Source organism: Sphingorhabdus sp., from assembly GCF_035329025.1.
Lineage (GTDB): Bacteria > Pseudomonadota > Alphaproteobacteria > Sphingomonadales > Sphingomonadaceae > Sphingorhabdus_B.
Genome location: NZ_DAOLHN010000004.1, coordinates 1 through 56,449, shown reverse-complemented (window position 1 = coordinate 56,449; position 56,449 = coordinate 1). Strand labels below are relative to the sequence as shown.

Here is a 56,449-nt window from a genome sequence, read left to right as displayed (position 1 = left end):
GCGTGGCGCTTTTTCATACCAATCAAGGTGGTGCACACCGACCTTGGTTACAAGGCGGGTGAAATCCCCATATGCCTGTTTAGTGTGCAGCGCCCCAGCTTGGCCCTATACCGATTTCGACTCCCAGCGGCACCGAGAGTTTGACCAGCGGCTCTGCCGCGCCTGCCATCACGGCTTCGATCACCTTGCTTGCCGCTTCAACATCGCCCTCTGGCAGTTCGAACACCAATTCGTCATGCACCTGCAGAAGCATCTGCACATTGGTCAGCCCAGCTTCAAGCAGCGCGGGCCCCATGCGCACCATCGCGCGCTTGATAATGTCGGCGCTGGTGCCCTGGATCGGCGCATTGATTGCGGCGCGCTCGCTGCCCTGCCGCTCGGCCTGGCTTTGCGAGGTGATGCGCGGGAACCAGCATTTGCGACCGAACAGGGTCGTGGTGAAGCCAGTTTCTTTCACGCTCGCCAGCGTTTCCTGGATATAGGCGCTGATGCCGGGGAAGCGCTTGAAATAAGCGTCGATCAGCTGCTGTGCTTCTTCCGAGGTCGACTCGAGCCGCTTCGCCAGCCCCCAGCGCGATATGCCATAGAGGATCGAGAAGTTGATCGTCTTGGCGCGCCCGCGCGTGTCGCGGTTCACTTCTCCGAACAGTTCCTGCGCAGTGCGGGCATGGATGTCTTCGCCTTGTTCGAATGCTTCGCGCAAAGGCCCCACATCGGCCATATGCGCAGCGAGGCGCAGTTCGATCTGGCTATAGTCGGCGGACAATATGACATTGCCGGGCTCGGCAACGAAAGCATCGCGGATCTGCCGCCCGATTTCGGTGCGGATCGGGATGTTCTGCAGGTTCGGGTCGGTCGAGGCCAGTCGCCCGGTCTGCGCGCCGACCAGACTATAGCTGGTGTGGACGCGACCTGTTTTTGCGTTGATCTGTTCCTGCAAACTGTCGGTATAGGTCGATTTCAGTTTCGCCAATTGCCGCCAGTCGAGCACCTTGCGGGCGATTTCGACGCCCTGCCCTGCCAGATCCTCGAGCACGGTCACGTCGGTCGAATATTGCCCCGACTTGCCTTTCTTGCCACCCTTGTGACCCAGCTTGTCAAACAGGATCGCGCCCAATTGCTGGGGACTGCCAATGGTGAACGGCCGGCCTGCAAGGCCATGGATTTCCTTTTCGAGTATCTCCATCTGCGCGGCAAATTCGGTCGACAGACGGGCCAGCACAGTGCGATCTACCTTTATCCCGGCGCATTCCATCTGGCTCAGCACCGGCACCAATGGCCGGTCGACGAGTTCGTAGACCCGCGTCACCTTTTCTGGGCTCAATCGCAGCTTAAGATGATGCCACAGCCGCAGCGTAACATCGGCGTCTTCGGCGGCATATTTGGTCGCCTCGGCGAGTGGCACTTCGGCAAAGCTAATCTGGCTCTTTCCGGTGCCGGTCAGCGATTTATAGCTGATCGGTTTGTGTCCCAGATACAACTCGGACAATTCGTCCATGCCATGCCCCTGACGACCCGCGTCGAGCGCAAAGCTCATCACCATCGTGTCGTCGAACGGCGTTATTCGGAGGCCATGCTGGCGCAAAACCGACATGTCATATTTGAGGTTCTGCCCGATCTTGAGGACGCTTTCATCCTCCAGCAATGGCTTCAGTCGAGCGATTGCGGCATCCAGCGGTATTTGGTCGGGCTTCTCTGCGAACATATCGGTTCCGCCATGGCCGAGCGGGACATAGCAGGCCTTACCCGGTGCTGTTGCGAGACTGAAGCCCACCAACCGCGCGGTCACCGCTTCCAAACTGTCGGTCTCGGTATCGAAGCCGACGACACCAGCCTTGGTCGCCTCCGCTATCCAATGATCGAGCCGCTCTACCGTAGTCACGCATTCATAGGTCGAAGCATCAATCGGTGGCATGGGCGCAGGCGCTGCCGACTTGCCTGCTTCAACGACTGCAACTGCTCCGTCGCCCTTGCGTTCGGCTTTGGGCTGACCCGCAATCGCCTTGTTGGCTGAGGCCGTATCGCTGGTCTTGCCAATGCGATTCAGCAATGAACGAAAACCATGCTCCTCAAGGAACGGCCGAAGTGGCTCCTCCGGAATTGGCCCAAGCACCATTTCCTCCAACGGGATCGGCAGCGGACAATCTTCTTTCAAGGTGACGAGCACCTTAGACAACCGTGCCAGCTCTGCATTCTCGATCAAATTATCGCGCATCTTCGACGGCTTCATATCGGGTGCGGCGGCAAGAACCGCTTCCAGATTGCCATATTCGGTAATCAGCTTGGTGGCGGTCTTGGGGCCAATGCCGGGCACGCCGGGGACATTGTCCGAACTGTCACCCATCAGCGCGAGGACATCGCCGACCAGCTCTGGCCCAACACCGAACTTCTCAATCACCTCGTCACGTCCGATGCGCTTGTCCTTCATCGTGTCGAACATATCGACACCGTCACCGACGAGCTGCATCAGATCCTTGTCGGACGAGATAATCGACACATTCCAACCCTGCGCGCGGGCCGCCTTGGTGTAGCACGCAATCATGTCGTCCGCCTCGACATTCTCTTCCTCGATCATCGGCAGCGAGAAAGCGAGCGTGGCATCGCGGATCAGCGGGAATTGCGGGCGCAGATCTTCCGGAGCGGGCGGGCGGTTGGCTTTATACTGGTCGTAAATCTCGTTGCGAAAGCTGGTTCCCGCCTTGTCGAGAACCACCGCCATATGGGTTGGTCCGTCGGCGGCGTGCAGATCGCTCGCCAGCTTCCACAGCATGTTCGAATAGCCCGCAACCGCGCCCACCGGCACGCCCGCCGGATTGGTCAGCGGCGGCAGGCTGTAATAAGCGCGAAAAATATAGGCGGAACCGTCAACGAGGTAGAGATGCTTATGGTCTGACATGCCGGACGGATAGCAGCGCCGACCAGCAGAGTCTTGCCCAAATCAGGCCAGCGCCAATGAAGATTCCGGCAAGGGCATGTGCATTTCGGCAGGCGCTCCGCGGTCAATCCGCACAAATTTCGGCACGCCTTCCGCCATATATTGCCAATGGAAGAATCGAACGGTGGTGATATGGCCGACTGTGGCCGATCGCATCCGCCGGTGCGACAACAGTGAAGGCAAATTATAGTCGGCGATCCAGCTCATCGACCAGATCCGTCCCCTGGCCTGCATCCATTCCGCAGTTCCGGCCCATAGGGCGGCAAAAGCGCGTCCGAGGCGGTGATCGGGGTGAATCCACAGGCCGGTATCCCAGATCGCTGTATCGGGAACGACAAAGCGCAAATGCACCATGCTTTCGTCGAACGGGCCGGTTCCCACCCAGGTGACGCCGACAAATTCATCACGGGCATTATAGGCGGCCAGACAGGTCAGGCCTTGCGCAAAGCGGCGGGTTTGCTCTTCGACAGTGGCGTCGATGGTGAACTTGGCGAGCGCGTCGGGCGATATCGGTTCAACACGATATCCTCGCGGCATTTTGGGCATCCCACTCACGGGCACGGCGACCAGTGTATATCGGCTATAGCCAACTACGCCCGCCTTCGTCGCCAGCCGCGCCGTCGCATAAGACAGCACACCGGCAATGCCGAGCAGCTTTATGGCGGTGTAATCGGGCACGCGATGGATGTCCTTTCAGGGCCCGTTGTAACACCGCTTTTCAAATTTTGTCTAAACGCAAAATGCGTCAGGGGATTTCTTCGCCCCAGATGCGGCCTGTCTCGATATAGCCAACCCTTCCAGCAATATCGAGGCGGCACCAGCCCTTTTGGCAATCGTCGATCCGACCCACGACGCCTTTTTCAACGCGCCACGAAATGCGCGCCGTCGCCGCCGGTTGTTCACGCAGCACGGATATGCCCGGAGCGGTGACGATCGCGGAGCGTTCGGGGCTCAACAATCGGACATGCATCCAGCCCTGATCGCCGTCAGGGTCTTCAACCTTGCGCCAGACTTCATGTACTGAAACGACCTTCACAGGCAGATATTGCCGCTTATACACCCACTTCACGGGAAACTCGGTGCTCGGGCCGGTACGCGTCCGCGCCTCCGGTTCGTCAATCGATGCCCAATAAGGTGTCTTTTTGGTCGACTGCGCAATGGCCCCGCCCCCTGCGGCAACCAATGCGACGGCAATCATGAATTTTACGATATTTTGCATATATTCCAGCAACCTGCTGCCCCAGTCCCTTCCCTATAGTGTAAGCAATACCGACAGTTCAAGGGTGATAGCTTGACGTCGCCTTTCTTCGCGCCATAGGGTTGCCGACATGACCCAGTTTCAACGCATCGAACGCCCGCGCGTCGCCGTAACCCGCAAGCTTTTGCCTCAGATCGAGGCGCGTATGGCGGAACTGTTCGATTGCCGCTTCAATCCTGACGATCATGAAATGTCGGCAGATGAAATTGCGGAACTCATGCGGGATGCGGATATATTGGTTCCGACGGTAACCGACCGCATTGACGCAGACCTGATAGCCCGCGCGCCGACTTCACTCAAAATGTTCGCCAATTTTGGCGCAGGCGTGAACCATATCGATTTGGCGGCAGCCAAAGCCAAAGGCATCCTCATCACCAACACCCCCGGCGTGTTCACCGAAGACACTGCTGATCTGACCATGGCACTGATCCTCAACGTCCCGCGACGGTTGGGCGAAGGTCACCGGATGATGCGCTCAGGCGATTGGAAAGGCTGGACGCCGACCGGCATGCTCGGCCACCGCATTGGCGGCAAGACGCTCGGCATTATCGGCTTTGGTCGGATCGGTGAAGCGGTGGCGCTGCGCGCGCGCGCTTTTGGGTTGAACATTCTTTACAACAAGCGCCACCGCCTACCTGCCAGTATCGAGGACGAGTTGGGCGTAACCTTCGAGCCTGACCTCGACCGGTTGGTGGCGAAGAGCGACATCATCACCCTGCACTGCCCGCTGACCACCGAAACCGACAAGCTGATGAGCCGCGAACGCATCGGGCTGATGAAACGCGATGGCTATCTGATCAACAGCTCACGCGGCGAACTTGTGGATGAAGATGCCCTGATCGAGGCGCTGACACGCGGACGGATCGCTGGCGCTGGTCTTGACGTCTATAATCACGAACCAGCCATCGACCCGCGCTTTCTGGCAATACCGAATGTCGTTCTGCTACCGCACCTCGGCAGCGCAACCTTTGAAGGCCGCGAGGCATCGGGCGAAAAGGTTATCGCCAATATCCGGATATTCTCGGACGGCCATCGCCCACCCGATCAGGTCCTCGAAGGTTGGGCGTAATTTCCTGTCGACAAATGGCGCACTTGCGCAATTGGCAATTGCGAGCACCCACCTGCTGGCTTAGAGACCTGCCCAAAATAACGACATATCGGAGAGGTTTGCCGTGCGCGGTTCGTTCAAGATTGCTGCATTTTTCAGCACATTTTTGTTTGCATCCGCCGGGTTCGCCCAGGATGTCGTGGCAGAAGCCGTCCCCGACAGCGGCGATACCGCCTGGATACTGACAGCCTCGGCACTGGTTCTGATGATGACGTTGCCCGGTCTGGCGTTGTTCTACGGTGGCCTGGTGCGGACAAAGAACTTTCTCTCTGTCCTCATTCAGTGCGGTGCTATTGCGGCAATCACATCTCTGCTCTGGATCGTCGTAGGATACAGCCTGGCATTTTCCGCCTCCGACGGCACGGTGATCGGCAATCTGCAAAATGTGATGTTCAGCAACATGTTTGCGATGCGCGACGGCCAGACCATTGGCGAGCTCGTCTTCGGCCTCTTCCAGATGACCTTTGCGATAATCACGCCAGCATTAATTGTCGGAGCATGGGTCGAGCGCGCGCGTTTTGGCTGGGTCGTTGCTTTCAGCGCCTTGTGGAGCCTGCTGGTATATGTTCCGGTCGCGCGCTGGGTCTGGGGCAACGGCTTCCTTGCCAATCAGGGCGTGATCGATTTTGCCGGCGGCATAGTGGTGCATACAACGGCAGGCGTTTCAGCTTTGGTCGTTGCGTTGATGCTTGGCAAACGTATCGGCTTTCCGCGCACCCTGATGCTGCCGCATAGCCCGGCACTGACAGTCGCAGGGGCAGGATTGCTGTGGGTGGGCTGGTTTGGCTTCAATGGCGGCTCAGCGCTGGCAGCTAACGATGATGGCGCAGCCACCGCGATCATTGTTACCCATTTGGCGGCTTCGGTCGCGGCTCTGGTCTGGATGCTGCTGGAGAAGATCAAGGTCGGCAAGGCGACAGCCGTCGGCTTCGCGACTGGCGCGGTCGCGGGCCTTGCAACGATTACCCCCGCCTCGGGTTCGGTCGGACCGCTTGGCGCCATCATCCTGGGCGTGCTCGCGGGCGTGGTCTGCTTTTACGCGGTGCATCTGGTCAAAGGCAAATTGCAGATCGACGACTCGCTTGATGTTTTCGCCGTGCATGGCGTTGGCGGCATCATGGGCTCGATCCTGCTAGCTGTCCTCGTCTCGCCTACATTTGGCGGCAATGGCTATGCCGAAGGAATGGCGATGGGCAGCCAGCTTTGGGCGCAAGTGAAGGGCGTTGGCATAGTCGCGGTTTATTCGGCAGTGGTGACGGTGATCGTCGGCTATATGGTGTCGATGGTGATCCCGATGCGCGTCAGCGAAGAGCAGGAGCGCGACGGGCTCGACATTTCGAGCCATGGCGAGCGGGCTTGGGATCTGGATTGAGCGCCTCTGCGCTCAGTCAAATACCAGTGTCAACGAACGGAAGAGGTCGCGGTCGAGCGGTTCGTCAAACCGGCAACCGAGCTTGCCGTCTTCGCACCACACCGCATTAGCAGCGATCGCCTTGCCACCCGCAAAGCGCAGCCACAGCCTTTCCCCCGACTTGAACAGGCTGTCAACGGCGATGCGGCAACCATAGGTCGACAGATCGTCCAACACGGCTTCCAATGGCTGACGGCCATGGCCGCGAATGCTGGCCCGTTTGATGACGACTGGATGACGCACGGCACCGCGCTGCTCAAGCTTTGCCGGAGCGACTTTTCGATAAGCGGACGTTGCTAAACCCATACCCTGTTCCCCACAGAGTGAAATCTAAGGGAACTAGGTCAACGATTGGTAAATGTAAAACGCCGATCAATCCCCTGTCAGGATGCGATCAATCAATTGTTTGACCGTCGGGACGAAGCCATTGGAATAAAAGGGATCACGACCGAATTCATAGGCCGAATGGCCTGCAAACATCAGGTTTTCATCGATCGGTTCGCCATGCGCGATATTCTGCAGCGCCTTTTGGATGCAGAAACTGCGCGGGTCGGCGAGGCGACCGGTCGAATTATTGTCATGGTCTTTCCACGACGAAAAACCGCAATGCGAAAGGCAGCCCATGCAGTCGGTCTGATCCTTGCGGATGACAGCGCCTTCTTCGGGTTTGACGAAGATCACGGTATTGTCCGGCGTCTTCAGCGCCATCGTAAACCCGCGAGCATCCCATTCGCGCGCACGCTGCAAATCGTGCGGCGTCACCCAGAAATTCTTGCCACGGACCCCGACGTCAAGCGTTGCAGTATGATCGCCCGCCTGCTCGGTCGAATAGGGTATCTGCCGTTCGGAACGGGCCTGCAATTCACGCAGGAACGGATTGATCACCGCGCTCGAATAGAAACCTGTGGGCGAAAATTTGTGCAACAACACACCGCCCTCGGGGATCTTGGTCAGATGGTCTTTCCAACCCTGCGGGATCGGGCTTTCCTGCGTCAGCAAGGGCCGCGTGCCATATTGAAAAGCGATCTGGCCGAGTTCGGGATTGTCTATCCAATTTTCCCAATCGCGCAGATACCAGACGCCGCCTGCCATCACGATCGGCAGCTCGTCGGGAATGCCTTCTTGCCGCATCGTATCGCGCAGCGCCTTCACGCGCGGATAGGGATCTTCGGGCTTGGTCGGATCTTCGGCATTGGAAAGGCCATTATGGCCACCGGCGAGCCAGGGATCTTCATAAACCACCGCACCCAGCCATTCGGGCACCTTGTGATAAGCACGCTTCCAGAGCGCACGGAAGGCACGGGCAGAGCTGATAATCGGCAGATAATAGACGCCATATTGCGCAGCAATTTCCGACAGCTTGTAAGGCATGCCTGCCCCGCAGGTGACGCCGGTGACAAGGCCCTTGGTCTGTTCGAGAATGCCGTGGAGGATGCGCTGTGCGCCGCCCATTTCCCACAGCACATTGATGTTTATGGCACCGGTACTGCCCGCAATATCATAAGCGCGCTTCACCTGCGCGATGCCACCTCTTATGCCATATTCAACCAGCTCTTCATGGCGTTCGGCGCGGGTTTTGCCAAAGAAAACCTGCGGGATCATGTCGCCATTGTCGTCATAGCTGTCGGCGTTGACGGCAGATACCGTTCCGATGCCGCCAGCGGCGGCCCAGGCGCCAGAGCTTGCATGATTGGTTGCGGCTACACCCTTGCCGCCTTCGATAAGCGGCCAGACTTCGCGGCCACCGTAAACAATGGGTTTCAGACCCTTGAACACTCAAACTACCCCTATCATTTTGCGCCAAGCAGCGCGTCTTCCCCGATGCCAGATTCGCTAAACGAATGCCTCAATCTTGTCGCGCAAAATCTGCGCGCCGCATGGTTGCCCCGTAAAGCTGTTGATAGCGCGCCAACATTTCTGCCTCGCCATATTCAGCCAGCGCGCGGGCATAATTGGCATGGGCGAGTTCGGTGCGCAGCTCCACGCTGCCGCCAATCTCACGCAAAGCTGCGGCAAAACCCGCCTCATCCTCACGCGCAACAATGAACCGCCGGTTTTCACGCGAAACCATCGCCGCCACGTCACCGACTTTGGTCGCCACGACCGGACGTGCGGCCGCCATCGCTTCGACCAGCGAGATCGGATATTGTTCGCTATCCGAAGACAGTGCAAAAATATCGAACAGGCCGACAAAGCGTGCCGGGTCTTTAAGGAAACCCGGCATCATCAGCCGGTCGGCGATCCCAACCCGCTGCGCCTCTGCCAATATTACCTCGCGCTCCGGCCCCTCCCCCGCAATCGCCAGCCGGTAATTCGGGCCAGCGGCGGCAACCGCGCGCACCAGCCGTGGCAGGTTCTTAACCGCACGCAGACCGGCAATCGTGCCGACGACAATCTCGCCATCGCGTTTGACATAGCCGGGGAATGCACCCCGCTGTGGTTTCTTTTCATAGCGATGGACATCAACCCCATTGGGGAAACGGTAGATTTTCTCTGCCGGTTGGTGCCAAACCTGTTTGGCAATTTTCTCCAGCGTCAGCGACGGTACGACCAACGCCGCCGAACGCTGCAAGGCAATGGTGCGGAACCAGTTGCGTTTCCAGTTCAGCTTTTCCCATTCATCCTCGTTGAAGCCATCCTCATGATGGATCAGCGGCGGCAGCCCCATGCTCGAACCGAGCAATGTGCGCGCCATCACCCCGTCCATCGCGCCCCAATTATAGCTGAGCACGAGATGGAATTTCTTCATATATTGCGCCAGCTTGCGATAGCGCCCCATGCCCGGTCGCCCGTGCAGCGCCGGTGCAGCATCGCCGGGAAATTCAATCTCGATGTTGCGATCAATCGCCTCACGCGCGCCCAGCGCATCGGGCACGGCAGACAGCACCGTATGCTTCGCCTTACCCCCGAAATGGTTCATCAGGCGCACCGCACGCGCCTCTTTCCCGCCAAGGTCGAAGCTGCTGAAAAGATGGAGAATGCGAACAGGTTTCATAACGCGAGGGTCCATAAATCAGCCATCAGCAAAAGTCGCCATTTTCGTGAAACGGGTCGGTAAGTTGACACAATTTACCGGGAAGTGGGGGGAGATTTGTCACTTATGTCACTTTAGCGTCCCCATCCGCCCAGCTTATCCTCGCTGCGTAGCGCAGCGTGCACCAGCCGCATATCGGCACCACCCTTGATGCTCACTGATCCGCCACGCCGGACATGGATGGTGGTAACGCCGTTGATTGCGCGTTCCATCGCGACATCGAACATGCGCTGTCGCCCAGATTCCAGTGCGCGATCCCAACTGCGCGCAAAGCCCTCTGCCCCCGGCCGGTCGAGCAGGTCATAAGCCGACTTACGACTCATCCCCACTGCCTTCGCCGCAGCGCTGACCGACCCCATCGCCTCCAGCGCCAGTATGAACCGCGCCTGCTGCGGCGGTGTCCAGCCATTGCGGCGTTTGCGCTCTTGCGGAACGGCGGGAAAGGCTAGGCTTTCATCGTCGGCGAGGAGGATGGGGGGAGTTGATTCGGTCATGCGCCGATTGGAGCATAGGCGCCAGGATGTAGGACAGCGGTTTTCGCAAATCTCTACCCCGTCGCCCCGCACTTGATGCGGGGTTAGGAGACAGGAGGCAACGGCGAAAAAGCCAAGCACCGCATCAAGTGCGGGGCGACGGTATGTTCATTGATCGAATCAAAGGCTCACTTCACGCCAGCCAGAAATTCTGCAATCGCCTTTTGCGCCTCAGGCTCGTCCAGCGACGGCGCGTGGCCAATTCCCTTCACCGTGACCAGCGTTGCCTGCTTCGCTTTCTTTACCATCTTGGATGCAGTAGCCTTTTCGAGGATATCTGATTTCTCACCCCGCAACACCAGCATCGGCACATCTTCAAGCAGGTTGAACAACGGCCACAGATCGACCCCTGCTTCGCCACCCGGCAGCTTGAACGGCTCTGATATCTTCATGTCATAATCGAACACAATCCGCCCGTTGGATGACAATTTGCAGGTGCGCTTGGCAAAGCGCAGCCATTCTTCGAGCCGGTAGCCGGGATAGACATCGCCCTGCGCCTCGGCCATCGCGCGGGCGGCGTGCATCCAGGTTTCGAAACTGCGACCCTGCCCGACATAGCCGCGAATACGCTCCGCCCCGGCCTTGCCGATTTCGGGACCGACATCGTTGAGGATCACTCCCGCCAGCCTGTCTTTCCACTGCGCAGCGAGCAGCATGGAAACAAGCCCGCCAAGCGAAGTGCCGCACAACACAAATTTCTTGAGGTCCAGTTCGCGCAGCAGGATGTCCATATCCTGCGCATAGGTCAGCGGGACATAGGTCATCGGGTCCTTGGCAAAGGCACTTTCGCCGCGGCCGCGAAAATCGATGGCGAGCATGCGTCGCTTGCCGCCCAGCAATTGGGTAACCGGCTCAAAATCGCGGGCGTTGCGGGTGAGGCCCGGCATGCAGATGATCGGCGAACGCGATGCGGGGCCGGGATAATCCCGGTAATGCAGCCGCAGTTCGTCGTTCGACCACCAATAGGCGTCTTCGAAATCCGCCATGCTTGCCTTTCTGTTCCGCTGCCCCCAGACATTGCGGACGATGAATGTGAATCCCTCCCCCGCCCCCTACCGCGCTGATCCGAAAATCACCAGCCTTGGCGACAAAATTGGTGACCCTGTACGGCCCGCCGACTTTCCCGATGCCATATTGCGCTATCGCAATGATCGCTGGGCCGCGACAGTCGGGCTCGACGGGCTGAGCGACGCCGAATGGATTGAACATTTCGCCCGTTTCAAGCCGCTGCCCGACAATTTGCCGCAGCCGCTGGCGCTCCGCTATCACGGGCACCAGTTCCGTGTGTACAACCCCGATATTGGCGACGGGCGCGGCTTCTTGTTTGCCCAGCTGCGCGACCATTTTGGGCGTTTGCTAGACCTTGGCACCAAGGGATCGGGTACCACGCCCTACAGCCGCGATGGCGATGGACGGCTGACGCTGAAAGGTGCGGTGCGCGAAATATTGGCGACAGAGATGCTCGAGGCACTGGGCGTTGAAACCTCGAAGACCTTTTCGGTGATCGAAACCGGTGAGGCGCTGATGCGCAATGACGAGCCTTCGCCCACCCGTTCGGCGGTGTTGGTACGGCTAAACCACAGCCATATCCGCATCGGTGCGTTTCAGCGGCTGGCCTATGAAGATGATGCGGTAATGATTGACCGGCTGACGCGCTATGTCCTCATCCACCTGTATGGCCAGGAACCCGGAGAGAACCCGGCGGCCCAATTGCTCAACGGTGCCGTCGAACGGATTGCACAGCAAGCTGCCAGCTTCATGGTGGCCGGTTTCGTGCATGGCGTGCTCAACAGCGATAATATCAACGTCACAGGCGAAAGCTTCGATTATGGCCCGTGGCGGTTCAACCCCAATTGGGATCCGCGTTTCACCGCCGCCTATTTCGACCATCAAGGTCTTTACGCTTTTGGCCGCCAGGCAGAGGCGATGCACTGGAATCTCGCGCAACTGGCCATTTCGCTGCGCCTGATAAGCGAAGCACCGCCTTTGGTCGAGGCGCTCGAAGGCTTCCCAGCTCTGTTTCAGGCGGCGATCGTTGAACGTTTCCTGTGGCGATTGGGAGTAGCATCCAAAGGTATTGAGACGGATCGCGCCCTCGTTGAGGCGGGTGAGCGGGCGATGATTGATGCAGCAATACCGATTGCCGATTTCTTCCACTACCATCGTGGTGGCGTATCATCCGAGCGGGGCTATGGCGGCGAACGCTACGCCGCTTTCACCGAAATTCTGGGCCAGTTTGAACCCGTGGCTTCCCCGCCAACGCCTTATTGGGCGGAGAATGAACCCTGTTCGATGTTGATCGATGAGGTGGAGGCAATCTGGCAAGCGATCGCAACCGACGACGACTGGACGCCGCTATCGCGCAAAATCGACGCGGTGCGCCGCTTTGGCGCTGCGCTGCGAAACAGGTGATTTTACATGCCGGAAGATGGAGTATTTACTTGATGTAAAGCCGGATGCGGCAAACTATGGTAAATGGCCATGAAATGATTGCGCTAGGGCAATATAAGATTTGACTGAACTGGTATCCTACGAACCTGCGACGGGAGCCGTGCTGTGGCGCGGTGCGACCAGCGATGTCGATGCAGCGGTTAGTGCTGCACGCGCAGCCTGGCCCAATTGGGCTGCTGCTCCGCTGAGCGACAGGATTGCGATAGTCCGCTCGTTCGGAAGCCGGGTGAAGGCAGATCTGGAAAATTTTGCCGACTGCATCGCCCGCGAAACCGGCAAGCCGCTATGGGAAGCGCGCAACGAAGTCGAATCCGTCGTCAACAAGGTTGATATCTCGGTCAAGGCTTATGCCGACCGCACATCGCAACGCAGGTTCGACGGCAAGCCGGGGACGCGCAATGCAGTCCGGCACAAACCGCATGGCGTGCTCGCGGTACTTGGGCCCTATAATTTCCCCGCGCATTTACCCAACGGGCATATCGTACCCGCGCTGATTGCCGGCAACGCTGTCGTCTTCAAACCGAGCGAGAAAACACCAGCCGTTGGGGCGATGCTGGTCGAATATTTCCGCAAGGCCGGGATCCCCGACGGCGTGGTCAACATCGTGCAGGGTGGGCCAGACACCGGAAAGGCCCTTTCCGGCCATCCCGGATTGGACGGCCTGCTGTTTACCGGATCCGCGCAGACGGGGATTGCGCTTAACCGGCAATTTGCTTCACGCCCGGACAAGATATTGGCGCTTGAAATGGGCGGGAATAATCCGGTCATTGTCTGGGATACGCACGACATGCACAGCGCCGCAGTGCTGGTTGTGCAATCGGCCTTTCTGTCAGCAGGGCAACGCTGCACCGCCGCCCGGCGGTTGATCATCAAACAGAGCCTGTACGACCAGTTCATTCCCGAGCTGAAACGGCTGGTGGACCGGCTAGTCATTGATGAACCGCATGCAGAGGTGCCACCGTTCATGGGCCCCGTCATCGACAATGAGGCCGCCGATGGCCTGACCGAAAGCTTCCTGGCGCTGATGAGCCATGGCGGTCGTCCGATCCGGCACATGACGAGGCCGCGGCCCGGAAGGCCCTTCCTGTCCCCCGGCATCATCGATGTCACCGATATGCGCGAACGACCGGATATCGAACTCTTCGGTCCCTTGCTTCAGGTCATTCGTGTGGAGACATTTGGCGAGGCCATCGATGAAGCCAACAACACACGCTTTGGCCTATCTGCCTCGCTGATCGGCGGAACGCCGGAGCAATATAACGAGTTTTGGGCGAACAGCCGTGCCGGTGTTGTCAACTGGAACCAGCCCACCAATGGTGCATCCTCCGCTGCGCCTTTCGGTGGCGTCGGGCTTTCGGGCAATCATCGCCCGAGTGCCTATTATGCCGCAGATTATTGCGCTTTTCCCGTCGTTTCATCCGAAGCCGATGTGCCAAGGGCGATGATCGGTATCGGCCTGCGTGATGATATGGTCGCTTTTTCCGATGACAGCGGAGCAGAATCCGCCAAATAAGGGCGGCATGAACAAAGCGGACATTTTCGAATTCTACCGTCGGTTGGCGGAGGATAACCCCTCGCCCGAAACCGAACTGGAATATGGCAATGACTATCAGTTGCTGGTTGCGGTGGTCCTGTCAGCGCAGGCGACCGATGTCGGCGTGAACAAGGCGACCCGCAAATTGTTCGAAAGCGTAAAGACGCCGCAGCGGATGGTCGAACTGGGAGAGAAAGGCCTGAAGCAGCACATCAAGACCATCGGCCTGTTTAACGCCAAGGCAAAGAATGTAATCGCGCTATCCGAAATTTTGGTGCGCGACCATGGCGGAGAGGTCCCCGCCGATCGCGATCTGCTCGAAGCTTTACCCGGGGTAGGACGCAAAACCGCCAATGTCGTGATGAACACGGCATTCGGTGCCGAAACCTTCGCGGTCGACACACACATCTTCCGCGTTGGAAATCGCACCGGCCTCGCCAAAGGCAAAACGCCACTGGCGGTTGAAAAGCAGCTCGACAAAAAGACGCCTGCACCCTTTCGCCTCGGCGCACATCATTGGCTGATCCTGCACGGACGTTATGTCTGCAAGGCAAGAACGCCCGAATGCTGGCGCTGCGCAGTTGCAGACTTGTGCAAGTTCAAACCAAAGACCCCGGCACCAAAAACAAGGTTGGTCAGCAAGGTTTAAGCTGAAACAGGCGATTGTCAGGTAACGACTAAAGAAAGAGAGGCGACATGAAAAAGCGACTTCTATTGGCCCTTGCTACAACCATCGCCGTCGGAGGCGTCGCCACCTCTGCGGTTTCCGGAGGCGGCGCGAGCGAACGACAGGCAAAAGCGCTGGCGGCCTATGAGCCCAGCGGCGAACCGGTAAGTTGCATTACCCTGTCGCAAGTCCGGTCTTCCAATGTCATCGACGATCGCACGATTGATTTCAAAATGGCGGGCGGAAAGCTGTATCGCAACACCCTTCCGCATAGCTGCCCCAGCCTTGGCTTTGAGCAGCGTTTCTCATACCGCACCAGCCTGAACCAGCTCTGCAGTGTTGATGCCATTCGTGTACTGCAGTCTTATGGCGGCGGGCTGCACGAAGGCGCGGGATGCGGGCTGGGCAAGTTCCAGCCGATGGAGAAAGTGCAATCAAAATAGAGCTGTCTGTCGCAAAGCTTTGATCTTGCGCAAAGCGAACCTTGGGAAAGTGGGCCAGACTACTTTTATCAGACCAACGATAAGGACAGAATATGACCCACGTAGCCCATGAATTGCACGCCGAATTTCCCAACGACGCGGACACGCTGCACAAGTTAAAGGTGAACGATCCGCATTTTGCCAAGCTGGCTGACCATTATCACGATCTGAATCGTGAAATTCATCGCATCGAAGCCGGCATCGAAGCCGCATCGGACGAACGAACCGAAGACCTGAAAAAGGAACGCCTGTCGATTCTCGATCAGGTTTCGGCTATGCTTTCGGCTGCAAAGGCAGGAGCATAAGCATGACCGATCTGAAAAGCGTCAAATCCGGGCTCGAGGCAAGGCTGGCCGAACTGGAAGCAAGGGCCGGGCGAATCGAGGCCGACTTGGCCGAACCGTTGAGTGCCGACTTTGAAGAACAGGCGACCGAGCGTGAAGACGACGATGCACTGGAGGGGCAGGAAGCCCTGCTGGGACGGGAAATCGTCTCAGTCAAGGCAGCTTTGGCTCGGGTGGAGGATGGCAGCTATGGCGAATGCACCCGCTGTGGCGAAGCTGTAGGCGAAAAAAGGCTCGAGGCCCAACCCGAAGCCGCTTTATGCATCGCCTGCGCGCGCGAACTTGAAAAACACTGAGCGCTAGCTTGTGCTCGCAACGGCCCTGTTTTCGGTGAAGATTTCCCATGCGGAAATAAACATCGCCGCAATGACAGGGCCGACAATCAGGCCGTTTATACCGAGTACGCTCAAACCGCCCAGCGTCGAAATAAGCACGACATAATCCGGCATCTGTGTATCCTGACCTACCAGGATCGGGCGCAGGACATTGTCGACCATACTGATCACGAAAATGCCCAGCATCAACAAGGTAACTCCTTCCCACATGCTGCCCGTCGCCAGCAGGTAAATCGACACTGGAACCCAGATGATCCCCGTGCCGACAGCGGGGATTAGCGAGAACAATCCCATCACCACACCCCATAATACGGCGGCTCGAATATCGAGAAACGCGAATATCAGCCCGCCCAAAATGCCCTGAACGATCGCAACAACGATGCTGCCCTTCACCGTTGCGCGTATCACCGTGGTGAACTTGTCGAAAAAGGCTTTGCGTTGCTCGGCGCGCATCGGAATGGCTTCGCCGATCCGTCGGGTAATCTGGCGACCGTCGCGTAGCAGGAAATAGGTGAGATAGAGCATCACACCCAGCGCCATTGCAAAGTTGAACGCGCGCTGCCCAACCGAGACAGCCTGCCCCGCAATGATCTGCACCCCACTTGTCACCAGCGCGCTCGCCTTTGACTGGAGTTCCTCAAAATCAGGGGTGAAGTACCGCCCCGCCATTTCCTGCCAGCGTTGCGGAATGACAGCCTGTAGATCCTGCCCCAGCTTGGCGAAATCGATCTCCTTGGTTTGCACTGAATCATAGGTGCGCAAGGCTTCATCGACCATCAGCGAGCCGACGATGAAAGCCGGAATGATGACCAGCGCAATCACCAGCAACAGGGTGAGCGTTGCAACGGTATTCTTGCGCGACGGCATCTTCATCAGCAGTCGATCGTGTACCGGCGCAAAGGCAATCGTCACCACCAACGCCCACAGGATCGCCCCGAAAAACGGCCAGACTATCCACGCCATCGCCAGCGATACCGCGAGCAGAAAGCCGACAAGCACGCGATCTTCGAACTTTGTGTCGTGCTGCAGTTTCTCGGCGCTTGACTGGGGTTTCTCGCTCATGGGCCGAGGGATAACGGCAATTCAGGCAGATGTCATGCCTAGAGTTAGGCGCCTAATACAGCGCCGCATCTTGCTTTGCGCAGCGGCCATGCTAGTTTTTCGCCTTCTATTGGGGAAAATATGCAAGAGATTGCCATCCGTTGAACCGGCGCGCGTGACCTGCTCACGCTGACTGCCGACCGTGAAAGCCGAAGCGCGCATAGCGTTCCGGCTCCTTTTCCGCGTTCAACGGACAGGTTTTCCATGAATGTTTCAAAATATGAACAGCGCGTGCTGCACGCGCTGGCGCAAGGCGGTTCGATCATCCACCGCTTTGACGACAAGGGCCGTATTATCGAGGTCGATTGCATGAACCGCGATGGCTGGCGGCTCGACGACTGCACCCTATCGGTGTTCCAGAAACTGCGGCGCAAACGACTGATCGCCAGCGCCGGCGGCGCGCCTTATCGCATCACGCGAGAGGGTTTGCGGGCGGTGCGGGGACAGTTGGATAATCGCTGAATTACTTCTTACCGTAGCCTTGAGCCTGTCGAAGGGCGGTTCTCAGCCTCAGCGCAAACCTTGAGGCGCCCTTCGACAGGCTCAGGGCTACGGTATTGTTACGTTGCGGCCCCTGCATGCCCCGCAATCAGCCCAATCATGCGATCCACCTGCGACGGCGGCAGGTCGTGCGCCATTTCGTCAATAATCTCCAGCCGCGCACCCGGCACATGGCGGGCGATGTCGATGCTGCCCTCTTTCGGTACTAGCGGGTCGGCACCGCCGTGAACGACGAGCGTCGGCGTGGTGATCGTCTTCAGGCGCGCGACACGACTGCCATCGGCGATAATCGCCAGCAACTGGCGCCGCGTGCCGATCGGATAATAGCCGCGATCAAAGGCGCGTCCGGTCATTTCCACATGGGCATCTTCCGGGCGGGCGGGATCGGGATAGGAAAAGGACTTCACCAACGCGGCCCCAAACGCGACCGCTTCGTCGCGATTGGCACCCGATGGCCGTGCAGCCATCATCTGGCGGCGAATATCCGCACGCGGGCCGGGCAATCCGGGCGCGCCGCTGGAGGACATGATCGACGTCATGCTCAACAGGCGCTCGCGATGGTTCACCGCCATCAGCTGCACAATCATCCCGCCCATCGACGCGCCGACCACATGCGCCTGCTGGATACCCAGCGCATCGAGCAGCCCGATTCCGTCCTTCGCCATATCGGAAAGCGTATAGCCAACGCCCAGCGGCAGGCCGAAACGTGCCTTGAACATCGTCCACAGTAGATTGGGGGTCGCCGCCTGTTCCATACGCTGCGATAGGCCGACATCGCGATTGTCATAGCGGATAACGCGGAAGCCCTTGCCGACAAGGCCATGCACAAACTCGTCCGGCCAGGCAATCATCTGCGCACCCAACCCCATGACCAGCAGAATAACGGGTGCGCCGGTTGGGCCGTGGTCTTCGTAAAAAAGTTCGATATCGTTGGCAGCTATGTGCGGCATGGCCTCCCCTTTCTTGCTTATGCTTATTCAGTGGCATTTATTGCACACTCTTCTTGACGCAACTGTTCGGGACATAAATTGCCCTGCTTCCTTCGAACACGAATTGAATTTTGTCACCTCTTGTACAACCGTCCATTCGACCGCGCGGATGGATCACAAAGGTTGTTTGATCATCTGCATCGTCTTTGACGAGCACGGAAGAGGTAACCTTCGATATTCTAAATCGAGGCGGGTCAATCTCGGTGATAACCCCAGTTCTAGGCGTATCGGTCGGTATCTTCACCCCCATTTGCAATACAAAATGGATGAACACACCCGCAGCTAATAAAATCACAGCAAAAATGAATGGACCTCGTATCCTTTTGGTAACGGGATGAGCTACCATCAACTTTCCCCATGATAAAAATCATACACCGTCTGCGCCACCGCGGCTGATACGCCGGGCGCCTTCTGCAAATCCTCAAGGCTCGCGCTGCGTACTGCGCGGGCGGTGCCGAAGTGGAGAAGCAGCGCCTTTTTGCGCGAAGGGCCGATGCCGGGCACTTCGTCCAACGGGCTGGCGGTGATCGCCTTGGCGCGCTTGGTGCGGTGCGCGCCGATGGCATAGCGGTGCACCTCGTCACGCAAGCGTTGCAGGTAGAACAGCACCGGCGCGTTCACCGGCAGGGTCAGTTCGCGGCCGTCGGGGAAGTGGAAAACCTCGCGCCCCTCACGCCCATGGTGCGGGCCCTTGGCGATGCCAATGAAGGGCACATCTTCGATCCCCAGCCGTTCAAACACTTCGCGCACCGCGCTCACCTGCCCCTTGCCGCCGTCGATCAGGACGAGGTCGGGCCATTCGCCCTTATCCCTATCCGGGTCCTCTTCCTGCGCGCGAGCAAAGCGTCGCTCCATCACTTCGCGCATCATCGCGAAGTCATCATTGGTGGCGGCCTGCTTGATGTTGAATTTGCGATACTGGCCCTTGATGAAACCCTCTGGTCCCGCGACCACCATTGCGCCGAGCGCGTTGCTGCCCTGGATATGGCTGTTGTCGTAAATCTCGATCCGCTGCGGCGGTTCGGACAGGTCGAACAGTTCGGCAACCTCGCGCAGCAATTTGCCCTGCGTTGTCGTTTCTGCCAGCCTTCGGTCGAGCGCCTCCTCGGCATTGCGCTTCGCCTGCGCGACCAGCCTTGTACGGTCGCCACGCTGGGGAACCGCGATTTCGACCTTGCGCCCTGCCCTTTCGCTGAGCGCCTCGGCCAGCAAATCGGCTTCAGGCAATTCGCGGTCGAGCAGCAGCAGACGCGCGGGCGGCACTTCTTCATAGAATTGCGCGAGCACCAGTGTCAGCACTTCTTCGTCGCTGCTGTCCTGTATGTGAGCGGGAAAGAAGGCGCGGTGGCCCCAATTCTGCCCGCCGCGGATGAAGAAGGCCTGGATGCCAATCACGCCCTGCTTGTGCGCCAGCGCGAAGATATCGGCATCACCAATCCCCGCCGCATTGATTGCCTGGCTCCCTTGGATGAAGGTCAGCGCCTTCAGCCGGTCACGCAACAGCGCCGCGCGCTCGAAATCGAGCGCTTCGGCGGCCCCCTCCATCTCTTTCGCCAGCTTCGCCTGCACCGCAGTCGATTTGCCGCCAAGGAAGGCTTTGGCGTCACCCACCAGCTCGGCATAGCCCGCCTTGTCGATCCGCCCCACACAGGGCGCCGAGCAGCGCTTGATCTGGTAGAGCAGACAAGGCCGGTCGCGGTTGTTGAAGAAACTGTCGGTGCAGCTGCGCAGCAGGAACAGCTTTTCGAGCGCGTTCAGCGTGACATTGACCGAACCGGCGCTGGCAAACGGCCCGTAATATTCGCCCTTATGCCGCCGTGCCCCGCGATGCTTCTGGATACGCGGGAAATCATGGTCGGCACGCAGCAGGATGAAGGGGAAGCTTTTGTCGTCACGCAGCAGGACATTGTAGGCGGGGCGGTAACGCTTGATTAGTTGCGCCTCGAGCAACAGCGCCTCTGCCTCGCTGTTGGTGGTGACAATCGTCATGCTGCGCGTCAGCGAGACCATGCGCCGCAGCCGGTTGGGCAGCCGATCAACCTGCGTGTAATTGGTGACGCGGTTCCGGAGCGCCCGCGCCTTCCCCACATAGAGCACATCGCCGCGCGCATCGTGCATGCGATAGACGCCGGGTTTGGCCGGCAGTGTCTTCAGCACATTGCGGATGGCCGCCACCCCGCCCTCCAGATCGGGCTGGTCAGCACCGCGCACGGCATAAGTTGCAGCCTCTTCATTGAAGCGCGATGCGGCGTTGGGCTGATCGGGGCGTTCTGCTTTGGACATTATATTCTGTTGCGCTACTTAAGTCGGCGGAAGAGGAACAGCCTAAATGCAACTGAACGGCAAGACCATATTGTTGACCGGTGGTACCGACGGCATTGGTCGCGAATTGGCCGGGCAACTTAAGGCCAAGGGCGCGACGGTGATTGTCACCGGTCGCACACCCGAACGGATCGAGGCAGCCAAGGCGGCGGGCTATGAAGTCATCGCCGCCGATCTGTCGACGCAGGCAGGCGTCGATGCGGTGTTGGCGGCGGTCAAGGACCTCGATGTTGACATATTGATCAACAATGCCGGTGTCGGCAGCGACCATGATTTTCGTGAAGCGGCACCCGACCTGGCGGATAATGACCGTTGCATCTGGCTGAACCTGAACGCGCCTGTGCATCTGATCACGCATTTGATGGACGGCCTGAAGGCTCGTCCCGAGGCGATGATTGTGAACACCACATCAGGTCTGGCGGTCGCCCCACGCGCGGGTGGACCGATCTATTGTGCCACCAAGGCGGGTTTGCGCAGTTACACCTTGGCGTTGCGCGAACAGCTGAAAGGCACAAACATCCATGTGCTGGAAGTGTTGCCACCGGTTGTCGAAACCAAAATGACCGCCGGACGCGGCAGCAAAAAGATGAGTCCGCAAGATTGCGCTGCGCAGATTGTCGATGCGATGGAAAGCAACGCCACGGAGGCGAATGTCGGGATGGTGAAGCTTTTGCGGTTTGTTTACAGCATCTCACCTGCGCTCGCGCGGCGGATTATGATTAGATTCTGAATTCCTCCCCGCACGGGGAGGGGGACCAGCGAAGCTGTTGGAGGGGCACCCGCTGCAAGTCCCAACAACTAAGGGCACGCGATTACTCACGTGCCCCTCCACCATCCTGCGGATGGTCCCCCTCCCCCATTGGGGGAGGAATTAATTCAGTTTTGCAATCGTCGCATCAACCAGACCGGCATCGGCCTTGGCATCATGATGCTTGGCGATCAGTGCCTCCGCAGCTGCCGCAGCCGTAGCGGCGGCCTTGGCGCGCACATCGGCGATTGCCGCACGTTCAGCGGCGGCGATCTTGTCTTCGGCCGACTTGGCCCGTCGCGCGATCAGTGCGGTTGCGTCGGTCTTGGCCTTGGCAACAATCGCCTTGGCATCTTCTTCTGCCTGCGCCTTCATCGCTTCGGCATCCTTGGCAGCTTGCTTCGCCTTGGCTTCATAGTCGGCCTTGATCGCTTCGGCTTCCTTGCGCAGATTGGTCGCCTGGTCGAGCTGGGCCTTGATGCCTTCAATCTGTTTGTCGAGCGCCGCGCCGATCATCGCGGGCACTTTCTTCCAGATGAACAAAGCGATGACGACGAGCATAGCGAGCGCGACCCACATTGTCGCATCCATACCGAGAGCGGCGGGTGCGGCATGCGCCTCTCCGCTATGCGCTTCGGTTGAAGCATGCGTGTCGGCTACCGGTGCACCGTCAACGGTGGTGTCGTCGATCACGGCCTTTTCGGTGGCCATGGCTTCAGGGGCTGCTGCCTGTGTCATCAGCTCAATACCGCCTTCACTGCAGTCGCTGCCTGGGCAGCGCTGACCTTTGCACCCGAAACCTTGGCGACGATATCCGCCGCAGCTTCGGCTGCTACGCTTTCGATTCCCGCCATTGCCTTGGCGCGCGCCTTGGCGAGGTCGGCTTCGGCTACTGCCAGCTTGGCCGCAACTTCCGCGTCCGCCTTGGCAAGACGTGCCTCGGCATCCTTGGCGCCCTTGGCCTTGGCGGCAGCCGCCTTGGCTTGCGCTTCCCCGCGAGCGGCATTCAATGCATCGCTCCCGCCCGCTACCAGTCCGTCGGCTTCGACACGTGCCTTTTCGGCAGCGGCAAGGTCATCGGCAATCTTGCGATCGCGGGCTTCGACATTGGCGTCGATTTTCGACACCATGCCGCGGCCAATCACGAAATAAAGAATGCCGAAAACCAGCAGCATCCAAAAGAACTGCGAGGCATAGGTTTCCAGTATCTGGGCGATTTGAGGCATTTGATCCGCTCGCTGGATGGAGGGTTATTCAAATTTTCGGGAAAGTGGCCCCCGGCGTCAAAGCGCCGGGGTATCCTCCCCTAAAAACTCTTAGGCAACGAAGATCAGGATCATCGCCACGACGAACGCGAGCAGACCGAGAAGTTCGGCAGCCGCGAAGCCGATGAAGAGACGGCCCTGCTGGCTGTCAGCAGCCGCGGGGTTGCGCAATGCGCCCTGAAGGAACGAACCGAAGACGTTACCCACGCCGCCAGCTGCGAGGCCGGCACCGATTGCTGCGAGACCGGCACCGATCAATTTTGCTGCTTCTGCTTCCATGTTACTAACTCCTGTTAAAACTCAAACTTGGTTGGAAAATAGTCGAAAAAACTCAGTGCAGATTGACCGCGTCATTGATGTAGAGCGAGGTCAAAAGCGCAAAGACATAGGCCTGAATGGCGCACACCAGCAGTTCAAGCAGGGTGATGCCGATCATCAGGATGAATGAGGGCAGCGCAACCAGCGGGGCAACCCACAGCGCTTCAGCATTGAGGCCGTTGATCACGAAGCCTGCAAGCACCTTCATCAGCACGTGACCCGCCGTCATCGCGACGAAGAGACGCAAAGCAAGGCTGAAGGGGCGGATGAGGAACGAGAAGAGCTCGATCAGCGGGATGAGCCAGAGCAGCCACCAGGGCGTGCCATGCGGCACGAACAGGCTGAAGAAGTGCAGGCCATGCTTCCACAGGCCAACGACCAGCACCGTACCAAAGCTGAGCACGGCGAGCACAGCAGTGACTGTCAAATGGCTGGTTACGGTGAAAGCGTGGGCGCCGGGGACGATACCGATCGGCATCATGCCCATGAAGTTGGCAAACAGGATGAACATGAAAAGCGAGAAGACCAGAGGCACATATTTCTTGCCCTCGGGTCCGATGCTCGAGCTCATCATGTTGTTGATAAAGCCGGTGACGCCTTCAACAGCCATCTGCCAGCGACCGGGAACGAGTTCGCGCTTCATGCCACCGGCCATGAAAACCCAGATGGCACCTAGAACGACGAGCATGAACAGCGACGAGTTGGTGAACGAGATGTCGTAACCAAAAAGATCCAGCTTCGCCAAAGGCTCAATCTGGAACTGGTGCATCGGATCGATTTTGCCGCTTTCGCCTGCCACTTTTTCCGTACCCTGCTTATGCCAACAGCCCCGCAAGCGGGGCCGCGTTTATACGACCGAAGCGCCCGTTGTTATTCCGGACGCTCCTGCGAAATCTTGTATATGTTCCTGAAGGCGACTGCGATGCCCAAAAACATGCAGACCAACAGAAGCGCTGGCGCGGTGTCAAACAGCTGGTCGAACAACCAGCCAACTAGAGCACCACCCGCAGGACCGGCGATCAGTTCGGTCAAGACCCGGTTCCCCTGCCGCATTCCTTTGGCCGGAGGCACGTCTTGCCCCGTACGTTCTGCCTCGGCCTTCCGGACCATTTTCAGCTGCATGTCTAACGAATCGAGCCGAGGGTCTTTAGTGCCGTTGCCATCCTGCGCGGGATCTTCTGAAGCCATGCAATTCCTCCTGTTTCGATACTCAGTATCAACTGGGGAGAACCGCCGAGACTCCGGGCAACCCCGCCAAGGCACGCGCGCTTTAGGAGAGCGCCGGAGCGAAGTCAACCGCATGCTGCAGCGCAAAAGCAAAGGCCCGGAAAATTGCTTTCCCGGGCCTTCGATATTCTCAATATCGCCAAGTTACGGGCAGCGCACATCCACAACAGGCGGGCTGGCGTCACGCGTTTTCCAGCTCTTGTCAGGAGCCTGATACATTTCGCCGGGAGCGGTGCGTTCCTTGATCAAACGGCAACCGGTCCGGAAAGCCATTTCTTCGACGGTAGCACCATTGGCGAGCGCCTCTTCGGTATATTTCGCCTTACGCTTGATGTTGAGGTCGTCGACCAGTGCCTTGACGGCAGGCGAAGGCGGCGTGACAAAGCCGAGATAGCCGTCGGTCTTTTCACCAATCAATCCGTCTGCCCGCGCCTGCTGATATGCCGGATCGCGTTGTGCCATAGCTCCGCTTCCGGCAACGGCTGCGCCGATCAGCAAAGCCGCTACGGCCATTTCGATACGGTCTTTCATCTTTTCACTCAAAGCCATCAGAATATCTCCGAATTCTCTTCAATCACCTGCTTTGAAGCCTGATCCAGCCTGTACAGCACTTCCTGCCGGATAGCGATGTTAAGGTTGATCACGATAGGCTTGTCCGGTGCCGATACCTGCACGCAACCCGGAAGGGTCGATGCGGCAATACAAACGAAGAGAAATGCCCCTTTCTTCATGTTTGGACGGATCGCACCATTGCCATCCGTCGTCAATCTATGTCGCATATATCCCTCCGTCGCTTTCGGCAGGCTGAATAGGCCGTTCATTTGGCGGTCGTTTCTGTTCATCTTTTCCCTCCCGAAGGTGGCCCTTCGCCCGGCACTGGATCCTTCTGCCCGTCGATCAAAGTCTTCCCCTGCTGCAAAGCATAGTCGGCATCATACAAGCCGCGGATTGAACCGATCAGCTGGAGGAACTCCGCCTCGATCCTGACGTTGAACTTGATTGGAACTTTCGCGAGCTGTTTCGTGAAGAAATTCTGCTTTGCGAGACTGCCCTGCTGAAGCCCCTCGAACGACACATCGGTGATGATTTCGCCGTCCAGCTTGCCTTCGACACCCAACCGCATTTCGCGGAAGCTGATCGAGCGCAGCGCCTGGAATGCAAAGTTGGCGAACACCCCCATATCCTCATAGGTAAGTTCGCCCAGATAAGAGAGCTGTCCACCGCCGGGTCGCGATACCAGATAGCCGCCGACGATGCGGCCACCTTCCTGATTGAACACCATCGGCAGCGTGCCATCAAAAATGCCCGATACCTGCAGGTTCTGAAGGTCGTAACCGGCGAGGAACTTCTCCGCATCGAGGCCGATCAGGCGGAAAGTCAGCCTGCGTTCTGCTGCGACATCAAAGTCGAGGATCGTTGGCTCCAAGACCAGTTCGCCGCCATGGAAAGGCCAGCGTCCCTCTTCTATCCTTACCCGCTGGTCGGGCAGCAACTGATAGCGGATTACCCCCTCATAAGCGGGCACCCCCGGATTGACCGAGCGGACACGCGCGATCTGCCCCGGTTCGGTGACCATGCCGAGCAGGTCGGTAAAGCGGATTTCGGTCTCCAGCCCTTCGACCGGGCCGAAGGCGGCGGCAAGATCGGTGTTCGCCACGGTGAAACGGCCACTGCTCCGGACGGTTTCGCCATCCCAATCTATACGCCCGTCACCTGACAGCAGGCCCTTCACGGCGGCAATATGCCCGAGCGTCAATGGCGTAATCTTTTCGGGTTGCAGGCGATCATTGAACCGCAAGCCATCAACAGACAGCAAGGCGTTACCTGTGGTGCTATCCAGATTATGGGTGATCTGCGCTTCGGCAACCTTGACGCCTGATTCCGGCTCAAGCAGATTGCCGATGGCGGAAATGACATTGTTCGAGAGCGTCACCTGCATGTCAGGGACGCGGAGCGGGTTGAACCGGTCAACTTGCGCCGCATCCGAAATGAACAGGCTCGAATCCAGCCCCAGCACGCCATCCTGCCAGCTCCATTTGCCGCCGGCTTCGCCGATCAACAGCGGAACCTCCCCTATCTGCCCGGCACCGCCACTGATTGTTCCATACACGCCCGGGCCTTCCAATTTGCCATCAAGCCGGGCAATCGTGAAGCGGCTCTGGGTCCGCGCCCTACCCAGATCGACCGCCACATCCTTGGCACCGAAGCCGCTATCGAGATCAAAACTGATACTGTTGCCGCTGGCCTTGAGAGCTGAGCTGCCCAGAATTCCATCGACGCTGAGCGAGGGTATCAACAGCGCGAAGCGCGTTTCGCCACCCGCAACGCTGAGTATCGAACCGCTTTGCGGACAAGCCCGCAAGCTGCCAGCTGGAAGCCGCAGCGCACCCGTCGCCAATCCGCTGTAACGGACGTTGGTGCATGCGGCATTCATGGAGAAAGCGCCTCCCGAGACGAGCCCGTCTATCGGTAGGCTCAGGCCTGTCACAACGCCGCCCAGCAAGGGGCCGGTGACGGTTGCCTGCCCGGTAAACCGCCAGGGCCTGCGCCCGCCACCTTCAAACGCGAGGGTCGGGATGCTGATAGTCCCGCCGGGGGCCGAATAGGGCTGCAGGTTCAATGTGCCTGCCCAACCGAGGCCCTGCTGACGCAACAGCAGCTTGCCGGTCGGCAGATCACCGCCTGTCATCGTCAGTGACACGGGATCGGCCAAACGGCCATCAGCCAAGGTGAAGGGCGCCTGTTGGCGGAGAATGACGCCACTATCGGAGCGGACGAAGAGGCCGTTCAGGACCAGCTTGCTTCCCGTTGGCGCAGTGGCGATATCAAATGCAGTCGTGCCGTCGAAGCTGCGGATCGCCCGGCGAAGCGCCGGATCGAGGCGGGCGACAACCGGGCCGACAGGGGTAGAGGCGGTGCCCCGCACCAACTGATCCATCGATGGCAACATCGATTGCGGCAGCGATGCACCAGACAGCTGCGCATCGCCGCGTGCTGTCACGGACAAGCCGGCATCGGAGAAACCCAGACTTCCTTCAGCCTCGCCAGCCAGATTGCGCATCGCGAATTCCGGCGCGCGCAATGCTGCTTTCGATAGCGCTAGATTATAGTCCGTCCGCTGTTGGTTGCCGTTGAGCGCGAGTTTTCCGGCAATGCCATCGGCCCGCATGTTGTCCGCTTGCGCCGATTTTGCCATGAACGCAAAGTCACCGATCCAACGGTCAAACGCTTCGGTAAACTGGATTTTGCCGTCGATTGCGGGGGCTGCTACCGCCAGCTTTTGATCGACGCATCCTATCGACGCTGCTGCCAGAGGCCCGATAAATTCGGGGCGGACATTGCGAATGCGCACCGCGCCGTCATAACGCAGCGCTTTCGCAGTGCAGCCACCATCGGCCAGCTGCGGCGAACGCCCTGTCAGCTTGCCGTCAAAGCGGTTGCGCAAATTGCCCCTGCCCTGCGCGGCGATACCGACGCCGCCCCAGGGCGTCGCCAGCGAGAGAATGGCATCTGACAATTGCAGGTTAATATCAGGGAGAGTGATCGGCTCCTTGCTCTCCATATCGCGGAGCTTGTCGAGTTCGCCCAAATAGAGCTTCCCGTCGGCAAAGCGTCCCTTCAGTCGAACACCGTTGGCACGGATCTCTCGCAGCTTGGGCGCACCAAATCCGATAGTAAGCTCAAGCTCGACTGATTTTGCGGTCAAATCCGGATTGGCCGGATCGCCGACAGCAACATTGCGAATCCGTTGGGTGCTAAATCCGAGCTCTTCGATTTCATAGGCCGCGCGAACGCCGTTTTTTTCCAGATAGTCACGCACATAGCCATCTGCGATCTCGGTGCGCTTCCACCAGGCATAAGCAACAAGGCACAGCAAGAATATCAACACCGCGCCAAACAAATGGCGCTTCGACCAACGCCGGGTCGGCTGTGCTTCGGGAAGCTCTTCTTCCATCATTGGTCAAATGCGCCAAAGCCTTGCGCCATGCAACTTGGATTTCTACCAAACGCCTTGCAGCGAAGTCAAAATTGCGGAACAAGCCCGTTCAATGGTTGCATCACGCGAAAAAGACGAAAATTATGGCGAAGGCCATCGCGAACGCCTTCGTGAGCGCCTTTTGGACAATGGCGGTGATGGTTTACTTGATCACGAGCTGCTCGAATATTTGCTGATGCTTGCTATTCCGCGAATCGATACGAAGCCGATCGCCAAGCAACTGATCGCACATTATGGCAATCTCTCTTCGGTATTTACAGCTGATGCGTATAGCCTGCAGAATCAAAAAGGTATCGGCGAAAAGGCCGCTGCGGCGATCAAACTGGTGCAGGCACTGGCCTTGCGCATGGCGTCGGAACCTGTTCGCGAACAGCCGATATTGTCGAGTTGGCAGGCGCTGCTCGACTATTTGCGGCTCGATATGGCGCATCTGACGATTGAGCGCGTGCGCGTACTCTATCTCAATTCAAAAAACATGCTGATCCGCGATGAGGTGGCCGGCGAAGGCTCAATAGACCAGGCCCCGATCTACACCCGTGAAATCATTCGTCGTTCTATCGACCTCGGCGCTGCCGCGATCATCCTGGTCCACAATCATCCGAGCGGCGACAGCGCGCCCAGCCGGCAGGACATATCGATGACGCGCGAAATCATCGAGACCGGCAAGCGCCTTGGCATCTCGGTTCACGATCATGTCATTGTTGGCAAGGACGGCTTTTCGAGCATGCGCAGCGCAGGATTGATCTAGATTGCATCGTAATTTGCTTTTTTTCAGCTCCTGATTGAACGCGATGTACTAGGGCACCATCAAGTCTATGCGTTGTTCATAGAAGATGTAAAATCGCGCCAGGTATCGTTGCAATCTCCTTACCCGGAATATGCTCCCTAGCGATCCCTACGCGCGCTTCCTCCTAGGTTTCTGGGTCGCAAGGAGGCGCGCAACCATAACAGAAGCCTGCCAAGGCTCATCGCAGTGCCTTCCTGCAAACACACCGGAGGTCTAACTTTAGATCGCCCCGCATAATCGGTTTGGCCGTCCCCAATCCGGCCAATAAATTCCCCTGCGGGGCGGTCTGTATATTCGAATAGTGGAACTATCGACGCGCTTTGCTGGCGTCTGCGATGTCATTGAGCAGCGACTTGCGAAGCGTCGACCCATCCTCAAAAGTCAGATCGTCAATTTTCCAGGCGCCACCCTCATTCCTGAATCGGAGTCGTAACGGCGCTCCCTGATCGCCCTCGGGGCCACGCCCCGGCGAAAAGACGATAGTGGCTTCAATTTGGCCTTTGGACCGCAACTTGTAACGCTGCGACAGCAATTTCGCTGTGGCGTTATCATTGTCCTGACACTGGCAATACCAGTCAAAACCATTGAGCCCGTAAAGCTCCTCGCTTTCCTGCATCAGCTTGTCCCAGCGTGCAATCAGCGCACCAAGCGATAAGGTATATGGCGGTTCATAGCCGCTCTCTGCCGATCCCGCCGCATTGTCGGGGGCGTAACTGCCATCATCAGGCGCTTCCGGAAGCGGCTGCGAATAGGGCGCGTATATTTTCGCAACAATGTCCCGAACCACAGCCTCATCTTGTTGTGCAGGCTGCTTGGCAGCGGATGCCTGAACAGGCAGCGCACAATAAAATATCAATGCTGCAAGGACACGCGCCGTATCAGCGCGCATGCTCAGTCGCCCTGACCGGGATCGGGGGAGAAGAACTTCTCGAACTTGCCTTCAACGCCCTTGAAATCATCTGCGTCGGCAGGGGTTTCATGCTTGGTCGTGATGTTCGGCCATTCGGCGCTGTACTGCGCGTTTAGCTCAAGCCACTGCTCAAGACCATTTTCGGTGTCAGGCAGGATCGCTTCGGCGGGGCATTCCGGCTCGCAAACACCGCAATCGATACATTCATTGGGGTTGATGACGAGCATGTTCTCACCTTCGTAGAAGCAGTCCACGGGGCAAACCTCGACGCAGTCCATATATTTGCATTTGATGCAGGCATCGGTGACAACGTAGGTCATTGCTCGGTTTCTCCCCTAGGCAGTTCGGTTTGTTGTCCAACGCCTATTGTGCCTTTGGCGCGCAAGTCAACGGGGGAAATGTTCTGTGCAATCAAATTTCGCTATAACTGGCCTGTGCCTCTTGTGCCGGGCCGCGCCGTTGCGGGATAGAAAGCAGCCGGATAGCGAGCGCCCCCTGCCCGCGCGGCATGGTGATGGTATCGCCCACTTTTACCTCCACACTGAGTTTTTCGACGCGATTGCCGTTGAGCCGGACATGCCCTTCACCGATCAACGTCTGGGCAAGGCTGCGCGATTTGGAGAGGCGCAAATGCCAGAGCAGCTTGTCTATCCGCAGCGACGCGCCAGCCAAGCTTAGCCGCCCATCTTTTCCTTGAGCGCCGCAAGCTGAAGCGCAAGCGCAGACGGAGCCTCGCTTTTCGGCTTGGCCGGAGCTGCGGCCGGTTGCCTGTTTTGCACCGGTTTTCCGCCCTTCTTCGGCTTGCGATCATGCGACTTCGCGAGGCGCGGCGCAGGCTTCGCCTTACGGATACCCACCCAGCGCCAATATGTCAGTTTTACCGCCTGATCGTTGGTCGCGTCGGTTTTGGCAGGCTCGGCCTCAGCGCCATTTTCTTCGGCTGCGTCCACCGTAACAGGCTCTGCAGTGATCGATTCTTCCATTGCCGCTTCTTCGAGCGGGGCTGCTTTGGCAGGCTCATCCGCAACCAAAACAGCATCGGGTTCGCGAGCGTCCGACGCTTCAACGGTATTTTCCACGGTTTCTGCGTCCACATTCACTGCTTCAGCAACCGTCGCAACCGAGAGTGATTCGATGCGCCGGAATCCCGCATCACGCATCAACGCCTGCAAGCCTTCTTCGCTGAGGCCCAACGAGGTGGCAAAAGCCATGTCCATGCCGAATTCTAGCGCTTCGCCGCGCGCCTCATGCGCTTTTTTGATGACACGCTCGGCCAGGTCGATGCGCACATATTCATTGCCAATCCGGCGATAGCCTGCATTTCGGCAATCAGCCGCAGAGGCGAAGTCCCATTCTTTCAGGTGCACCGCGCTTTCGGGCGGCAATTCGGGCATGGTTTTTTCGGTTTGCGCCGAAAACAACGCCGCGCGCCAGCGCGTGGCGGCAGGTTTCAGGACCGCGTGGTGATAAACATCGAGCGCCCCGAACACGATGCCTGCCTTGCGCGCAACACCGCGCGCTTCCTTGGGCAAAGCCGTCAGCGTGTCGGCAAGGAACTGGCGTCCGGCAATCCCGCCAGCATCGGCCAGCCGCGCCGCCAAAGCGCGGACGACGCCATCGGTTGCGGCATCAGCCGCCAGTTGATTGAGCGCTACAAGGCCGCCCATATGCTTGGCAAGCTGCCCTTGAATCCAGCCTTCGGCACGTTCCACAATCGCACGCAGGTCTTCGCCTTCTATGCCTGCCACGGCGCGTGCAGGCTTGAAAATCGGCTGCAACAGGCTGCGTCCGCGCGCGATATGCCCCAGCACCGCGCCTTGCCAGAACAGCGCAGGGCGCCCTTCGCCATCGCGTCCAAGTGAAAACTCTTCGGTTTCGGCCATTGCCACCGCCCTTGCCTTTTCTTTCAGATATGCTGCCAGATGCCGTTCCGCTGCTGCAAGCAGCAATTTACGCTCCCCGACTCGCGCCGTGGAATCGACGCGAAAGGCAAATCCGTCAAGCTCGCCAATATGTTCGCCATCGACGAACACCTGATTTTCCGCGTCGACATGAACCGGCATCAGCGCATCATCCTTGCCGCCCTTGCGCATCAGCATCGATGTCCGCCGGTCGACGAAGCGCTGTCGCAGTGCATTGTGCAATGCGTCCGACAGTTTTTCCTCCAGATGCCGCGCGCGCTCCGCCATGGCTGGCGGGTCTTCGACCCAGTCCGCACGGTGCGCGACGTAAGACCATGTGCGGGCCGCGGCAATCTTTGCGGCAATCGTATCGACGTCGCCCTGTATGGTATCCAGCCGTGCAAGCTCGCCGGCGACATAGCTGTGCGGAAGAATGCCGCCCGTCGCCATATGTTCCCAAAACCCGGCGACAAAGCGGCTGTGATGTTCGGCACCAGTCTGGCGGAAATCAGGCAGGCTGGCGACTTCCCACAAACGTGCGACGCTTTTCGGCCCGGAAAGATGGCGCGTCACCTGCGGCATATCCGCGAGGCGTTTGAGCACAGCCAGATCGATGGCTTCGGGCGCGGCGCGCAATGGCGGACCGTCGGGTTTGGCCTCAAGATCGGCAATCAATTGCGACAGACTGCCGAACCTTGGCACCGCTTCGCGCCAATACATCCAGTCAAGCGCGGGGAATTGGTGGCTTTCGATTGCCAGCACTTCTTCCGCAGTGAATTCCCCTGCTTCGCCTGCCACGGTGCCAAAGGTACCATCGCGCTGGTGCCGCCCAGCCCGCCCGGCGATCTGTGCCATTTCGGCGATCGTCAGTCGCCTTGTTCGATTGCCGTCGAATTTAGATAGTCCAGCAAAAGCAATATGCTGGACATCCAAGTTCAGACCCATTCCAATCGCATCAGTGGCGACCAGATAGTCGACTTCACCTGACTGGAACATCTCAACCTGCGCGTTGCGGGTACGCGGGGAAAGCGCCCCCATCACGACTGCCGCACCACCTCTCAGACGCCGCAGCAATTCGGCGACGGCATAGACCTGCTCCACCGAAAAGGCGACGATGGCGGTGCGCTTTGGCAGGCGCGAAAGTTTTTTGGGCCCCGAATAGCTCAAAGTTGAGAAGCGCGGGCGCGAGATGATCTCGGCATCGGGCAACAAGGCCCGCACCATCGGACGCAGGCTTTCGGAGCCAAGGATCATCGTCTCCTCACGCCCGCGCACATGCAACATCCGGTCGGTAAAGATATGCCCGCGTTCCGGGTCAGCCCCCAATTGCGCTTCGTCGAGCGCCGCAAAGGCAAACTGCCGCTCGACAGGCATTGATTCGGCGGTGCAGAGATACCAGCGCGCACCGGGCGGTTCGATGCGCTCTTCACCGGTAATCAGCGCGACTTCCTTCGGCCCCTTGATCGCGACCACCCGGTCGTAAATTTCGCGCGCCAGCAGCCGCAGCGGAAAGCCCATCACCCCGCTCGAATGCGCGCACAGCCGCTCGACCGCAAGGTGCGTTTTGCCGGTGTTGGTGGGCCCAAGCACGGCCTTCACGGGAACTTTGGGGGAGGACATTATGGCGCCTGCCTATCAGCCCCCTTCCCGCGCGGCTAGACCGGATTTGGGCTGTTCGCTTCGGCTCGCCTTAAATAGTTGCAACTGAAATCTTTGCAGGGCATTTGCGATTGTATGAGCAACCTCCCTACCCTTGATTTCGCGCTTGGCGAAAATGCGGAGATGATCCGCGAGACCACTTACCGCTTTTCCACCGACAAGATTGCACCGCTGGCTGCCAAAATTGACACGGATGACTGGTTCCCGCGCGAAGAATTATGGACTGCGATGGGCGAACTTGGCCTCCACGGGATCACTGTCGAGGAAGAAGATGGCGGCCTCGGGCTCGGCTATCTCGAGCATGTCGTCGCGGTTGAGGAAGTCAGCCGCGCCTCCGCCTCGATCGGTCTTTCCTATGGCGCGCATTCCAACCTGTGCGTCAACCAGATCCGCCGCTGGGCCAATCCCGAGCAAAAGGCGAAATATCTGCCCAAGCTGGTTTCTGGCGAGCATGTAGGCAGCCTTGCCATGTCCGAAGCAGGTGCGGGTTCGGACGTCGTTTCGATGAAGTTGAAGGCGGACAGCGTGCAGGGCGGTTTCGTGCTCAACGGCACGAAGTTCTGGATCACCAATGCGCCCTATGCCGATACGCTGGTGGTCTATGCCAAGACCGCGCCCGAAAGCGGATCACGCGGAATCAGCGCCTTCCTGATCGAGATGGGTGACGAGGGCTTCAGCATCGGCCAGAAAATCGACAAGGTCGGAATGCGCGGATCGCCTACCGCCGAGTTGGTGTTCAACGACTGCTTCGTCCCCGAAGACCGCATCATGGGGCCGTTGCATGGCGGCGTCGGCGTATTGATGAGCGGGCTGGATTATGAGCGCGTGGTGCTCGCTGGTTTGCAGCTCGGCGTGATGCAGGCCTGTCTCGACGTCGTTCTGCCCTATGTCCGTGAGCGAAAACAGTTTGGCAAGGCAATCGGCAGCTTCCAACTGATGCAGGGCAAGATTGCCGATATGTATGTCGCGCTCAATTCGGCGCGCAGTTATGTCTACAATGTCGCGCGCGCCTGCGACGCCGGGCAGACGACGCGCTTCGACGCAGCGGGCGCGATCCTGCTCGCCAGTGAAAGTGCGGTGAAGGTGGCCGGCGAAGCGATTCAGGCACTGGGCGGTGCAGGCTATACCAAGGACTGGCCGGTTGAGCGTTACTGGCGCGATGCCAAACTGCTCGACATAGGCGCAGGCACAAATGAAATCCGGCGGATGCTGATTGGGCGGGAACTGATCGGGGCGGTGGTTTGATAAAATGGACAAAGCCGAACTCAATCGTCCGCTTATTTCTGCACGAATAAACGATGAGGGCTATGCCGACGTCAGGATTGCTGCTTATCAGCTTGAAGGCCCATATAATTTTGGGCGTTTTTTGGCTGACGTCGCCCGACACGGGGCGCTAGCTTATTCAACAACTTGGTCATTGGATGAAAATGTAGCTTTAGAAGAAATTTGTGAGGGGTTGAGCGATCAGCTGCGGGACCAAAGTTCAAATGTCGAAAAAGTACAAGATGGGAGCTTGGATTCATGACGAACGATAGTACCGAATGACTTCTTTCTCGACCATCCTGCGGACGGCCCCCTCCTCGTCTCAACTCAAAGATTTGGAATAGAATGCGTCCCGTCCTTGGCATCATCGCGTGCAACCGCATCGTCGGCACTGAACCGGCGCAGGCCGTTATGGAGCGCTATATTCGCGCGGCGGTGACCTATGCCGATGTTGCGGCGTTGATCGTCCCTTCGCTACCCGACCTGATGACCGCGGCGGAGGTTGCCCCGCGACTTGACGGCATTTTGTTGACGGGCAGCCCATCCAATGTCGCGACCGCGCGCTATGGCGACGATGGCGGTGAAGGACCGTTCGATGAAGGGCGCGACGAAATCGCGCTGTCGATGGTCGACCGGATGATCGATCTCAAAAAGCCGGTTTTCGGCATTTGCCGTGGTTTTCAGGAAATCAACGTCGCTCTCGGCGGCACATTGCGCCGCGATACCAGCGCGAGCGATGAACTGCTGCGCCATCATGCCCCCGATGGCGTCTCGTTTGACGCAATGTTCGACCATCGGCATCCGGTAGCGCTGGCCGATGGCGGCATGCTCGCCTCTGCCTATGCGAAACCCGCACTCGACGTGAATTCGGTGCATTATCAAGGCATCGGCAAGCTGGCCGACGGCCTGACCATAGAAGCCCGCGCACCCGATGGCCTCGTCGAAGCCTATAGCGCCCGCCCCAATGGTGCACCGTTGCTCGCGGTGCAGTGGCATCCGGAATGGGGAACCGAAAATGATCCGGACTCGCAGACCTATTTTCACCTGCTTGGAAAGGCGCTAAGAGGTGAGTTATGAACCGGTGCATCACCCGTTATAACCGCTACCAAGCGCGAATAGGCTTTTCGCCCTGAAATCCGTCGTCCCTGCGAAGGCAGGGACCGCAGCAGGTTTAAGCCGTTCTGGCTGAATAAACCTACAACGGCCCCTGCCTTCGCAGGGGCGACGACAAATATCAGGAGAATCTACATGCCCCGCAATTACGACATCGCCGAACTCCGCCGCCTCGACATCGCCCACCACCTTCCTGCCCAAGCCGACTGGCAGGAGATCGAAAATCTGGGCGGTAGCCGCATCATCACCCATGCCGAAGGCTGCTATATCCATGATGGTGACGGCAACCGCATCTTGGACGGCATGGCGGGCCTCTGGTGCGTCAATGTCGGCTATGGCCGCGACGAACTCGCCGATGTCGCTGCCGAGCAGATGCGCGAACTGCCTTATTACAACAGCTTCTTCAAGACGGCGAACCCGCCGACGGTGCTGCTCGCACACAAGATTGCCGGCCTCACACAAAACCGCCTGCCGCATGTCTTCTTCAACAGTTCGGGCAGCGAAGCCAATGACACCGTCTTCCGCCTTGTGCGCCAATATTGGAAGCTGAAGGGCGAACCCAAGCGCAAGACCTTCATCAGCCGCTGGAACGCCTATCATGGCTCAACCGTTGCGGGCGTTTCGCTAGGCGGGATGAAGGCCATGCACCCGATTGGCGACCTGCCGATCCCGGGCGTCGAGCATGTCCGCCAGCCATATCAGTTCAACGAAGGTCGCGACATGTCGACGGAAGCGTTCGGCACGGCCTGCGCCGAAGCGATTGAAGCCAAGATTCTTGAAGTCGGCCCCGAAAATGTCGCCGCGTTCATTGGCGAGCCGGTGCAAGGCGCAGGCGGCGTGATCATTCCACCCGCCAACTATTGGCCGCAGGTCGAAGCCATTTGCCGCAAATATGGCATCCTGCTGATCTGCGACGAAGTTATCTGCGGTTTTGGTCGCACCGGCAATATGTGGGGCCATGAAACGATGGGCGTGAAACCCGACATCATCGCGATGGCGAAGGGGCTTTCGAGCGGCTACCTGCCGATTTCAGCCGTTGCCGTATCCGAAGAGATCATCAAGGTGATGAAAACCGGCGGCGATTTCGTCCATGGCTATACCTATTCGGGCCACCCCGTTTCAGCGGCAGTGGCGCTGCGCAATATCGAAATCATGGAGCGCGAAGGCTTGGTCGAAAAGGTTCGCAGCGAAACCGGGCCCTATCTGGCAAAAGCTCTGGCAATGTTGAGCGATCACCCCTTGGTCGGCGAAGCGCGCTCGATCGGCCTGCTCGGCGCGGTCGAAATCGTTGCTGACAAGGCGACGGGCGCCCGCTTTGGCGGCGCAGAAGGCACGGCAGGCCCGATGGTGCGCGACATCTGTATCAAGAACGGCCTGATGGTGCGCGGTATTCGCGACAGCATCGTGATGTGCCCGCCACTAATCATTACTACCAGCCAGATTGACGACCTTGTCGGCATCATCCGCAAGTCGCTCGACAAGGCGGAACCGCTGCTGCGCGCACTCTAAAAGGTTGACGTCCATGCCCACCTGATTCATTTAGGTGGGCATGAGCGACACCCCCGAAGACACCCCGCCCGACAACGAAACCATGCGCGAAGTGAAGCGTGCCAAGGCGCGCAAGGAAGCCGCGGAGGAAAAAGGCGGAATCGGCTGGAAGACCGCTGCCGGTATCGGCATCGGCTCGGCAGCGCTCGCCGCTGCACTGATCTACGCGAACAAAGCGCGCAAGAAAGACAGCGAGCAGGATTAAGCGCGCTGGACTTTTCCGGCGCTTCGCCTACCGCCTAAGGCGATGAATAACCCGTTTCGATCCGCAGTGCTTGGCGCTGTATCCGCCGCCGCATTGCTGGCCATCCCCACCCTTCCCGCTTCAGCGGCTACACCCACGCCCGCCAAGCCGGAGCTTACTTGTAAGGTCAAAACGTCCGAGGGTCTGTCCTACACCGTGATCAAGGCAGGCAAAGGCGAGAAACCGGGACCGGACTCCAAGGTCGAAGTCAACTATTCGGGACGGCTGGCATCTGACGGCAGCGAATTTGACTCCGGCGAAGGCGCGAAGTTCAAGGTCAGCGGCGTTATCGCCGGTTTTGCCCAAGGGCTGAAGCTGATGCAGCCTGGGGGAAAATACCGGCTCTGCATTCCTTCCGCGCTGGGTTACGGCCCCGAAGGCGGCGATCCGATCCCGCCCAATGCCGATCTGGTGTTCGAGGTGGAACTTTTGTCCTTCACCACCCCGCCGCCTAAACCCGTCATTGCACCAGCGGACAGAGTGTGTGCGCAAAGCACAACTTCGGGCCTGGGCTATTCAATCGTAACAGCAGGGTCTGGACGGACACCCACGGACGCCGATATGGCTTTGGTCGATTTCACACTGTTCGACGCGGAAAGTGGTGTTGTGCAGGAAAAGCGCGAATGGGAGAAAATCCCGCTCGCCATGGCTACCCCGCTGTTCGCCGAGGCACTCAAAATGATGCCAAGCGGTTCAACCTATCGTTTTTGTATGCCAAAGTCTGATGGCACCATGGGCGCGCCACAAGCCGGCACCAACATCATTGTGACGTTGATCGATGTCCGGCCTGCACCTCCCGCCGAAGATTGAGCTCAGCTCAGCAGCACCACCGGGCTGTCGGCGCGCCAATGCATGCTGACCCGGTCGTCCCAGGTGAAATCTTCCTGATCATGGCGTGACAGGTTGGGGCGCGAGACGCGGATCATCTCTCCGCTATCCAGTTTGATTTCATAGAGGGTGATGTCGCCAAGATAGCTCATGCCCTTGATCACACCGCGTGCGAAATTGTGACCATCGGGCGCGTCCTGCGCCGCGGCGCGCACCGCTTTCCCTTCGCCCGGCACATGCAGATAGATTTTCTCGGGGCGTAGAGCGACCCAGACGTCGGCACCATGCGGGCCGGTAACGCCGTGGTTCAGATACACTTTGCCGATGCCGGGGCAGTCGACTGCCGCCTTGTCAGGCTCGTCCAAAGTCAGCTTGCCCTCGAAAATATTCACCGAACCCACGAAGTCGGCGACGAAGCGGTTAGCGGGGAATTCGTAGAGATCAGACGGCCCGGCTAGCTGCGCGACCTCACCCTTGTTGATCACGGCGATACGACTGGCCATCGAAAGCGCTTCATCCTGATCATGCGTTACCGTGACAAAAGTGATGCCCACCTGGTCCTGCAGGTCAGAAAGCTCAAACTGCATCTGCGCGCGCAATTTCGCATCGAGCGCCGAAAGCGGCTCATCAAGGAGCAGTACCTTGGGCCGCATCACCAGACTACGCGCAAGCGCCACGCGCTGGCGTTGCCCGCCTGACATCTGGTCGGGCATGCGATCCTCAAACCCGCCCAGCTTGACCAGCTCAAGCGCTTCCCGCACCCGATCTTCGCGTTCGCCACGCCCGACACCACGAATCTTCAGACCATAAGCGACATTGTCGGCCACCGACATGTGCGGGAACACCGCGTAGCTCTGGAACACCATGTTCACGGGTCGCTTGTTCGGCGGTACATCGCTGACATCAACGCCGTCGATGATGATCTGGCCCTCGGTCGGCAATTCGAACCCGGCGATCATACGCAGCAACGTCGTCTTGCCACAACCGGACGGCCCGAGCAGGACGAAGAACTCGCCCGCCATGATGTCGAGATTGACGTTATCGACCGCAGTCACCTTGCCAAAGCGTTTGGAGACGTTGCGGATCTGGATGATGGGTTGTGGGTCGGACATATCAATGGGATTCCGCAATGGCTTTCACGCCCTGCAGCTTGAGCGCCACAGCGGTGAGAACGATGGTGAGAATGATGAGGATGGTCGAAGCCGCATTGACCTCTGGCGTGACCGAGAAGCGAACCATCGAATAGACCTTCACCGGGAAGGTGATCGTATCGGGGCCGCTGGTGAAGAAGGTGATGACAAAATCATCTAGGCTGAGCGTGAAGGAGAGCAGCGCGCCCGCAATCAAGCCCGGCTTCATGTGTGGCAGCAAGATGTCGCGAAACGTCTGCCATTCGGAAGCGCCAAGATCCTTTGCCGCCTCTTCTTCTTCCTTGTTGAAGCTTTCCAGCCGCGATCGGACAACCATCGCTACAAAGGGGAAACAGAAGGTGATATGCGCGATCGTGATCGCCGACAGGTTGAGCGGCCACGGCAGGTCGGTCGGCCATTGGATCTTGGCAAAAAAGATCAGGAAGGCAACGCCCAGGCAGATTTCGGGAACAATGATCGGCAGCGACATGGTCCCTTCGACCGCTCCTTTGAACGGAAAGCGGAAGCGCCACAGCATCACGGCCGCCAATGCGCCCAAGACCAGGCTGAATATTGTCGCCAATCCGGCAATAGTCAGCGAATTGACCATCGCCTCTACCAGCGAGTCATTGTTCATCGCCTTTTCGTAATATTTCAGCGTGAAGCCCTTCCATACGACGTTACGCTTGCTGTCGTTGAAGCTGAACACCATCAAGATCAGAAGCGGCGCGTACAGGAAAAACATCGTTGCGCCGACCCAGCCGCGCATCCACGTCTTGCGGGTATATTCTAGCGGCGCGACCGGTGTGCGGTTGAACAAGGCCATTAGTGTGCCTCCCTGCCCTTGTCGCGCCGCATCGATTGCAGTGCGATCAGGATGAACATTGCGTAGATCAGCAGGAAGGATAATGCCGCGCCAAAGGGCCAGTCATTGGCGCGCTTGAACTGGCGTTCGATCACATTGGCGATCATCTGGCTCTCGGTGCCGCCCATCAGGTCGGGCGTCAGATAAGCGCCGAGCGCCGGGATCAGCGTGATCATAACACCCGCCAATATGCCCGGCCCGGCGAGCGGCACGACAATCTTCATCAGCGTGCGCAAATGCCCCGCCCCCAGGTCAAGGCTGGCCTCAATCAGCGATTTGTCGAGCCGGTCGAGCGCTGCATAGAGCGGCAAAACCATGAACGGCAGGTGGACATAGACCAGCCCGAGTATCACGGCGAAATTGTTGTAGAGCAGCTGTACCGGCGTCCATGCCTCCAGCGGCTGCATCCCGACAAGGGTACGCAGCCAGCTTGCACCCTCCCACAACGCCCCAAGCCCCTTATTGGCATAGCCATTGGTGCCCATCAGCATCATCAGCGCATAGGTGCGGATCAACAGGTTGGTCCAGAAGGGCAGCATGATGCCGAGCAGCAACCATGGCCGCCATTTTGCCGAGGCGAAGGTAATCGCCATCGCCACCGGAAAGCCGATAATCAGACAGATGAGTGTGACAAGCGCGGCGACAGCCAGCGATTTCAGGAAGATCGAGAGGTACAACCACTCGGTCGCGCGCTTGTAGTTTTCAAGCGTCCCCGAAATCGCAATATCGGCTGGTCCGGCATTTTCGCCAAAGCTGTACAGCCAGACGATCGCCATCGGTATGAGGAAGAAAAGCAACAGCCAGAAAAGCGGCGCGCCCGCAATTGCTGCGAACGGCCGCTTATGCTGTTTCCAATCCTGTAGCCCCCCTGCCACGGATCAGGCAGCCCGCACGCGGGTGAAGGCCTCCTCATACATCGGCTGCAATTTGGGATTGTACGCGGCATATTCGCACTTGGCGAGTTCGGCGGCCGAGGGGAAGATGACCGGATTGGTTTTATAGTCTTCCGGCATCAATTCCTTGGCCGCATTATTCGGAGTCGGGAACAGGATCGTTTCGGCGATCTTCTTGCCCGCCTCTGCATCGAGCAAATAGTTGATGAAGGCGTGCGCATTTTTGGGACGCGGCGCGCCCTTGGGAATGCAGAGATTGTCCGAATTGAGCTGGCTGCCTTCCTTGGGGATGACAAAGCCGATATCCTCATCCTCGACCATCGCCTGCGCGATATCGCCATTATATTCGAGGACGACGTCTACCTCACCCTTGAGCAATAGGTCCTGGCCATTATCCTCATGGAAGGCCTTGATGTTCGGCTTTTGCTTGATCATCATCGCTTCGATGGTCTTGATATCGGCTTCGGTCAGCGCGTTGACCGACTTGCCGAGATATTTACCATAGAGTCGGAACATGTCGCCCGCTTCGGACAATACGGCAATTCGGCCCTTATATTCGTCGCTGTCGAACAGCACCTTCCAGCTATCGGGCGTGCCCTTCACCTTCGACTTGCGATAGCCGATGCCGAGCGAGAGCCATGTATAGGGCATCGAATATTTGCGTTTCGGATCATAGGGTACATCCTTGAATTCAGGCGCAATATTCTTTTCGAAGTTGGGAATTTGCGCAAAATCGAGCGGCATCAGCAGATCGGCTGCCGCCATGCGCTCGACAAAGTCGTTCGATGGAACGATCACGTCATAGCCCTGATTACCAGCCTTCAGCTTGGCGAACAGTTCATCATTGCTGGCGAACAGCGTCATATTGACGTCAACGCCGCTCGCGCCCTTGAAATCTTCCAACGTGGTTTCGCCGATATAGGTGTCCCAGTTGTAGAAGTTGAGCTTGCCTTCCTCGCCATTGGCGAGCTTCTTCGCTTCCTTCTCCCCGCAGCCTGCAAGCGCTCCGGTAAAGGTCAAGCCGACGGCGGCAACCCCCATGCCCTTGAGCAGCGAACGACGGTTCTGTGCATTGTCGAGAAGTGTCTTGAAATCCATGGCTTTGCTCCACCTGTTTATGCGTTCCCTCGATTCCCGAGACTGACGCAAAACCGGCGATTTTCAAAGCGTTTTTTTGACGTCAGGCATTCCGCAAATACCAGTCATAATCGAGGCGCGGGACTTCGCTGAAATAGCGGTCCTGTTCCACGCGTTTGACGATCGAATACATGTCGACAAACCGCTCGCCCAGATAGTCGCGCATGATGCTGGAGGCATGGAAACGGTCGACTGCGGCGAACCAGTTGCTCGGCGGTTTGTCGTCGCCCGAAGAGTCGCGATCATAACCATTTCCGACGACAGCCGGGCCGGGATCGGTCTGGTTCGCCATGCCGTGATGCATGCCCGCGAGAACCGCAGCAACCGCAAGATAGGGATTTGCATCCGCCCCGCAGGCACGGTGTTCGACGTGGCGGGTCTTGGGTGCGCCTGCCGGAATGCGGAAGGAAACGGTGCGGTTGTTGACGCCCCATGTCGGCGCGACCGGCGCATAGCTGTTTGCCTTGAACCGGCGATAGCTGTTGGCGTTGGGGGCAAACAGAGCGAAGCTGTCCCCCACATTCGCAATCATCCCGCCAATGGCATGGCGCAGCGCATCGGTGCCTTCGGGGTTTTCGCTGGCGAAGATATTGTTGCCATTGGCATCGTTGACCGAAACGTGGATATGCATGCCTGAACCCGCCTGATCGGCGAACGGTTTTGCCATGAATGTGGCTTCGAAGCCATGGCGCTGCGCAGTAGCCTTGACCAGCCGCTTGTACATGATCGCATCGTCGCAGGCGCGGAGCACATCGGGCTTGTAGCAAAGCGTCAGTTCGAACTGCCCCGGCGCAAATTCCGATATCGCGCTTTCGAGCGGCAGGCATTGTGCATCGCAAAAAGCGTAGAGATCATCAAAAAAGGGTCGGAAATCCTCGATTTCGCGCAGGCCATAAACCTCTACATTGCGCGGCCGATCCTTACTGTAGCCCGGACATGCAGGACGAACCATCCCGTCGCGGGTGCGCTTGGGATCGACAAGATAGAATTCCAGTTCAACCGCAACCGCTGGCACAAGTCCTTGCTCGGCATAGCGATCAACAACCCGTCCAAGCACATGGCGCGGATCGAGATCGTGCGGCGTGCCATCCAGTTCGTAAAAATCGACAAGGAACTGCGCCGAATTTTCTCCGGCCCAAGGCGTTTTCACCAGCGTTCCGGGCACCGGTTTCATCGAGCGGTCGGCATCGCCATCTTCCCAGACAAGGCCGGTTTCGACCGTATCCTGACCGGTAATGTCGACAACGGTGATTGATCCAGGGAACATCCGCCCGGTTTCATAAACCGCCAACACCTCATGCTGGCGAAGTCTTTTGCCGCGCGGCACCCCGCCCATATCGGTGTAGATCATATCTACCGCATCGACATGCGGATTGGCGGCGAAGAAAGCTTCGGCTTCGCTCTTCGGCGCGATGACCGCCGAGGATTTGGGATGGCTGCTCAATCTATTTACTCCAGAAATTCGGTAACCGCGTCGTTCAGCACATGGACCAACCGATCAACCTGTCCCTCCTGCGTTGCCGGAGACAGCAACATCATATTGTGGAACGGCGCAAGCAAAATGCCGCGATTGGCGAGATAGAGGTGGATTGCCGCCTCCAATTTGGGATTCATCGCGGCACGCGCCTCGCTGCCATTGGTGGAGGGCTTCTCAGCACAGACAAATTCGACGCGTGCGCCGACATTGACGACGTGCCAGGGCAATTTGTGCGCTGCTATGACGTCCTCGATGCCCTTCACCAGTCGCTGTGCGAGCGCCAGCATGTGGCGGTAAGCCTCATGCGTGATCACCTTCCCGACCATTGCATGCATCGCGGTAATCGCCAGCGCGTTGGCTGACAGCGTGGTGCCGATCCCGCTATGTCCTGAAGGGCGCGACGCGTTCAACTTCGCCATCCGCCCGGCGATTTCCTCACTGAAACCATAAACCGCTGTTGGCACGCCGCCACCGATCGATTTGCCGATCACCATCATGTCCGGCTTGGGTCCATAAGCGTTGCTGTGCCCGCCATAGCCTGATGAAATGGTGTGGGTTTCGTCGAAAACGAGGATCGTACCTGTTTCGGTGCAGAGCCGGCGCAACGTATCCAGATAGCCCGGCGCGTCGCGCACCATACCAACATTGGTCATCACCGGCTCGGCAAGCACGCAGGCGATGTCGCCCTTTTTCAATTCGCGTTCGAGGGCATTTGCGTCATTAAACTCGATAACGGTGGTCGTCGGCAAAATATCGTGCACCTGCCCGATCAGGCTGGTGCGCATTTTGGGTTCCCAACCCGAAGGATGCGCGCGCAGATCGACGAACACATCATCAACCGCCCCATGATAACAGCCGTTAAAAATCAGGATTTTCTTCCGGCCCGATATTCCCCGGCACCAGCGGATGACGGCGCGGTTGGCTTCGCTGGCCGTCGTTGTCACTTGCCAGCGCGGCAGGCCAAACATTGCCGACAGCATCGCGCCGAGTTCGACGCCTTTTTCGGTGGGCAGCATATAGCTCAGCCCCGCCCCCGCCTGCTTGGCCAGTGGTTCGGCGAGCGGCGCTGGCGAATGGCCAAACATGCTTGCTGTATCGCCGAGGCAGAAATCATCGAGCGTGCGGCCATCTACCGTCATCAGCATCGCCCCCTTGGCCCCGGCTGCCACCAGCGGCACCGGGCTCGGCCAATCAAGCATCCAGTGGAAAGGTACACCCTGAAACCAGTTCGCAGCCGCTTGGCAACCTAACTCAAGGGAAATGGGGTTAGCTTTGCGAAAAGCTGCGACCTCACGCGCGGCGATCCGATCTATTACAGCGTCTGAAATCATAACCGGTCCCTTAGCGCGTACCAGAGCAATCCCAAAGTCGCGAGCGGACGGGCGAACAAGCGACCACCCGGAAATGGCCGGCTGGGAAGTTTGGCAAAGACATCGAACCCACCCATCGTTCCCGTGGCAGCCTCAGCCAACAATTCCCCCGCGAGCGTCGTGACCAACGCGCCATGCCCCGAAAAGCCATGCGCGAAAAAGACATTCCCTTTGCGCCCCAGATGCGGAAGCCGGTTCATCGTCACTGCCACTGCACCGCCCCAGGCATAGTCGATGGGTGTTTCGGCAAGCGACGGAAAAACATCGACCATATGCTTGCGGACAAAGGCCGCAATGTCGGCGGGCGGGGTCGGCGCATATTTCTCGCCACCGCCAAAGATCAGGCGCTTGTCGGCGGAAAGGCGGAAATAGTTGAGAACAAAGCGGCTGTCGGCAACGGCGGCGTCGCTTGGCAATAATTGGTCCGCATCGGGCAATGGCGCGGTTGCTATGTTATAGTTCATGATCGGGACAGTGAAGCCGCCCAACTCACGGTCAATATCGCCCATCCAATTGTCCGCTGCCAACAGGATATGCTGTGCCCTTGCACTGCCCTGTTCGGCGATAATCTGATTGCCGTCGATCCGCCTTACCGGCGAATGCTCGAAAATCGTAACGCCTGCTTTCAGGGCTGCCCCTGCCAGCCCCAGCGCATAGTTCAGCGGATGAAAATGCCCGCCACGGGCGTCATAAAGGCCGCCATGATAGCCGCCACCGTTGATGTGCCGGCCCAAATCGCGCGGTTGGACAACCTCAGACTCCCAGCCAAAATTGCGCGCTAGAAAATCGGCTTCGCGCTGCATGTCCGCAAAATGCTCTGGCTTGTAAGCCGCCTCCAAATGGCCGGATTTCAGGTCGCAGGCGATACCGTGCTGCGATATCCGGCCGTTCACCCGTCCCACAGCGCCATAGGCCAAATCGAAAATCGCTTGCGCCCGTTCGCGGCCAAACTCCGCGTCGATTTCGCGCATTGACCAGCGCAGGCCGGGGATTAATTGCCCGCCATTGCGGCCAGAGGCGCCAAATCCGATGGACTGCGCCTCGAACAACGCAACCTTCAGCCCCTTTTCCGCGCAAGCCAAGGCGGCAGAAAGCCCCGTAAATCCGCCACCGATGACAGCAACCTCATAATCGCCCTCGCCGGCAAAGCTGGGCTGCGTGTCCCACGCATTGGCGGACGCTTGATAATAGCTGTTGTTAAGCGGATCGGTCATGCCTCTCTACTCGTCGTCATGCTGAACTTGGTTCAGCATCCATCGTGCAACCGAGACCGAAGGGTAGAGAGGTGAAATGGACCCTGAAACAAGTTCAGGGTGACGGTACTGGGATAGTAACAGAAGCCTCAACCTTACACCCGCAGCAGCAAATGCTCGCGTTCCCAACTGCTCACCACTGACTGGTAGTTGAACAGCTCATAATCCTTCACCGCGTAGAAGATTTCGAAGAAATCCTCGCCCAGCAGGTTGCGGACAGGTTTACATGCCGAGAAGCGATCGAGCGCGGCCTCCAATGTGCGCGGCAGGGTGCGGGCGCGGTTGTAGGCGCTGCCGGTAATCGCTTTTGCGGGCACCATCCGGTCGACCATGCCGATATAGCCGCAGACCAAAGAAGCGGCCATCGCGAGATAGGGGTTGGAGTCTGCCCCCGGCAGCCGATTTTCAACGCGGCGATTATGTTTATCCGAAATGGGCACGCGGAAACCGCATGACCGGTTGTCCTCTCCCCATTGCACATTGATCGGCGCAGCACTGTCGGGCCGCATGCGGCGGAAGCTGTTCACATTGGGGGCCCAAAGCGGCGAGATTTGCGGCATGAACTTGACGAGGCCCGCAATATAGCTGCGGAAAATTGCGCTATCCTTGCCGTTGGCATTTGAAAACAGGTTCTTGCCGGTTTCGGCATCGACCACCGATTGATGGATGTGCATCGCACTGCCCGGCTGCCCTGCCATTGGGTTCGCCATGAAAGTGGCATAGACGCCGTGCTGTTTCGCCACCGCGCGGACGACGCGTTTGAACAGGAATACCTGGTCGGCAAGCTTTAGCGGATCGCCGTGAAGGAAGTTCACCTCCAACTGCGCGGCACCCATTTCATGGATCATCGTGTCGATATCGAGCCCCATCAGCTCGCAATCGTCGTAGATATGATCGATGATATCCTCATATTCGTTCATCGCCTCCAAGCCATATGGCTGGCTCGCGGTCTCTGCCCGTCCGCTGGAACCGGTCGGCGGCACGAGCGGAAAGTCGGGATCGACATTCCGGCTGACGAGGTAGAATTCCACCTCTGGCGCGATGATCGGTTTCCAGCCTTTGGCGGCGTAGAGACCCAGGACTTTCTTCAGGATGGCACGCGGGGCCAATTCCACCTCAGTGCCATCACCATTATAGGCATCGGCAATCACAAATGCGGTGGGCGATTTGAAGCCGGGCGCGATGCAAATCGTGTCCGGATCGGCGATCAAAATCTTGTCGGGGTCTTTGTCCCAGATATCCTCGATATCTTCGGGATAATGCCCGTCGATCGTGCAGATAAAGACGCTGCCGGGAATGCGGAGCGACTTGTCACTGACCGAGGACAGGAATTTCTTGGCGGGCAGAACCTTGCCGCGTTGCACCCCGTTAATATCGGGAACGATACATTCGACTTCGTCGATTTTGTTTTCGGCGATCCAGTTCGCCAGATTGACAGACATTGTTTTTCACCGGTTTAGGGCCGGAAATGGGCCTGCCACATAAGGACATGCCGGGCTTGAACAGTCAAGCCCGGCATGCATTTTCGATGGTACTGGCCTTTCGGCTAGCAAAAAATCAGAAGCCGTAGCTGATCGAGAAGACCGCACCAGCCTTGCCAAGGCCACCAACGAAACGGTTGGTATCAACATAGGATGCACCGAGAGTAAAGCCCTGTACTTCAGCAGTCACGCCCAGCGACCAGTCGATCTTGTCATCGCCGAACGCGCCATCTTCATAGCCAACCGAACCGGTGAATGTCAGCGGAGTGTCTGGAATGCCGATCGAAGCGTTGGTGCCGATATAGACATTGTCGGTGTTGCCCGTGCCGTCCTGACTCGGTGCATAAGCGAGCGTGGCGCCAACCGTTGCCGGACCAACCGTTGTACCAACTTTGCCGATGAGTTCAGCATAGTTGAACGACGAAACACCGGGGTAGATGTAATAGGTCACGCCAAGATCGTAGGTCACGGCATCACCACCGGCAAAACCTGCGTAGAGGTCAAGTTCCAGATCATCGCCAGCATTGTCGGCGATGTTCGAACCCCAGGCACCAACATAAAAGCCCGATTCATGGCTGATGGTGATAGTCGGCTGAACCGCAAAATCCTTGTCCGACAGCGAAACGCCGCGGAAGCGATAATCGGAAACAACCGCGATGCCACCCGAAACGGTGATCGGACCTTCGGCTTCTTCAGCGGCTTCTTCCTGCGCGAATGCAGGGGCTGCGGCCGAGATGCTGCCCAATGCAACGCAAGCCGCGGCCAGCTTGAAAACAGATTTACGCATATTTTGACCTTTCTTCACTTAAAACTCGCTGACAGTCGGCACAAAGGCCCCTGCCCCCAATATGGCTGTTCGTTCCCGCGAGTTCTGCCAGCTTCCACTTGTTATATGGTTAACGATGCTGTCAGTGTGCAGGTGCACAAAAACAGCAAAGCATCGCCGCTTCAAGCAATTTTATGTCTGCAACATTGTCCTTTTTATAAGTTGTGGCATATCGGTCACAGTTAATCGGCACCAAACAGTGTCAAACAAGGACCGAACCGATGCGTGAAAACGACCCTTTGGCGGCATTCTGGATGCCTTTCACCGCCAACCGCGCCTACAAAGCGCACCCGCGCCAACTCGTCGCAGCCAAGGACATGCATTATTGGGACGCCGCCGGAAACCGCATCCTCGACGGCACCTCTGGCCTCTGGTGCAACAACGCAGGCCATTGCCGCGCGCCGATTGTGGAGGCGATTGCGAAAACTGCGGCGACCATGGATTTCGGCCCGACCTTTCAGTTGGGCCATCCGCTTGCCTTCGAACTTGCATCTCGTGTCGCCGCACTGATGCCCGACGGGCTCGACCGTATCTTCTTCACCAATTCGGGCAGCGAGTCAGTCGACACCGCCTTGAAAATCGCACTCGCGGTGCAGCGATCGCGGGGACAAGGCACCCGCACTAGGCTGATTGGGCGCGAACGCGGCTATCATGGCACCGGCTTTGGTGGAATATCCGTGGGCGGCATCGTCAATAACCGTCGCTGGTGGCAGGGGCTACCCGGCGTCGATCATCTGCCGCACACGCATGATCTGGCGCGTAACGCCTTTACAAAGGGATTTCCGGCGCATGGCGCGGAACTGGCGGACGACCTCGAACGATTGGTCGCGTTGCATGGTGCGGAAACCATCGCGGCTGTCATCGTAGAGCCGATGGCAGGCTCCACCGGTGTGCTGGTCCCGCCCGTCGGGTATCTGCAACGGTTGCGCGACATATGCACCAAGCACGGCATCATCCTGATCTTCGACGAAGTGATTACCGCTTATGGACGCGTCGGCGGCGCAACCGCTGCCGGAACATGGGGCGTCACGCCCGACATCATCACCATGGCCAAGGGCCTGACCAACGCTGCTGTGCCGATGGGTGCGGTCGCGGTCAGCCGGACGATCCATGACCATGTGGTAAACAATGCGGCGGACGGCATCGAGCTTTTCCACGGCTACACCTATTCGGGCCACCCCGTAGCCTGCGCGGCGGGGCTGGCGACGCTAGATCTTTACCGCGACGAAGGGCTGTTCAACAAAGCCGATGAACTGGCCACCTATTGGGCCGACGCCGCGCACAGCCTTCGCGGCAAGGCCCATATCATCGACATCCGCACCATCGGACTGGTCGCCGGTATCGAACTCGAACCCCGCCCGGGCGCACCCACGAAGCGCGCCACCGAACTCTTCCATGCCTGTTTCGACAATGGCCTATTGGTGCGTGCAACGGGCGATATTATCGCCCTCAGCCCGCCGCTGATCTTGGAGAAGGCGCATATAGATGAGATGTTCGGGAAGATCGGGGAACTGCTCGAGACGATCGGTTAGCGCCGCCCAAACAGTCTCCTGAAGAATCCCGGCCTCTCTTCCTCAGCCTCGACAAGCACCTTCTGGCGCAGGCTGCTGCCTGAAAATTCCTCGGGGATTTCTTCCATGTTGCGCTTGATGGTCACTGCAAGCTTCGGGATCCGCGCCATTTCAACAATGACCGCCGATTTCGCCATATAGACCGAGCTGATCTCGGGCTTCATATTGTGCATGCCGACCAGAACGGGCACATTTTTGCGAAGGCCAAAGCCTTCGACCAATGCCTTGACCGCCTGATGATAGCGCACGGCGCGCAGCATTGAAGCGAGACGGAACTCGACATAGAGCAAGGGCGCGGTGTCGGCGGCCAGACCGTTCTTCTCATCCAACACGTGCATCTGGTCGCGGAAATAATATTGGCGCTTGTGGTGCAGCAGCGCGGTGTTCAACTGGCTGAGGCCGTTAATCTCCAGATAGGCCTCCATATCCTCACCCTGCCCCCACCAGCTTTCATCCTCTTCAAGGCTGGCTGAGAGAATTTCGTCGCGCGCCATTTCCGAAAAGGCCAGATGCTCGTCGCTGTAAAACATCACTTCGATCATAGGGTGGTGCGTGATGCTCTTGTCTTCAAACACCAGATCGGGCTCGTTCGAGATCATGATATGCACGGCAGTGATCGGCTCACCTTCATATTGCGCGATGGAATCGCCCAACTCTTCCCAACCCGCAATGTCGACGGCTTCTTCGCTCAGATCGCGGCACAATTGGCCGAGCGGCGTATCGAGGCTGGCGAGATCTTCCTCAATTATTGCGGAGGCGGCATCCAGATCGCCCGCATGCACCATCGACTCGATGCGCTGGAAATAGGCATTTTCGACCGTTTCATCGGCCCATGCCTTTTGCAAATGATGTTCCATCGGGCCCCCGCCTCAAGCAAAATCCAAGACGGCAGGGTTAAGGTGGAAAGCTTGTTATATTGTAAATCAGCCTAAAAGCCGAGGCGGGACTGTGCGGTTGACGACTTCCCGCAAGGCAAAAGCAGTCTCTATGCGTGCCACACGGGGCAGTCGCGCAATCTCCTGCCGGTGCACCCGCTCATAATCCTCAATCGATGTCGCGCGGACGGTCAGGTGATAGTCGTTGCGGCCACTCATCAAGTGGCAGCGCAGGATGGAAGGGCTTTCGACAACCGCGCTTTCAAACGCCTCCATCGCTTCCTCGCTCTGGCTATCGAGCGTGATCGTTACCATCACCGTAGCGCCCATCCCCAATTTGCGCAGATTCACATCGGCGCGATAGCCGCGCAATATGCCCGCATCTTCCAATGCCTTTTGCCGTCTGGACGCCGCACTCGGCGAAAGGCCTGCGGCCTCACCAAGCTCCTGCTGCGTAGCTCGACCGTTAGCCACAAGCGCGCTGAGGATTTTGCGATCCAACTTGTCTATATGCATATTTTAAGCGCCTTTTACTCAAAAAAGATGATTTTATGCATCATTCAGGCATATCAGTCCAGAAATTGCGCATTATATCCGCGCCCGACATGTTAAAAGCGGCGCAACACCGCTTTTATGCAGGAGAGATTTATGCGCGTTGGCGTCCCCACCGAAATCAAGGTCCATGAATATCGCGTCGGCCTGACCCCGTCTGCCGTCCGCGAATATGTTGCGCGCGGGCACCAGGTGATGGTGCAATCGGGCGCTGGTGCGGGCATCATGGCGACCGACGAGGCGTACAAAAAAGCCGGTGCCAAAATCGTGAAAACCGCCGAAGAAATCTTTGCCAAGGCCGATATGGTGGTCAAGGTGAAGGAGCCGCAGCCGAGCGAATGGGTGCAGCTACGCGAAGGCCAGATCCTTTTCACCTATCTCCATCTCGCGCCGGATCCCAAGCAGGCCAAAGGTCTGGTCAAATCGAAATGCACGGCCATCGCCTATGAAACCGTGACCGACGCACGCGGCACCCTGCCGCTCCTTGCACCGATGAGCGAAGTCGCTGGGCGCCTTGCGATCGAGGCTGCAGGCGAAGCAATGCGTCGTTCGGAAGGTGGCGCTGGCATTCTCCTCGGCGGCGTTCCGGGCGTTCCGGCTGGCCGCGTTTGCGTGATCGGCGGCGGTGTTGTCGGCACCCATGCCGCGCGCATGGCGGTCGGGCTAGGTGCTGATGTCACCGTCGTCGATCGTTCGATCCCGCGCCTGCGTGAAATTGACGAACTGTTCCACGGTCGTGTGCGCACCCGCTATTCGACCCTGGACACTATCGACCATGAAATCAGCATTGCCGATGCCGTTATCGGCGCGGTCCTGATACCGGGCGCCGCTGCACCCAAGCTGGTCACGCGCAAAATGCTCAAGCACATGAAACCGGGCTCGGTTCTGGTCGACGTAGCGATCGATCAGGGCGGTTGTTTTGAAACCTCAAAGCCCACAACACATGCCGAGCCCACCTATGTCGTCGACGGCATCATCCATTATTGCGTCGCCAATATGCCGGGCGCGGTTCCGCAGACCAGCGCCGCTGCGCTCAACAACGCCACCCTACCTTATGGCTTGGCGCTAGCGGATAAGGGGCTGGAGGCTTTGCACGCGCATAGCGAAATCGGTCGCGGGCTTCTCGCCGGCCTCAATGTCCACAAGGGCAAAGTGACCAGCAAGGCGGTGGCCGAAAGCCTGAACCTGAAGTTTGTCGACCCCGAGGTTGCACTGGCTGAATGATTGCGCCATCCTCCCTCTTGAGGACATAAGAGGGAGGGGAACATGCCCAAAAAGGCGATTATTGCAGCGACGGCACTTGCAGTTGCAGCGTCAGGTGCGCAGGCACAGAGCGAGCACAAACAGCTGGATGCAGCCGAAAGCGATCCGGCCAAGCTGGGCTGGATGCAGGGCACACCTCCGCCTGCGGACAAGCAGATCAAGTTTGATGACGGCAGCTATTTCCGCTTCCCGCAGCTGCGATGGAGCTTTTCGAACTGGCGGCAGTTCTTCCCGACCCTGCCGCTGCATCGCGGTGACACCTCGGCTCATGCTTTTCCGCGCAAAGAGCGCGATGATATTGACGCGCTGGCCTTTACGCCGCTGGGCAGCGACAAGCCGATGAGCTGGAAAGACGCTCTGGATGCAAACTATACCGACGCCGTCATCGTGCTGCACAAAGGCAAGATTGTTTACGAGCGCTATATGGGCGTGACCACACCCGCGTCGCAGCACATCGCTTTTTCTGTCACCAAATCCTATATCGGCACACTGGCCGCCAGCCTCGCTGCAGAGGGCAAGCTCGATCCCGATAAGCTGGTTACCGATTATGTCCCCGAACTGGCGGGCAGTGGCTTCGCGGGGGCAACCGTCCGCCATGTCATGGATATGACGACCGGCATCGCTTTCGACGAGACCTACACCAATGCTGACGCAGACATCATCCGCCATGCCCGTGCCGGTCGTGCCGCGCCGAGACGCGCTGACTATGATGGGCCCGACGGCTTCCTCGCCTTTCTGCCCACCATTGGCAAACAAGGCGAACATGGGGAACGCTTCACCTATCGCACCGCCAATAGCGACGCGCTCGGCTGGATCATTACCCGCGCAACCGGCATTCCGGTCCGCGAGCAGTTGGAACAGCGTTTCTGGTCAAAGCTGGGCATGGAGCAGGATGCCGCACTTGTCGTCGACGCGCAGGGAACGCCCTTTGCAGGCGGCGGGCTGATGCTTTCGCTGCGCGACATGGCGCGCTTTGGCGAAATGATGCGGCTGGGCGGAAAATGGAATGGCCAGCAGGTCGTCCCCGCAACAGCCATTGCCGACATCACCAAGGGAGGCGGCAAGGCGGAGTTCGCTAAAAACGGCGCATACCCGACCCTGCCCGGCTGGTCTTACCGTAACCAATGGTGGGTCCGCCATAACGACCACGGCGCCTATATGGCGCGCGGGATCCACGGCCAGGCGATCTATATCGACCCCAAGGCCGAAATGGTCATCGCCCGTTTCGCCTCGCATCCGGTCGCAGGCAATGTCGCGATCGATCCGACCTCCATCCCGGCCTATGAGGCCTTGGGACGATTGCTGGCTGACGAGAAACGCAACTAGCGGATAACGCCAATCGCATCAGGCGTCGGCATATTGTCGTCGGGGGACGGGATAGGCCCTCCCCCCATCCAGACCGCCAGATTGGGCGACGTCTTTTCAACGACCGACGGGAATTTGATCAGCAGCCATGCGGCATCCGCCATCACGCGCGGACCCGGATAGATCGCCTTGAATTCGGCCATCGTCATTCGACCGGTCTTGAAGCTCCAGCCGCTGCCCGTCCCCGGAACAGACGCCCGGGTGCGGCTATCGTAAACGGTCGAGACCATTTTCTGCATATCCTGCACCATCCACATCGACCCATCAAAAAAGGCACCGGAGCCGGGCGCTTCGCTTTCAAACACGATCAGATCCCATTTGCCAAGTTCGCCTGCGGGGAGCTTCATAGCCTTTTCGAGTTGCACTGCGCCCACTTTGCCAGCTTTGAAATCGCGGACATAAACCGAATTGTAGAATCCAACCGCTGTAGCGATCCCATCAGGCTGCCCATGCACCGCAGCGCTTGTCACGACTGCATCATCAGCTTGTTTCGAAGCCCATTGGACATTTTGCGCCGCTGCATTTTGCGAACCCAGCGCCAACCCCGACGCAAAGGCCAATATCCCAATCAATCGCATACATCCTCCGGTCATTTTTGCGGGTTCAGAAATAGCCAATCGGGAAGACCCATTCGCTACCCGTTTGGGTAGTCAGAAATAGAAACCTAAAGCGGTGTGCTGATGCAGCATGATGCAGCGCAGTTGTCGAATAATATTACTTTGGTAATATCCACGACAACGCAACGGAAGTTGGGCTTTTGCAGAATTCCTGACTGCTCTGTTAAGTGATTATCGTTGTGCGTTGGTCATTTGCCAATTGACTTGAATTGCACACCTTATCGCTTCATGAAGTTATTGATAGGCGACGTTGCCTGTTTTCATATCTGTTCGCTGAGGCAAAATCGAATGAATGAAGAGCAACCCTTCGTCGACTATTACCGGATTTTGCAGGTTAGCCCGAACTGCGACTCCAAGATATTGGAGGCTGCCTATCGCCATCTGGCGAAAATCTATCATCCCGATCATCCGGAAACGGCAGATGTAGCGCGGTTCAAGGAAGTCGTTGAAGCCTACAGGATGCTTCGCAACCCCAAAAATCGGCAGATGTATGACATATTGCACAAGGAAAATGTCGTAGCCGATGAAGCGGAAGCGACCGAAGGCGAAGGACAGCCCATTGACGGCAGCGCGGCGCTGACGGATGCGGAAGCACATGAGAAAATTCTGATGTCGCTTTACCGCAAGCGGCGGGAAAATGGCCAAAATCCCGGCGTTCTTGAATATTATATCAAAGAATTTTTGAACTGCCCTGACGATATTTTTGAATTCCATATCTGGTATCTGAAATCAAAGGGCTTCATCGAACGCACCGAACAGGGAACCCTGGCAATCACGGTTGAAGGCGTCGATCATGTGATTGCAATGTCGCGGACCAACATGGTCCAACAATTGCTGATCGCCAACCAAACCGCCAACGGCAACGACGCCGATTAAAACCAAAACGCATCAAATACTAAGCCTTGCGGCCTCGCATGGGGATAATCGCTGCAGCTGAACAAGATAAGTGGTGGACAGGGCT

57 protein-coding genes (1 of these 57 cut by a window edge) are annotated in these 56,449 nt (G+C 58.3%); 21 read left to right on the top strand and 36 right to left on the bottom strand.

Annotated elements, in window-relative coordinates:
- The 4 genes from PKC81_RS01840 to PKC81_RS01825 form a co-directional block, all read right to left on the bottom strand.
- Positions 1–17, bottom strand: partial view of a lipocalin family protein gene (locus tag PKC81_RS01840; protein ID WP_324332937.1) — the beginning only. Its footprint begins 535 nt before the window's first position; the window shows 17 of its 552 coding nt (coding positions 1–17); its start codon is at positions 15–17; the stop codon falls past the left edge of the window.
- A 62-nt stretch (positions 18–79) separates the two neighbouring features.
- On the bottom strand, positions 80–2,896 hold the full coding sequence (gene polA, locus PKC81_RS01835) for a DNA polymerase I (RefSeq protein ID WP_324332936.1): 2,817 nt from the start codon (positions 2,894–2,896) through the stop codon (positions 80–82).
- A gap of 42 nt (positions 2,897–2,938) precedes the next feature.
- Positions 2,939–3,613 (bottom strand): hypothetical protein, encoded by a 675-nt coding sequence (locus tag PKC81_RS01830; RefSeq protein ID WP_324332935.1) that lies wholly within the window; start codon positions 3,611–3,613, stop codon positions 2,939–2,941.
- Positions 3,614–3,680: 67 nt separating this feature from the next.
- The gene (locus tag PKC81_RS01825; protein WP_324332934.1) at positions 3,681–4,154 is read right to left on the bottom strand and encodes an SH3 domain-containing protein; all 474 of its coding nucleotides are present in this window, start codon (positions 4,152–4,154) and stop codon (positions 3,681–3,683) included.
- 109 nt (positions 4,155–4,263) lie between these two features.
- Between PKC81_RS01825 and PKC81_RS01820 the strand changes: the two genes are divergently transcribed.
- Positions 4,264–5,262: a D-glycerate dehydrogenase gene (locus PKC81_RS01820; protein ID WP_324332933.1), complete on the top strand. Its 999-nt coding sequence runs from the start codon at positions 4,264–4,266 to the stop codon at positions 5,260–5,262.
- A 178-nt stretch (positions 5,263–5,440) separates the two neighbouring features.
- Positions 5,441–6,673: an ammonium transporter gene (locus PKC81_RS01815; protein WP_324332932.1), complete on the top strand. Its 1,233-nt coding sequence runs from the start codon at positions 5,441–5,443 to the stop codon at positions 6,671–6,673.
- Between the two features lie 12 nt (positions 6,674–6,685).
- Here the strand turns inward: PKC81_RS01815 and PKC81_RS01810 are convergent, their stop codons facing one another.
- The 5 genes from PKC81_RS01810 to PKC81_RS01790 all read right to left on the bottom strand — a co-directional run bounded on the left by PKC81_RS01810 (position 6,686) and on the right by PKC81_RS01790 (position 11,265).
- Entirely contained in the window at positions 6,686–7,018 is a 333-nt protein-coding gene (locus PKC81_RS01810) for a PilZ domain-containing protein (RefSeq protein ID WP_324332931.1), read from the bottom strand.
- 66 nt (positions 7,019–7,084) lie between these two features.
- A complete protein-coding gene (locus PKC81_RS01805) occupies positions 7,085–8,488 on the bottom strand; it encodes a nitronate monooxygenase (protein ID WP_324332930.1) in 1,404 nt (467 codons plus the stop codon).
- A 70-nt stretch (positions 8,489–8,558) separates the two neighbouring features.
- Positions 8,559–9,707, bottom strand: a complete 1,149-nt coding sequence (locus tag PKC81_RS01800; protein ID WP_324332929.1) for a glycosyltransferase — start codon at positions 9,705–9,707, stop codon at positions 8,559–8,561.
- A gap of 113 nt (positions 9,708–9,820) precedes the next feature.
- Positions 9,821–10,240, bottom strand: coding sequence for a hypothetical protein (locus PKC81_RS01795; protein ID WP_324332928.1), 420 nt, complete (start codon positions 10,238–10,240; stop codon positions 9,821–9,823).
- A 167-nt stretch (positions 10,241–10,407) separates the two neighbouring features.
- On the bottom strand, positions 10,408–11,265 hold the full coding sequence (locus PKC81_RS01790) for an alpha/beta hydrolase (RefSeq protein WP_324332927.1): 858 nt from the start codon (positions 11,263–11,265) through the stop codon (positions 10,408–10,410).
- A 40-nt stretch (positions 11,266–11,305) separates the two neighbouring features.
- On the opposite strand from PKC81_RS01790, the gene PKC81_RS01785 reads away from it, so the two are divergent.
- From PKC81_RS01785 to PKC81_RS01760, 6 genes are all read left to right on the top strand, one after another.
- Positions 11,306–12,691 carry a protein adenylyltransferase SelO family protein gene (locus PKC81_RS01785; protein ID WP_324332926.1) on the top strand — a complete coding sequence of 462 codons (1,386 nt, stop codon included), beginning with the start codon at positions 11,306–11,308 and terminating at the stop codon, positions 12,689–12,691.
- A 100-nt stretch (positions 12,692–12,791) separates the two neighbouring features.
- Positions 12,792–14,243: a succinylglutamate-semialdehyde dehydrogenase gene (gene astD, locus PKC81_RS01780; RefSeq protein ID WP_324332925.1), complete on the top strand. Its 1,452-nt coding sequence runs from the start codon at positions 12,792–12,794 to the stop codon at positions 14,241–14,243.
- Positions 14,244–14,250: 7 nt separating this feature from the next.
- Positions 14,251–14,913 carry an endonuclease III gene (gene nth / locus PKC81_RS01775; RefSeq protein ID WP_324332924.1) on the top strand — a complete coding sequence of 221 codons (663 nt, stop codon included), beginning with the start codon at positions 14,251–14,253 and terminating at the stop codon, positions 14,911–14,913.
- A 47-nt stretch (positions 14,914–14,960) separates the two neighbouring features.
- The gene (locus PKC81_RS01770; protein WP_324332923.1) at positions 14,961–15,374 is read left to right on the top strand and encodes a DUF6491 family protein; all 414 of its coding nucleotides are present in this window, start codon (positions 14,961–14,963) and stop codon (positions 15,372–15,374) included.
- A 92-nt stretch (positions 15,375–15,466) separates the two neighbouring features.
- Positions 15,467–15,718 (top strand): DUF465 domain-containing protein, encoded by a 252-nt coding sequence (locus PKC81_RS01765; protein WP_324332922.1) that lies wholly within the window; start codon positions 15,467–15,469, stop codon positions 15,716–15,718.
- A gap of 2 nt (positions 15,719–15,720) precedes the next feature.
- Positions 15,721–16,053: a TraR/DksA C4-type zinc finger protein gene (locus tag PKC81_RS01760; protein ID WP_324332921.1), complete on the top strand. Its 333-nt coding sequence runs from the start codon at positions 15,721–15,723 to the stop codon at positions 16,051–16,053.
- Positions 16,054–16,056: 3 nt separating this feature from the next.
- Here PKC81_RS01760 and PKC81_RS01755 read toward each other — a convergent pair whose 3' ends face one another.
- Positions 16,057–17,154: an AI-2E family transporter gene (locus PKC81_RS01755; protein WP_324332920.1), complete on the bottom strand. Its 1,098-nt coding sequence runs from the start codon at positions 17,152–17,154 to the stop codon at positions 16,057–16,059.
- A gap of 243 nt (positions 17,155–17,397) precedes the next feature.
- Between PKC81_RS01755 and PKC81_RS01750 the strand changes: the two genes are divergently transcribed.
- Positions 17,398–17,655, top strand: a complete 258-nt coding sequence (locus PKC81_RS01750; RefSeq protein ID WP_324332919.1) for a YjhX family toxin — start codon at positions 17,398–17,400, stop codon at positions 17,653–17,655.
- 98 nt (positions 17,656–17,753) lie between these two features.
- Here PKC81_RS01750 and PKC81_RS01745 read toward each other — a convergent pair whose 3' ends face one another.
- On the bottom strand, positions 17,754–18,644 hold the full coding sequence (locus PKC81_RS01745) for an alpha/beta fold hydrolase (RefSeq protein WP_324332917.1): 891 nt from the start codon (positions 18,642–18,644) through the stop codon (positions 17,754–17,756).
- Positions 18,645–19,028: 384 nt separating this feature from the next.
- Entirely contained in the window at positions 19,029–20,966 is a 1,938-nt protein-coding gene (gene uvrC, locus PKC81_RS01740; protein ID WP_324332915.1) for an excinuclease ABC subunit UvrC, read from the bottom strand.
- Between the two features lie 46 nt (positions 20,967–21,012).
- Between uvrC and PKC81_RS01735 the strand changes: the two genes are divergently transcribed.
- Positions 21,013–21,735 (top strand): SDR family NAD(P)-dependent oxidoreductase, encoded by a 723-nt coding sequence (locus PKC81_RS01735; RefSeq protein WP_324332913.1) that lies wholly within the window; start codon positions 21,013–21,015, stop codon positions 21,733–21,735.
- Positions 21,736–21,876: 141 nt separating this feature from the next.
- On the opposite strand, the gene PKC81_RS01730 is transcribed toward PKC81_RS01735, so the two are convergent.
- The 8 genes from PKC81_RS01730 to PKC81_RS01695 all read right to left on the bottom strand — a co-directional run bounded on the left by PKC81_RS01730 (position 21,877) and on the right by PKC81_RS01695 (position 28,521).
- Positions 21,877–22,491 (bottom strand): F0F1 ATP synthase subunit B, encoded by a 615-nt coding sequence (locus tag PKC81_RS01730; RefSeq protein WP_324332911.1) that lies wholly within the window; start codon positions 22,489–22,491, stop codon positions 21,877–21,879.
- Positions 22,491–22,979, bottom strand: a complete 489-nt coding sequence (locus tag PKC81_RS01725) for an ATPase (RefSeq protein ID WP_324332909.1) — start codon at positions 22,977–22,979, stop codon at positions 22,491–22,493. Before PKC81_RS01725 ends, PKC81_RS01730 begins: the two co-directional genes overlap by 1 nt.
- 90 nt (positions 22,980–23,069) lie before the next feature.
- Positions 23,070–23,297, bottom strand: a complete 228-nt coding sequence (locus PKC81_RS01720) for a F0F1 ATP synthase subunit C (RefSeq protein ID WP_115548870.1) — start codon at positions 23,295–23,297, stop codon at positions 23,070–23,072.
- Between the two features lie 52 nt (positions 23,298–23,349).
- Entirely contained in the window at positions 23,350–24,105 is a 756-nt protein-coding gene (locus PKC81_RS01715) for a F0F1 ATP synthase subunit A (RefSeq protein WP_324332965.1), read from the bottom strand.
- A gap of 101 nt (positions 24,106–24,206) precedes the next feature.
- The gene (locus PKC81_RS01710) at positions 24,207–24,524 is read right to left on the bottom strand and encodes an AtpZ/AtpI family protein (RefSeq protein ID WP_115548872.1); all 318 of its coding nucleotides are present in this window, start codon (positions 24,522–24,524) and stop codon (positions 24,207–24,209) included.
- Between the two features lie 183 nt (positions 24,525–24,707).
- Complete coding sequence (locus PKC81_RS01705) at positions 24,708–25,112, bottom strand: YdbL family protein (RefSeq protein ID WP_324332902.1); 405 nt, start codon at positions 25,110–25,112, stop codon at positions 24,708–24,710.
- Entirely contained in the window at positions 25,112–25,294 is a 183-nt protein-coding gene (locus PKC81_RS01700) for a YnbE family lipoprotein (protein WP_324332901.1), read from the bottom strand. Before PKC81_RS01700 ends, PKC81_RS01705 begins: the two co-directional genes overlap by 1 nt.
- 107 nt (positions 25,295–25,401) lie before the next feature.
- Positions 25,402–28,521 carry a YdbH domain-containing protein gene (locus tag PKC81_RS01695; protein WP_324332900.1) on the bottom strand — a complete coding sequence of 1,040 codons (3,120 nt, stop codon included), beginning with the start codon at positions 28,519–28,521 and terminating at the stop codon, positions 25,402–25,404.
- Positions 28,522–28,612: 91 nt separating this feature from the next.
- Between PKC81_RS01695 and radC the strand changes: the two genes are divergently transcribed.
- Positions 28,613–29,308 carry a DNA repair protein RadC gene (radC, locus tag PKC81_RS01690; protein WP_324332899.1) on the top strand — a complete coding sequence of 232 codons (696 nt, stop codon included), beginning with the start codon at positions 28,613–28,615 and terminating at the stop codon, positions 29,306–29,308.
- Positions 29,309–29,654: 346 nt separating this feature from the next.
- On the opposite strand, the gene PKC81_RS01685 is transcribed toward radC, so the two are convergent.
- The 4 genes from PKC81_RS01685 to PKC81_RS01670 form a co-directional block, all read right to left on the bottom strand.
- Positions 29,655–30,236 carry a hypothetical protein gene (locus PKC81_RS01685; RefSeq protein ID WP_324332898.1) on the bottom strand — a complete coding sequence of 194 codons (582 nt, stop codon included), beginning with the start codon at positions 30,234–30,236 and terminating at the stop codon, positions 29,655–29,657.
- Positions 30,237–30,238: 2 nt separating this feature from the next.
- Positions 30,239–30,577 (bottom strand): ferredoxin FdxA, encoded by a 339-nt coding sequence (gene fdxA, locus PKC81_RS01680; protein WP_298603611.1) that lies wholly within the window; start codon positions 30,575–30,577, stop codon positions 30,239–30,241.
- Positions 30,578–30,668: 91 nt separating this feature from the next.
- Entirely contained in the window at positions 30,669–30,929 is a 261-nt protein-coding gene (locus tag PKC81_RS01675) for a S4 domain-containing protein (RefSeq protein WP_324332895.1), read from the bottom strand.
- A 2-nt stretch (positions 30,930–30,931) separates the two neighbouring features.
- Positions 30,932–33,778, bottom strand: a complete 2,847-nt coding sequence (locus PKC81_RS01670; RefSeq protein WP_324332894.1) for a helicase-related protein — start codon at positions 33,776–33,778, stop codon at positions 30,932–30,934.
- A 114-nt stretch (positions 33,779–33,892) separates the two neighbouring features.
- Here PKC81_RS01670 and PKC81_RS01665 point away from each other — a divergent pair, with 114 nt between their 5' ends.
- From PKC81_RS01665 to PKC81_RS01640, 6 genes are all read left to right on the top strand, one after another.
- The gene (locus tag PKC81_RS01665; protein ID WP_324332893.1) at positions 33,893–35,062 is read left to right on the top strand and encodes an isovaleryl-CoA dehydrogenase; all 1,170 of its coding nucleotides are present in this window, start codon (positions 33,893–33,895) and stop codon (positions 35,060–35,062) included.
- 4 nt (positions 35,063–35,066) lie between these two features.
- Positions 35,067–35,342: a DUF5076 domain-containing protein gene (locus PKC81_RS01660; protein WP_324332892.1), complete on the top strand. Its 276-nt coding sequence runs from the start codon at positions 35,067–35,069 to the stop codon at positions 35,340–35,342.
- Between the two features lie 83 nt (positions 35,343–35,425).
- Complete coding sequence (locus PKC81_RS01655; protein ID WP_324332891.1) at positions 35,426–36,157, top strand: gamma-glutamyl-gamma-aminobutyrate hydrolase family protein; 732 nt, start codon at positions 35,426–35,428, stop codon at positions 36,155–36,157.
- Positions 36,158–36,328: 171 nt separating this feature from the next.
- Entirely contained in the window at positions 36,329–37,702 is a 1,374-nt protein-coding gene (locus tag PKC81_RS01650) for an aspartate aminotransferase family protein (RefSeq protein ID WP_324332890.1), read from the top strand.
- A gap of 40 nt (positions 37,703–37,742) precedes the next feature.
- Positions 37,743–37,946, top strand: a complete 204-nt coding sequence (locus PKC81_RS01645; RefSeq protein WP_324332889.1) for a hypothetical protein — start codon at positions 37,743–37,745, stop codon at positions 37,944–37,946.
- Positions 37,947–37,988: 42 nt separating this feature from the next.
- The gene (locus PKC81_RS01640; protein ID WP_324332888.1) at positions 37,989–38,795 is read left to right on the top strand and encodes an FKBP-type peptidyl-prolyl cis-trans isomerase; all 807 of its coding nucleotides are present in this window, start codon (positions 37,989–37,991) and stop codon (positions 38,793–38,795) included.
- Between the two features lie 2 nt (positions 38,796–38,797).
- On the opposite strand, the gene PKC81_RS01635 is transcribed toward PKC81_RS01640, so the two are convergent.
- The 9 genes from PKC81_RS01635 to PKC81_RS01595 form a co-directional block, all read right to left on the bottom strand.
- The gene (locus tag PKC81_RS01635) at positions 38,798–39,925 is read right to left on the bottom strand and encodes an ABC transporter ATP-binding protein (protein WP_324332887.1); all 1,128 of its coding nucleotides are present in this window, start codon (positions 39,923–39,925) and stop codon (positions 38,798–38,800) included.
- Between the two features lies 1 nt (position 39,926).
- Complete coding sequence (locus tag PKC81_RS01630; protein ID WP_324332886.1) at positions 39,927–40,769, bottom strand: ABC transporter permease; 843 nt, start codon at positions 40,767–40,769, stop codon at positions 39,927–39,929.
- A complete protein-coding gene (locus PKC81_RS01625) occupies positions 40,769–41,605 on the bottom strand; it encodes an ABC transporter permease (RefSeq protein ID WP_324332884.1) in 837 nt (278 codons plus the stop codon). Before PKC81_RS01625 ends, PKC81_RS01630 begins: the two co-directional genes overlap by 1 nt.
- 81 nt (positions 41,606–41,686) lie before the next feature.
- Complete coding sequence (locus PKC81_RS01620; RefSeq protein ID WP_324332883.1) at positions 41,687–42,799, bottom strand: spermidine/putrescine ABC transporter substrate-binding protein; 1,113 nt, start codon at positions 42,797–42,799, stop codon at positions 41,687–41,689.
- A gap of 82 nt (positions 42,800–42,881) precedes the next feature.
- The gene (locus tag PKC81_RS01615) at positions 42,882–44,282 is read right to left on the bottom strand and encodes a glutamine synthetase family protein (protein WP_324332882.1); all 1,401 of its coding nucleotides are present in this window, start codon (positions 44,280–44,282) and stop codon (positions 42,882–42,884) included.
- Between the two features lie 5 nt (positions 44,283–44,287).
- Positions 44,288–45,646, bottom strand: coding sequence for an aspartate aminotransferase family protein (locus tag PKC81_RS01610; protein WP_324332881.1), 1,359 nt, complete (start codon positions 45,644–45,646; stop codon positions 44,288–44,290).
- Entirely contained in the window at positions 45,643–46,899 is a 1,257-nt protein-coding gene (locus PKC81_RS01605) for an FAD-binding oxidoreductase (protein WP_324332880.1), read from the bottom strand. The genes PKC81_RS01610 and PKC81_RS01605 overlap by 4 nt, the downstream gene beginning before the upstream one ends.
- Positions 46,900–47,033: 134 nt before the next feature.
- A complete protein-coding gene (locus tag PKC81_RS01600) occupies positions 47,034–48,380 on the bottom strand; it encodes a glutamine synthetase family protein (RefSeq protein ID WP_324332878.1) in 1,347 nt (448 codons plus the stop codon).
- 115 nt (positions 48,381–48,495) lie between these two features.
- Positions 48,496–49,206 carry a TorF family putative porin gene (locus tag PKC81_RS01595; protein ID WP_324332877.1) on the bottom strand — a complete coding sequence of 237 codons (711 nt, stop codon included), beginning with the start codon at positions 49,204–49,206 and terminating at the stop codon, positions 48,496–48,498.
- 260 nt (positions 49,207–49,466) lie between these two features.
- On the opposite strand from PKC81_RS01595, the gene PKC81_RS01590 reads away from it, so the two are divergent.
- A complete protein-coding gene (locus PKC81_RS01590; RefSeq protein ID WP_324332876.1) occupies positions 49,467–50,777 on the top strand; it encodes an aspartate aminotransferase family protein in 1,311 nt (436 codons plus the stop codon).
- Here PKC81_RS01590 and PKC81_RS01585 read toward each other — a convergent pair.
- Together PKC81_RS01585 and PKC81_RS01580 are read right to left on the bottom strand one after the other, a co-directional pair.
- Positions 50,774–51,673: a hypothetical protein gene (locus PKC81_RS01585; protein WP_324332874.1), complete on the bottom strand. Its 900-nt coding sequence runs from the start codon at positions 51,671–51,673 to the stop codon at positions 50,774–50,776. The two genes, PKC81_RS01590 and PKC81_RS01585, sit on opposite strands and share 4 nt — an antisense overlap.
- A gap of 66 nt (positions 51,674–51,739) precedes the next feature.
- Positions 51,740–52,207, bottom strand: a complete 468-nt coding sequence (locus PKC81_RS01580) for an Lrp/AsnC family transcriptional regulator (RefSeq protein WP_324332872.1) — start codon at positions 52,205–52,207, stop codon at positions 51,740–51,742.
- A 132-nt stretch (positions 52,208–52,339) separates the two neighbouring features.
- On the opposite strand from PKC81_RS01580, the gene ald reads away from it, so the two are divergent.
- Positions 52,340–53,467 (top strand): alanine dehydrogenase, encoded by a 1,128-nt coding sequence (ald, locus tag PKC81_RS01575; protein ID WP_324332870.1) that lies wholly within the window; start codon positions 52,340–52,342, stop codon positions 53,465–53,467.
- Positions 53,468–53,509: 42 nt separating this feature from the next.
- Positions 53,510–54,832, top strand: coding sequence for a serine hydrolase (locus PKC81_RS01570; protein ID WP_324332868.1), 1,323 nt, complete (start codon positions 53,510–53,512; stop codon positions 54,830–54,832).
- Here the strand turns inward: PKC81_RS01570 and PKC81_RS01565 are convergent.
- Positions 54,829–55,449 carry a hypothetical protein gene (locus PKC81_RS01565; RefSeq protein WP_324332867.1) on the bottom strand — a complete coding sequence of 207 codons (621 nt, stop codon included), beginning with the start codon at positions 55,447–55,449 and terminating at the stop codon, positions 54,829–54,831. The genes PKC81_RS01570 and PKC81_RS01565 overlap by 4 nt on opposite strands.
- 327 nt (positions 55,450–55,776) lie before the next feature.
- Here PKC81_RS01565 and PKC81_RS01560 point away from each other — a divergent pair, with 327 nt between their 5' ends.
- Positions 55,777–56,364: a J domain-containing protein gene (locus tag PKC81_RS01560; protein ID WP_324332865.1), complete on the top strand. Its 588-nt coding sequence runs from the start codon at positions 55,777–55,779 to the stop codon at positions 56,362–56,364.
- Positions 56,365–56,449: the final 85 nt, after the last annotated feature.

Bases quoted from the DNA above. Each gene is read 5' to 3' on its own strand.
- PKC81_RS01560 (WP_324332865.1), top strand. From the start codon at position 55,777: ATGAATGAAGAGCAACCCTTCGTCGACTATTACCGGATTTTGCAGGTT.
- PKC81_RS01605 (WP_324332880.1), bottom strand. From the start codon at position 46,899: ATGACCGATCCGCTTAACAACAGCTATTATCAAGCGTCCGCCAATGCG.
- PKC81_RS01760 (WP_324332921.1), top strand. From the start codon at position 15,721: ATGACCGATCTGAAAAGCGTCAAATCCGGGCTCGAGGCAAGGCTGGCC.
- PKC81_RS01585 (WP_324332874.1), bottom strand. From the start codon at position 51,673: ATGGAACATCATTTGCAAAAGGCATGGGCCGATGAAACGGTCGAAAAT.
- PKC81_RS01670 (WP_324332894.1), bottom strand. From the start codon at position 33,778: ATGTCCTCCCCCAAAGTTCCCGTGAAGGCCGTGCTTGGGCCCACCAAC.
- PKC81_RS01715 (WP_324332965.1), bottom strand. From the start codon at position 24,105: ATGCACCAGTTCCAGATTGAGCCTTTGGCGAAGCTGGATCTTTTTGGT.
- PKC81_RS01765 (WP_324332922.1), top strand. From the start codon at position 15,467: ATGACCCACGTAGCCCATGAATTGCACGCCGAATTTCCCAACGACGCG.
- PKC81_RS01800 (WP_324332929.1), bottom strand. From the start codon at position 9,707: ATGAAACCTGTTCGCATTCTCCATCTTTTCAGCAGCTTCGACCTTGGC.
- PKC81_RS01650 (WP_324332890.1), top strand. From the start codon at position 36,329: ATGCCCCGCAATTACGACATCGCCGAACTCCGCCGCCTCGACATCGCC.
- PKC81_RS01600 (WP_324332878.1), bottom strand. From the start codon at position 48,380: ATGTCTGTCAATCTGGCGAACTGGATCGCCGAAAACAAAATCGACGAA.
- PKC81_RS01745 (WP_324332917.1), bottom strand. From the start codon at position 18,644: ATGCCGCACATAGCTGCCAACGATATCGAACTTTTTTACGAAGACCAC.
- PKC81_RS01665 (WP_324332893.1), top strand. From the start codon at position 33,893: ATGAGCAACCTCCCTACCCTTGATTTCGCGCTTGGCGAAAATGCGGAG.
- PKC81_RS01655 (WP_324332891.1), top strand. From the start codon at position 35,426: ATGCGTCCCGTCCTTGGCATCATCGCGTGCAACCGCATCGTCGGCACT.
- PKC81_RS01685 (WP_324332898.1), bottom strand. From the start codon at position 30,236: ATGCGCGCTGATACGGCGCGTGTCCTTGCAGCATTGATATTTTATTGT.
- nth (WP_324332924.1), top strand. From the start codon at position 14,251: ATGAACAAAGCGGACATTTTCGAATTCTACCGTCGGTTGGCGGAGGAT.
- PKC81_RS01565 (WP_324332867.1), bottom strand. From the start codon at position 55,449: ATGCGATTGATTGGGATATTGGCCTTTGCGTCGGGGTTGGCGCTGGGT.
- PKC81_RS01645 (WP_324332889.1), top strand. From the start codon at position 37,743: ATGAGCGACACCCCCGAAGACACCCCGCCCGACAACGAAACCATGCGC.
- PKC81_RS01610 (WP_324332881.1), bottom strand. From the start codon at position 45,646: ATGATTTCAGACGCTGTAATAGATCGGATCGCCGCGCGTGAGGTCGCA.
- radC (WP_324332899.1), top strand. From the start codon at position 28,613: ATGGTTGCATCACGCGAAAAAGACGAAAATTATGGCGAAGGCCATCGC.
- fdxA (WP_298603611.1), bottom strand. From the start codon at position 30,577: ATGACCTACGTTGTCACCGATGCCTGCATCAAATGCAAATATATGGAC.
- PKC81_RS01630 (WP_324332886.1), bottom strand. From the start codon at position 40,769: ATGGCCTTGTTCAACCGCACACCGGTCGCGCCGCTAGAATATACCCGC.
- PKC81_RS01595 (WP_324332877.1), bottom strand. From the start codon at position 49,206: ATGCGTAAATCTGTTTTCAAGCTGGCCGCGGCTTGCGTTGCATTGGGC.
- PKC81_RS01785 (WP_324332926.1), top strand. From the start codon at position 11,306: ATGAATGTGAATCCCTCCCCCGCCCCCTACCGCGCTGATCCGAAAATC.
- PKC81_RS01750 (WP_324332919.1), top strand. From the start codon at position 17,398: ATGAATGTTTCAAAATATGAACAGCGCGTGCTGCACGCGCTGGCGCAA.
- PKC81_RS01580 (WP_324332872.1), bottom strand. From the start codon at position 52,207: ATGCATATAGACAAGTTGGATCGCAAAATCCTCAGCGCGCTTGTGGCT.
- PKC81_RS01820 (WP_324332933.1), top strand. From the start codon at position 4,264: ATGACCCAGTTTCAACGCATCGAACGCCCGCGCGTCGCCGTAACCCGC.
- PKC81_RS01730 (WP_324332911.1), bottom strand. From the start codon at position 22,491: ATGACACAGGCAGCAGCCCCTGAAGCCATGGCCACCGAAAAGGCCGTG.
- PKC81_RS01735 (WP_324332913.1), top strand. From the start codon at position 21,013: ATGCAACTGAACGGCAAGACCATATTGTTGACCGGTGGTACCGACGGC.
- PKC81_RS01725 (WP_324332909.1), bottom strand. From the start codon at position 22,979: ATGCCTCAAATCGCCCAGATACTGGAAACCTATGCCTCGCAGTTCTTT.
- PKC81_RS01640 (WP_324332888.1), top strand. From the start codon at position 37,989: ATGAATAACCCGTTTCGATCCGCAGTGCTTGGCGCTGTATCCGCCGCC.
- PKC81_RS01620 (WP_324332883.1), bottom strand. From the start codon at position 42,799: ATGGATTTCAAGACACTTCTCGACAATGCACAGAACCGTCGTTCGCTG.
- PKC81_RS01720 (WP_115548870.1), bottom strand. From the start codon at position 23,297: ATGGAAGCAGAAGCAGCAAAATTGATCGGTGCCGGTCTCGCAGCAATC.
- PKC81_RS01755 (WP_324332920.1), bottom strand. From the start codon at position 17,154: ATGAGCGAGAAACCCCAGTCAAGCGCCGAGAAACTGCAGCACGACACA.
- PKC81_RS01790 (WP_324332927.1), bottom strand. From the start codon at position 11,265: ATGGCGGATTTCGAAGACGCCTATTGGTGGTCGAACGACGAACTGCGG.
- PKC81_RS01795 (WP_324332928.1), bottom strand. From the start codon at position 10,240: ATGACCGAATCAACTCCCCCCATCCTCCTCGCCGACGATGAAAGCCTA.
- PKC81_RS01825 (WP_324332934.1), bottom strand. From the start codon at position 4,154: ATGCAAAATATCGTAAAATTCATGATTGCCGTCGCATTGGTTGCCGCA.
- PKC81_RS01770 (WP_324332923.1), top strand. From the start codon at position 14,961: ATGAAAAAGCGACTTCTATTGGCCCTTGCTACAACCATCGCCGTCGGA.
- PKC81_RS01635 (WP_324332887.1), bottom strand. From the start codon at position 39,925: ATGTCCGACCCACAACCCATCATCCAGATCCGCAACGTCTCCAAACGC.
- uvrC (WP_324332915.1), bottom strand. From the start codon at position 20,966: ATGTCCAAAGCAGAACGCCCCGATCAGCCCAACGCCGCATCGCGCTTC.
- PKC81_RS01700 (WP_324332901.1), bottom strand. From the start codon at position 25,294: ATGAAGAAAGGGGCATTTCTCTTCGTTTGTATTGCCGCATCGACCCTT.
- PKC81_RS01810 (WP_324332931.1), bottom strand. From the start codon at position 7,018: ATGGGTTTAGCAACGTCCGCTTATCGAAAAGTCGCTCCGGCAAAGCTT.
- PKC81_RS01660 (WP_324332892.1), top strand. From the start codon at position 35,067: ATGGACAAAGCCGAACTCAATCGTCCGCTTATTTCTGCACGAATAAAC.
- ald (WP_324332870.1), top strand. From the start codon at position 52,340: ATGCGCGTTGGCGTCCCCACCGAAATCAAGGTCCATGAATATCGCGTC.
- PKC81_RS01710 (WP_115548872.1), bottom strand. From the start codon at position 24,524: ATGGCTTCAGAAGATCCCGCGCAGGATGGCAACGGCACTAAAGACCCT.
- PKC81_RS01705 (WP_324332902.1), bottom strand. From the start codon at position 25,112: ATGGCTTTGAGTGAAAAGATGAAAGACCGTATCGAAATGGCCGTAGCG.
- PKC81_RS01570 (WP_324332868.1), top strand. From the start codon at position 53,510: ATGCCCAAAAAGGCGATTATTGCAGCGACGGCACTTGCAGTTGCAGCG.
- polA (WP_324332936.1), bottom strand. From the start codon at position 2,896: ATGTCAGACCATAAGCATCTCTACCTCGTTGACGGTTCCGCCTATATT.
- PKC81_RS01695 (WP_324332900.1), bottom strand. From the start codon at position 28,521: ATGATGGAAGAAGAGCTTCCCGAAGCACAGCCGACCCGGCGTTGGTCG.
- PKC81_RS01590 (WP_324332876.1), top strand. From the start codon at position 49,467: ATGCGTGAAAACGACCCTTTGGCGGCATTCTGGATGCCTTTCACCGCC.